This window comes from Aliirhizobium cellulosilyticum (genome assembly GCF_014198105.1).
In the GTDB taxonomy this organism is placed as follows: domain Bacteria; phylum Pseudomonadota; class Alphaproteobacteria; order Rhizobiales; family Rhizobiaceae; genus Neorhizobium; species Neorhizobium cellulosilyticum.
Genome location: NZ_JACIGW010000002.1, coordinates 1139155 through 1188158, shown reverse-complemented (window position 1 = coordinate 1188158; position 49004 = coordinate 1139155). Strand labels below are relative to the sequence as shown.

The window sequence follows — 49004 nt, the reverse complement described above, 5'->3', positions numbered from 1 at the left end:
AAAGGTTTGCGCTTGGCGCGGGGTGGAGCAGCCCGGTAGCTCGTCAGGCTCATAACCTGAAGGCCGCAGGTTCAAATCCTGCCCCCGCAACCAAAATTATCCAATGCAAAACCAAATTACGCACGGCTGGCAAAAAGATGCCAACGGTCACTGTACTCCGCCGACGACAAGAATAACACGACAGTCACCGAGGATGGTCTTATCCGCCGCTTTCTCACTAACCGAAAGCTCGCCGTTGTATCGCAGCCTGTGCCATAGTACCCAAGCCATGAAAGCGAGGGAACATTCAGGACATGCAAAGCGGATCCGTCATGCCTACAGGCGGCCATGGGCGCAAAAATCCGCTGGAAGTGCTGCGAAGGATCTATGGTTATCCGGCCTTTCGTGGGCAGCAGGCACACGTGATCGATCATGTGGTTGGTGGAGGCGACGCCGTCGTGCTGTTTCCGACCGGTGCGGGCAAATCGCTGTGTTTCCAGGTACCCGCCCTTTGTCGGGACGGCGTCGGTATTGTCGTTTCGCCACTGATCGCCCTGATGCGCGACCAAGTGGAGGCATTGAGGCAGGTCGGCATACGGGCTGCCGCCGTCAACTCGTCCTTGTCGCGCGAAGAATTCGGTGAGGTTCGCCGCGATCTGGCCAGCGGCACGCTCGATCTTCTTTATGTCACGCCGGAACGGATCGTCACTCAAGGGTTTCGCGACCTGATCGGTAATGCCAAAGTTTCTCTGTTCGCCATCGACGAGGCCCACTGCGTCTCCCAATGGGGCCATGATTTTCGTCCCGAATATCGTGAACTCGGTACGCTTGCCACGCTATATCCCGGCGTGCCCCGCATGGCGCTGACGGCGACCGCCGATCCGCATACGCGCGACGACATCATCGAACGCTTGGGCCTCGGCGATGCACGCGTCTTCACCTCATCCTTCGATCGGCCGAATATTTCCTATGAGATCGTCGAGAGAAACCAGCCGCGTCAGCAGCTTTTGCAGTTCCTGTCACGCCACAAGGGTTCGAGCGGCATCGTTTATTGCCTGTCTCGCGCCAAGGTGGAAGAGACGGCCGATTGGTTGAATGATCAGGGTATCTACGCACTGCCCTATCATGCCGGCCTCGAGCGCGATATCCGCGATAGGCATCAGGATGCGTTTCTCAAAGAGGAAGAGCTCTGCCTCGTCGCCACCGTCGCCTTCGGCATGGGCATCGACAAGCCGAATGTGCGTTATGTCGCGCATCTCGATCTTCCGGGCTCGGTCGAGGCCTATTACCAGGAAACCGGTCGCGCCGGCCGTGATGGCCTGCCCTCCGAGGTCTGGATGGCCTATGGCATGGCGGATGTCATCCAGCGCGGGCGGATGATCGATGGCGGAAATTCAGCAGATGAGGTCAAGCGCGTCGAACGGGCCAAGCTGAACGCGCTTCTCGGCATTTGCGAAACCGCAGGCTGCCGCCGGCAGGCGATCCTTGCGCATTTCGGCGAGCCGCATGCGGGTGGCTGCGGCAATTGCGATACCTGCCTGAAACCGGTGGATACCTGGGACGGAACGGAAGCGGCGATCAAGGCGCTGGCAGCCATTTACCGGACCGGCGAGCGTTTTGGCACAGGCCATCTCATTGATGTCCTCATCGGCAATGACAACGAAAAGACCCAGCGTTTCGGCCACACCGAAATGCCGGTTTTCGGCGCGGGCAAGGACTTACCCTTGAGGACCTGGCAATCGGTCTATCGCCAGCTTCTCGCCGCAGGCCTGATAAGGGTCGACCACGACGCCTTCGGTGCGCTGAAGCTGGAACCGGAGGCGCGGGCCGTGTTCCGGCACGAGCGGGAAGTCCGTTTCCGCAAGGATCGCCCGACCGGCCGCAAAGCGGACAGAAATCTTTCAACAAGCGCGAAAGGCGCTCGCGCCGACCTGGACGAGGCGGATGCCATCCTGTTCGAGGCCCTGCGCAGGAGGCGGACGGAGATCGCCAAGGAATTGTCCATTCCGCCCTATGTCGTGTTTGCCGACACGACGCTGGTCGGCCTCGCAAAACGCAAGCCCACGAGCCATGACGCCATGCTCGAAGTCTCCGGTATCGGGCAGACGAAACTGGAACGTTATGGCGACGCGTTTCTGGATATCATCCGGGCGCATGAATGATAGCCGCAATCGCTTTTCCGAAAGCCATTGCGGCGGTTTTCATGCGAAAGTTTAGAAACCCCTTGAAAAGAGGGAGTTGACCTGACGGCGCTTGCCGGGAATTATCCTGCCGCTTTTACCCGATCCACGCCTGTTTATTTTCATAGCCGGCAGTTTATGGAGCATGTTCAAGCTCCTCTTTCATTCGGCTTTACGGTTCAATCCACCCACAAAATGGAGAGTAAAGATGAGCCTACGCATCAACGATATCGCACCCGATTTTCAGGCCGACACGTCCAAGGGCCCGATCTCTTTCCACGACTGGATCGGTGACAATTACGCGGTCCTGTTTTCGCACCCCAAGAATTTCACCCCCGTCTGCACCACCGAACTCGGCACGATGGCAGGCCTTGCCGGCGAATTTGCCAAGCGTGGCGTCAGGATCATCGGCATTTCGGTCGATCCGGTCGAAAGCCATGAGAAGTGGAAGGGCGACATTCGCACCGCCACCGGTTTCGATGTCGACTACCCGCTGATCGGCGACAAGGATTTGAAGGTCGCCAAGCTTTACGACATGCTTCCGGCGGGCGCCGGCGACAGCTCGGAAGGCCGCACGCCTGCCGATAACGCAACCGTCCGCTCGGTTTTCGTCATCGGCCCGGACAAGAAGATCAAGCTCGTCCTCACCTACCCGATGACGACAGGTCGCAACTTTGATGAAATATTGCGTGCGATCGACAGTATCCAGCTGACTGCCAAACACCAGGTCGCCACGCCGGCGAACTGGAAACAGGGCGAGGATGTCATCATCACCGCTGCCGTCTCCAATGAAGACGCCATCCAGCGTTTCGGCTCCTTCGATACCGTCCTGCCCTATCTGCGCAAGACAAAACAGCCGACAGCCTGATCGGCCGAGTTACGAAAAGGAAGGGGAGCTGTGGCTCCCCTTTTTTTCTTCAATCGATCGTCTTGATGCTGGTATCGGCGGCACCGCGGGTCCAATAGCCGGCTGCCTTCAGCCACGGAAGCGGGTGGTTGCGGTTTGTCGTCAGATAGGTCTTGATCGCGCGGGCGACGGATGCTTCCGCTGCCACCCAGACGAATGTATCGGCCGTCAGCTCTATTGTATCGAGTACGGTTATGATCGGCAGGGGATCGGTGACCGATGAAGCCGGGCGATGCACCCAGCGTGTTGTGAGATCTGCGGCACCCGAAAACTGCTGCTCCTCGCTCTCATCCGTCACCGCGCCGATAGCCGTGATCACGTCACCTGTCTTGGCCTCTTCGATCAGGCGGCCGATTGCCGGCAGAGCGGTCTCGTCGCCGACCAGAACCCATTTACTGACGCCGGTAATGACGGCAGAGCCGCGCGGCCCGGCAATCATCACGGTCGATCCGGGTTTTGCCTCCATCGCCCATCTGGTTGCCGGCCCTGCCTCATGTACGGCGAAATCCAGCACCAGCCTGCCGGTTTCATTGTCATAGGAGCGCGGCGTGTAATCCCGCATTTCCATCTCGCCATTGGCGCCCGGCACCACCACTTTCACATGGTCATCGGCACCGAGACTGGCGAAATCAGACAGGGATTCTCCGCTGAGGGTGATGCGCAGCATATGCGGCGTGATGCGATCGACCGTATCGACTTTAAGCTCACGTCGCTTGAGTTCGTGGCGAACGCGCTCGATAACGGGATAGATCGGGGAAGAGGTCGTCGCTGAGGTGTCCATCAATTGTCCTGTTGTCGGGAGGAGAACTGAAGGCCTGCCGGACATGACCGCGCAGACCGTTGGTCCTCCAATCGATCCTGCGCGTTGATTGACGTGAACGCTTACGTGCCGAGCCTATGCTCGACAATATGGATCTGACCTATCGTGGCTGCGCCGGGCAGGCAAGTAGGCTCAAAAAGAAACCTTCAATAAATTATCAAGTTATCTTGAGCAAACGTCAGCCGAGTTCCAGCGTCGTTACCCCGAAAACACCGGCAGTATCGAAAGACGGCGGTGTCCCGCGATACATCCGGGTCGTCTGGAAACCACGCACGAAACCTTCTCCATCGAGAAACCCGGAAAATTCGATCTGGGTGGCGGGCACGTCGATATGCAGAACATCGCCTTTCGCCTCCATCGCGCAGGCAAACAGCAAATCCCTCGCCACGCCGAAATCCACAGCAAGGATCGGCCCGATCTTGTAACCCTCATGGCATTGGCGCGTGACGGCATAACCGGCGATGATGCCGTTGCGAACGAACACCTTCGCCTGCCTCGGAACATCCAGCCACGTCTTCAGGAATTCCGGGCGGCTTTCGGCAAAATACCGCCTGTCGAATTCGATCAGGGCCAGAAGATGAGCCTCTTCGAACGGACTGACCCGCGGATGAGACCGGCCTTCGAGTGTCCCGCTCCAGCGAAAGGTCTCGTAATCGGGCGCGAACCCCATGGATCGATAATTGGCCTGCTGCTCGGGCACACCATCCAGCCCGATCGTGCGGCTTGTCAGATGCGCCATGCCTGCATCCCACACCAGCCGTCCGTAACCGCGCCCGCGAAAATCCGGATGGGCGATATAAAGACCGATAAAACCGAATGTCGAACCATAGCGAACCGCGGAAATGCCCGCAGTCATAACGCCATCGACGAAACAGCCGATAAAGCCTTGCGCATCGGTGGCCTGAAATGGTGCCGCATCGGCAAGTCCGGGATTCCATCCCTCGGCTTTCGCCCAGCCGATCAGTGTCTCGATTTCCTTGAGATCGAGCGGACGGATCACGACCTCACTCATAAGCACGTCAGCCGGGTCGGTTCGAAAACTTCCAGCATGCCGCGATAGGATTTTGAAATCGGTGTCGCATAGGCACCGCGCTTGGCGGTCGACAGGCCCAATGTCACAAGTGATTCCGCCTGTTTCACTGCGGCGGCAACGCCATCCACCACCGGCACGCCGAATTCGGCCCTCAATTCGGCCGTAAGGTCCGCCATGCCGGCGCAACCGAGCACGATCGCTTCCGCCCGATCTTCCTTCAAAGCAAGCGCAATTTCGCTGCGCAACCGGTCGCGGGCGTTGGAGTTCGGATCTTCCAGCGAAAGCACGGGAATGTCGGCGGCGCGCACCTTGCAACGCGACGACATGCCATAGCGATGCACGAGATGTTCGAGCGGCAGCCGTGAGCGTTCCATCGTCGTCACCACGGTGAACTTCTGGGCTATGAAGGCGGTGGCCGAGACCGCCGCCTCGCAAATGCCGATCACCGGTACATCGGCAAGCGCGCGTGCCGCATCAAGCCCGGTATCGTCGAAGCAGGCGATGACGACGGCATCTATGCCTTCTCTTTCGCCGATGGCAATCTCCTTGAGCAGACCGGGAATGGCGAAAACCTCGTCATAATAACCTTCGATCGAAACCGGTCCCATCGATGAGGTCACGGCGACGATTTCCGTCTCGCGCCCCGCAACGCGGCGGGCGCTATCGGCGATCGTTGCGGTCATGCTTGCGGTCGTGTTCGGATTGACGACGAGAATGCGCATGGGCTGCATGTCAGCTCCGCTGTCTGCGGCGGTTGAGATGGACGATCAGGCCGAGCGTGCCGGCAATCACCAGGAAGGAAAAGACCGTGGTGACCGTGCCGAGCGCATAAAGCACCGGCGTCGTCACATTGGTCGTCATGCCGTAGATTTCCAGCGGCAACGTGTTGAACGAGCCTGATGTCATCAATGTGCGGGCAAATTCGTCATAGGAAAGCGTGAAGCCGAACAGGCCGACGCCGATCAGGCTCGGCGCGATCATCGGCAATACGACATTCGAGAATGTCTGCCAGGAGGATGCTCCAAGGTCCCGCGCCGCTTCCTCGTAAGCTGGCGAGAAGCGGTTGAACACCGCGAACATGATCAGCACGCCGAAAGGCAGCGTCCAGGTCAGATGCGCGCCGAAGGCCGATGAATACCAGGCCGGTTGCAGGCCGAGCTGGCTGAACAGCACGCCGATGCCGAGCGAAACGATGATCGAGGGTACGACGAGGCTTGCGACCGCCAGATAGAACAGTGCCGTCGCGCCGATGAATTTTCGCCGGAAGGCAAGCCCTGCCAGAAGCGACACGATGACGGTCACCAGCATCACCATGATACCGAGCATCGCCGAGCGGCGGAACGAGCCGCCGAAATCGCCCACCGCCTGGGTCTCGAACAGGTTGGCGAACCAGCGCAGCGACACCCCGTTGAGCGGGAAGGTCAGGCCGCCATTCGGCCCTTGGAAGGACAGGATCAGGATCGCCGACAGCGGCCCATAGAGGAAAAGCACGAAGACGGCAAAGAAGATGGCGAGAAGGTAGAATTCCCGGGAGCGTTTTTCGCGGTACATCTTTAAAGCTCCTTCCGGATATCGACGATCCGCAGGATGCCGGCGACCATCATCAGCACGAGTACCAGCAGCACCACGGCATTGGCGGCGGCGGCGGGGTATTGCAGCAGCGACATCTGGTTTTTCATCATCAGCGCCACGGACGCGCTCTGCCCGCCGGACATGACCTGCACGGTGGAGAAATCGGCCATGACCAGCGTCACGACAAAGATCGTGCCGATCGCCATGCCGGGCTTGGCAAGCGGAATGATGACGTTTGACAGGATCTGCCAGGAAGAGGCGCCGGCATCGCGTGCCGCCTCGACCAGCGATTTGTCGATGCGCATCAGCGTGTTGAAGATCGGCGTCACCATGAACAGCGTGTAGAGATGCACCATGGCGAGCACGACGGCGAAATCGGAATAGAGCAGCCATTCCACGGGCTCCGAAATTACCCCGGACCCCACCAGCGCCGAGTTGATCAGCCCGTTTCGCCCGAGAACCGGGATCCACGAGATCATCCGGATGATGTTCGATGTCAGGAACGGCACGGTGCAGATCAGGAACAGCACCATCTGCATCGATGTCGTGCGGATGTGAAAGGCGAGGAAATAGGCGACCCAGAAACCGATGAACAGGGTGATCGCCCAGACCAGCACGGCATATTTCAGCGTATTGAGATAGGTCTTCCAGGTAACCCATGAACCGAGCGTTTCGGCATAGTTCATCGTCAGGAAGTCGGGATACATCTGGGCGAAGTCGTAGTCCCAGAAGCTGACGACTGCGATCATCAGGATCGGCAACAGGAGAAAGAAGCCGAGGATCAACGTCAGCGGAATCGCCTGCAGATATGAGACGACGGCAAGCGACAGCCGAAAGCCCTGTCTGCGAACCCGCCCCGCATTTTCGGTATCCGTCGATGTGATCGTCGCCATTGCATATTCTCCCTCGGGAACTGCCAGTTTTGTCGGAGCAAGTGCCCCTCATCAGTCTGCCGGCACCTTCTCCCCGCAAGCGGGGAGAAGGTGGCAAGCCGTGATGTCTCCCATTCTTCGCCAGCGTCGAGCGAGGCACGTCCCCTCTCCCCGTAAACGGGGAGAGGGCTAGGGTGAGGGGCAGCTTTTTGGCGCTGCCACAGACTTTTAAGCCGCGATGAACTCGTTCCAGCGGCGGACCATGTAGCGGTCTTCGTCCATGACGGAGTTCCAGCAGGCGACATGGCCCATGCGTTCCTCGAAAGAGCCGCCGTCGCGCACGGCGCCGGCCTTTTCCATGACCTTGCCGTCCGGTGCGACGATATCGCCGGCCGCGGCCTTGCCTTCGATCCAGTAGCCCCATTCGTCGGCCGACATGTGTTCCTTGGCGGTTTCCATGCAGGCGGAATAATAGCCCTGGCGGTTGAGATAGGCGCCGACCCAACCGGATGTGTACCAGTTGATATATTCATAGGCTGCATCGAGCTGTGCGCCGGTCAGGTGCGCAGCAAGGCCGAGACCGCCACCCCACGAGCGATAGCCTTCCTTGAGCGGCTGGTATTTGCAGGCGATGCCCTTGGAACGCACGGCGGCAACCGCCGGCGACCACATGGACTGGATGATCACTTCGCCCGAAGCCATAAGGTTGACCGACTCGTCGAATGACTTCCAGAAGGCGCGGAACTGGCCGTCCTGCTTGGCCTTGATCAGGAAGTCGATCGTCTTGTCGATCTCTTCCTTGGTCATGTTGCCCTTGTCGGCATATTTGATGTTGCCGAGCGCTTCCATGATCATCGCGGCATCCATGATGCCGATCGACGGGATGTTGAGGATCGAGGTCTTGCCCTTGAACTTCGGGTCCATGATATCGGCCCAAGTGGTGATCTCGCGACCGACCAGGTCCGGACGAATGCCGAGCGTATCGGCATTGTAGATCGTCGGCATCATGGTGAAATACTGGGTCTCTTCCTTGGCAAAGGTCTTGTCGCCTGGCTTTTCGACGAAACCGACCGTATGCGGTGCAGTACCCTGGGCGATGACGCTGTCGGGCTTGAGCTTGCCGTTTTTGAACAGCGGCACGACCTTGTCGTAATATTTCAGCTTCTTCGTATCCATCGGCTGGATTACGCCGGCGGCATAGACCTTCTTCAGAATCCAGTATTCGATATCGGCGATGTCATAGGACTTCGGCTGGGTGACGGCGCGCTGGGCGGCGGCATCCGAATCCGTTGCCGTCATTTCGAGCGTGATGCCGAGATCGGCCTTGCACTTCTCGGCGATCGCATTGAGGTTCGAAACCCCGGTGCCGAACTGGCGAAGCGTGATCGGGTTCTGCGCCCAGATTGTCGGGAAGCCGGTAATCGCGCCCGAACCGGCCGCAAGACCGGCAGCAGCCGATGCCGTTTTCAAAAGCGAGCGGCGGGAAATGCCCTTCGTCGTCTTGGTGGTGTCCGTCATGTCAGTTCTCCTCTTGAGGTTTATTGTTATGTTTCAATGCTTCAGCCGCCCCAGTACGAGAGCGTCCTGACGCTCCCAACTGAGCGGAATCGCGTCGCCCACCTTCACCGGGTTGGCGAAAAAGTCCTTGTCGCTGAGGATGGCGGTAAAATCCTCCACACCGGCCCCATTGACGGTGAGCTTCACCGAAGAGCCGCGATATTCGACATTGGAGACCGAACCGGTAAAGCCCAGCCCCGCCTCCGTGGCCGGCGCGACACGCACGTGATCGGTGCGCACGGCAATGTCAGCCGTGTCGGCCAGCCCGACAATATCGGCGCCGATAGCGAGAAAATCACCGCCGGCCGGCACCGAGATCATCAGTGCGTCGCCTTCGCTTTTCGTCACACGGCCGGAAATCACGTTATGGTCGCCCATGAATTTTGCGACGAAGGCGGTGGCCGGCCGCTCGAACACGGTGCGTGGATGGGCGGCCTGCTCGATGCGCCCGTCATTCATGATGACGATGATATCGGCCAGCGCCATCGCCTCTTCCTGGCTGTGGGTCACATGCACGAAGGTGATGCCGAGCGAGGTCTGCAGCTTTTTCAGTTCAGCCCGCATGCGGATTTTCAAGAACGGATCGAGCGCCGAAAGCGGTTCGTCGAGCAGCAGCGCTTCCGGATCGGTGATCAGAGCGCGGGCAAGCGCCACGCGCTGCTGCTGGCCGCCGGAAAGCTGCGCCGGGCGGCGCGTCGCATAGGCTTCGAGCTGCATCAGCTTCAGCATGTCGAGCGCCTTGGCGCGGCGCTCGTCCTTTTCGACGCCCTTCATCTTCAGCGAAAAGGCGACATTGTCGACGAGGTCGAAATGCGGAAATAGCGCATAGGATTGGAACATCATCGCCGTGCCACGCCTGGCCGGCGGCAGGTCGGTGACGACGGCGTTGCCGAGACGGATATCGCCGGTCGAGATGCTTTCGTGCCCGGCGATCATCCGAAGCGTCGAGGTCTTGCCGCAGCCCGAAGGACCGAGCAGGCAGCAATAGGTGCCGCCCGGGATCTTCAGGCTGATCTCATGAACGGCCGTGGTGGCGCCATAGATCTTGGAGACGGATACGATGTCTATTTCAGCGGCTTTGCTCATAGGCATTCTCCTGCGATTATCTTGGTGATGCAGGAGCCGTGCCAGTTCAATTCTCCTTTGAAGATCAACGATATTTTCGATCGCGGCGTCTTTCGATATTTGCGGTTGCGCAAAATTGCAGCGATAGTTTTCGATCGCCTGTTCAAATTGTATGCAATCTGAATCTGGGATTGCAAAACATCCCACTATGCAGAGGCCCCTGCAACGCGTTAGAACAAGGGCATGCCGGACGAAAACCTATGACCTTGCTCGAAAAGACCTCTCCTTCTCCCGATACCTTGACTGAAGACCGCTCGATGGCGATCCGCGAATCCTTGCGCAACGCCATTATAGACCGGCGGTTGGCACCGGGGACGAAACTGTCGGAAGCGGAAGTTGGCGCGCTTTTCGACGTCAGCCGCACGGTGGCACGCGCCGCCCTGCAGATGCTCACTTTCGAAGGGCTTGTGAAGACCGAGCGTAACCGCGGTGCCTTCGTTTCGAACCCGACGCCGGATGAGGCGCGGCAGATTTTTGCATCCCGTCGCCTGATCGAGCCGGGCATCGTTACCGGTGCCGCCGAGCGGATCACGGCGGAAGACATCGCCCGTTTTCGCGAACAGCTGGTCGAGGAAGAGCGTTACATGAACGAGCGCGGCCCGGCAGCAAGACGGGCGGAAATCAAGGCATCTGGCGATTTCCATCTCATGCTGGCCTCCGTTGCCGGCAATACAATCCTGCAGCGCTTCATGGATGAACTCGTGGCGCGCTCATCGCTGGTCATTGCGCTTTACGGCCGCTCCGGCGTGTCGAGCTGCGGCCACAGCGAACATTTTGCCATTCTCGACCTGATCGAACGCGGTGATGCCAAACGTGCAGCCGACCTTATGCTGCATCATATCGACCACATCGAAGCCGATCTCGACCTGCAGCCGAAGCAAGGCGTGGCGCTGAAGGATGCGCTCGCGATCACATAGGCCTTTTTTCGTGGCCGACTGTCATGTCACTGTAAATGTCGGTCTTTAAGACATTTCACGCGGTCTGCACGGCTGTGCAGCAAACAGGCGTGAAATGTAGCATGAGAGACGACAGGAAAATGCGCTTTGTCAGCGCTGAACAGGTGGCGCAGCTCGCGGGTGTTTCGCGTTCAGCCGTATCGCGAACCTTCACGGAAGGCGCAAGCGTTGCACCCGCGACCCGCGAGAAGGTTTTGAAAGCGGCCGAGGAACTCGGTTACCACGTCAACGATCTTGCCCGCGGTGTGCTTGCCAACCAGAGCCGGCTAGTCGGCGTGGTGGCGACCAAGCCGGAAATCGGTTTTCGTGCGCATCTGACGGCGGCACTGACCAAGGCGCTCATTCGCCGCGGCTCCATTCCCGTCCTCATCAATACCGGCGAGACAGAAGAAGAGCTTCTGGCCGCCCAAAAAATGTTGATCGGCCATCGCGCGGAAGCAACCGTCATCTTGTCCGGCTCGCCGCCGGCGAGTTTTTTCGAACTTGCCCAGCGCAACGGCCAGCCGCTTGTCGTCATCGGCCGCTCCGAGCCCGATGCCGACCGCGTTCTCGCCGGCAACGCCGAGGCTTCGCGGGACGCGGCGGACACTTTCATCGCCGCCGGACGCCGGCGGCTGGCGGTCATCGGCTCCCGGTCCGCCACGCCCAGCATTGCCGAACGCGAAAATGCATTCGTTGCCGCCGCCCACGCTTTGGGCTTCGAGGTCCGGATCGCCCATGGTCGCGATTCCGACTATGACAGCGGCATCATCGCGGCTCGCACCTTGTTTTTCGAAGGCGAGCGTCCCGACGCGATCTTCTGCGCCAACGACCTTCTGGCATTCGGCGCGATGGATGTGATCCGTCAGGAGTTCGGCTTGTCGGTGCCGGATGACGTGGCACTGATCGGCTTTGACGACGTGCCGGAGGCGGCATGGCTGAGTTACGGCCTCACCACGTTCCGGCAGGATCCGGCAGCGATCGCGGCGCGCGCCGTGATGCTGCTCGACCGGCGGCAGCAGAACCCGGACGAGCCGCGCGCCTGTGAGCGGGTCATCCCGCAGATCGTGTTCCGCAAGAGCTTTTCCAAGCCCTGACGGTCAGGCGACCGCATTCCTCCTTTTGCCTTCGAGCAGGTCGATGATCGAATTCGCTGCATCGAGGACGTTGGTGCCGGGTCCGAATACGGCTGCGACGCCGTTTTGCAGCAGATACTCGTAATCTTGCCGCGGAATGACGCCGCCGACCACGACGATAATGTTTTCTGCACCCTTGTTCTTCAGCGCTTCCACCAGTTGCGGCGCAAGCGTCCGGTGGCCGGCCGCAAGCGACGACATGCCGACGACCTGCACCTTTTCCTTCACCGCCAGATCGGCCGCTTCTTCCGGCGTCTGGAACAGCGGGCCGGCCAGCACTTCGAAGCCGATATCGCCGAAGGCCGAAGCAATCACCTTGGCACCGCGGTCGTGCCCATCCTGGCCGAGCTTGGCGACGAGGATCTTCGGCTTGCCGGTCGATTTCCCGTAATCGGATAGCCGGCTCACGATCGTCTTGTATTCCGGATCGTCGCTATAGGCCGGGCCGTAGATATCACCCACCACTTCCGGCACGGCGGCATGATCGCCGAAGGATTGGCGCATAGCATCGGATATTTCGCCGACTGTGGCGCGCGCGCGCGCCGCCTCGACTGCGGCTTCCAGCAGATTGCCGGTGCCGGATTTCGCAACTTCGGAAAGGGCGGCCAGCGTCTCTTCGACCCGTTTCGGATCGCGCTGGCGGCGAACCTTTTCCAACCGATCTATCTGCGACTTGCGCACGGCCGAATTATCGATCGCCAGAATGTCGATATCGTCTTCGTTCTCCAGCCGGAACTTGTTGACGCCGACGATGATCTCTTGTCCCCGGTCGACCTTGGCCTGGCGCAGTGTTGCCGCCTCCTCGATCAGGCGTTTGGGCAGGCCATCGGCAACCGCCTTGGTCATGCCGCCGAGTTTCTCGACCTCTTCGATCAGCTCCCAGGCTTTTTCCGCCAGCTCGTTGGTCAGGCTTTCGACGTAATAGGACCCGGCCAGCGGATCGACGACCTTGGTGACCCCCGTTTCGTGCTGAAGAATCAACTGGGTGTTGCGGGCGATGCGGGCGGAAAAATCCGTCGGCAGCGCCATCGCCTCGTCCAGCGCGTTGGTATGCAGCGATTGCGTGCCGCCGAGAACGGCAGACAGCGCCTCATAGGCCGTGCGGATGACGTTGTTGTAAGGGTCCTGTTCCTGCAGCGAGACGCCGGATGTCTGGCAATGGGTTCGAAGCATCAATGATGATGCCTTTTTCGGTTCGAACTCTTGCATGATCCGCGACCAGAGCAGGCGCGCGGCCCTGAGCTTTGCCGCTTCCATGAAGAAATTCATGCCGATGGCGAAAAAGAAGGACAGGCGTCCGGCGAAATCATCGACATTCAGCCCCTTGGCGAGTGCCGCCCGCACATATTCGCGACCATCGGCCAGCGTGAAGGCCAGTTCCTGTACAAGCGTCGCACCGGCCTCCTGCATGTGATAGCCGGAGATCGAGATGGAGTTGAAGCGCGGCATTTCCTTCGCAGTATATTCGATAATATCGGCAACGATCCGCATCGAGGGTTCGGGCGGGTAGATGTAGGTGTTGCGGACCATGAACTCCTTGAGGATGTCGTTCTGGATCGTACCCGAAAGTTCCGAGCGCGCGCATCCCTGTTCTTCGCCGGCAACGATGAAGGAGGCGAGGATCGGTATGACCGCGCCGTTCATCGTCATAGACACCGACATGTCTTTCAGCGGAATACCGTCGAACAGGATCTTCATGTCCTCGACACTGTCGATCGCCACGCCTGCCTTGCCGACATCGCCCTCGACGCGCGGATGATCCGAATCGTAACCGCGATGGGTGGCAAGGTCGAAGGCGACGGAAAGACCCTTCTGGCCGGCGGCGAGATTGCGGCGATAGAATGCGTTGGAGGCTTCGGCGGTGGAAAAGCCGGCATATTGGCGGATTGTCCAGGGTCTTCCGGCATACATGGTGGCGCGCGGTCCGCGCACGAATGGTCTGATACCCGGCATCGTATCAAGGTGATCGATGCCTTGAAGATCCGCCGCCGTGTAAAGCGGCTTGATGTCGATCCCTTCCGCCGTATGCCAGGTCAGCGTTTCGGGCGATGCCTTCAGTTCCTTTTCGGCAAGCGTTTCCCAATCTTTCTTATTGGCCTGCTGATGCGGCTTCGAGCTGTTATCCGACACCGGTTTCCTCCTGAACATGCGGTTTCGTTCACGCGCGTTTTAGAAACGCCGTGGTGATCAATATAGAACTTGGACGGGGCGCTGAAAGCTGCCTCTTAGTTTAAGTTTATAGGTGACACCTCTCAGCGCCCCGTTCGGCAGTTTTTATCCGCGACTCCGGTCCCTCTGCCGTGGCCTTGCCGGATGATCCTTTACCGCCGGGTTTCCCGCTTTCACGGGCGGACTTTAAAAGCCCGGCGAAACCATCCTTCAGGCCACCATGTGTGCCGCACAGGCACATCCGACGCGCCGTTCGGGCAACAGAAGCGGAAAGGTCCGGTCCGAAACCTCACCGCCTCCCCCGTGTCGTCGGAGGGAGACCATTTTCCGCGGACCCCGGCGGTGGAGATTTACGTCCTCCCTCCATCACCAGAACCGATCCCGCCTCGCCGGCACGACTGCCGGTGTATCCGTGACGGAACGGAGGGATTGTAGGCATGGGATGAGAGAGCGGGGACGATTGAGGAAATGATTTTAGAGGTTTTTTTCCTGAAGCGCCGACTCCGCAAAGGATTCTGCTTCAACTTTTGCAGGCACCAGGGTCTCCACCGCCTTCGCACCATCCCCGCTTAGGCCATAGACGCCTTTGTCGATCTTCTCAAACCAGCCGTAATAGTTGTCGCGCAGCATCGCGCCAGCCTTGGGCGTGATGGCTTTGAGATCGCGCGGCCGGAGTGGGCCGTCTACAAGTGCCGCGGCACAGGCGAGCGCCTGCTGACGATAGGCGGTCATGATCGGGACCTTGGTCGAGCCGCCAAGCGCCGGGTCGCCCTGTCGTTTGCGGTGCTCCTTGATGAGCTTGGTGCGCCGTTTCGGATTGGTGCGCGGCATCGGCGAGACGGAGCTGACGAGGATGCTGACCTCTCCCTTGTCCGACACGCCGAGCATGCCGATGCCGAGCCGGCGGCAGAGATCGCGGTAACGCTTGTCGGCCTCCCGGCCGCGGCCCTTTGCCGAGACACGGGCGGCGATCCACACTTCGTCGGCCGAACTCGCGCGGTCGACCGCCTGCAGGATCAGTTCGAGATTGAAGCTGAGTTTCAGCTCGCAGACGACCATTACGGTCGGGTCGCCTTCGCTTAAGCCTATGACATCGCAGCCGCCGATCTCTCCCTTGACCGAATAGCCGCAAGTTTCGAGGAACCGTTTGACGGGGAGATAGAGCGAGGTTTCCATGCCAGCCTGATATCGGTGATCAGTGACCGATAGCTGATTTGCATCTACAAACCCACCCTTGTGCCGACCGTCTGCCGATCAGAATTCAACGGGATGCGGGTTCGTCCTCGGACTTGTCCTCCTCGTCTTCCTGAAACTTGCTTTCATAGGGAAGCGTGAGAATGGCAGAGGCCGCAGCCGCCCCGCCAAACAGGCAGGCAAAGGGCACCAGCACGAGGAAAAGCGGCAGGATCGGGTTTGTTGCCCGCATGATAAGCCCCCTCAGGCCGCCGATATCGAGCGCGATCAGGGCAATGCCGACGCTGATGCCGATGGAAATGCCGAGAAGCGCATTGAGCCCGAGAAACCGCAGCATCTCTCGATGATCGCGGCGTGCTTCTTCCGGCGTCAGCTTGGGCTTGCGGGAATTGTGAAGGATGGCATTTCGCGCTTTTTGACGGTTTGTCCACCGCTTGAGCCAGCGCGGTTTCAGCCAGTCGAAGGGATCGGGCAGTTTTGCCATTTGGAGGAAGAATGGGAGCGGCATCGGGTTCAACTCCTCTTCGGCGTTTCCAGGGTCGAGCGCCATTTCCTCATCGTCTCAATAAGCGAGCCCGAAATCAATGCGAGCAATTGGGTGTGTTGCGTCGGCGCAGTACAAGCACCGCATAACCCGCAAACCCGGCAAGCCAGAAACCCTGTGCACCGTGAAGCAGGCCAAGCCCATGCTCGGGATAGAGCGCGTAAGCGACACGCAGCGCGAGTGCGCCGGCAAGGCAGAGATAGGTTGTCGTGCCGAGGAACGAGCGCTGAAAAGACTGGCCGTTGCGCTTTCTGACCATCGATGTGGCAATCGCGACGGCAAGCGAGGCGAGCCCGCCGATTGCCAGAACATGCTGAGGCACGGCAAGCGGCATCGTGCTTCCCGGCCATGCCTGTATCGCAAGAAGCAGAAAACCGACGCGTTTCGACAGCATTGCGAAACTCATGAAGCGCACGCCGCCATATTGGAAGGCATGCCAGGGCGCAATTTGAGCGAGCCAGATGATTCCGCTGATGCTGGCGAGTGCAGCTGCAAGCGCATAGGGGAGGTCGAAGGCCCAGAGAAGCAATGTCAGCAGGCTGCTGATCCGCTGGGTGAGAGAAATCCATTTCGCCGGAAGCGGTCGCGATGGACGGCCGTCGCGCGTGCGGCCGGAATCGATAACCATCGGGAAAATGCGGTTGCCGACCTCGAAACAGATCGCAAGGATCAGGCAGAAGCCGAGCATGGTGGCGCCCGGCCAGAGATCGAAGGCTGCAATGACGCCGGTGCCTGCATGGGCGCTGGCAAGCGCCAGCAGCGGAAAGGCCATGATTGCCCGTGCCCGGATCGTCGTGACGGAAAGGGCAATGACAGCCGCAAGGCCGATGAGCGACCGAAGCTGCGCGCCGAGGACGAGATCGTAGATGCCGAGCAGAAAGGCGATTGCCTGGGCGAAAAGAAACAGCCGGATCAACGGCGGTGCAAGGATCGGCCGACCGACCCAGCGCGGCAGCGCTTTCAGCATGAAGCCGAACAATTGCACCAGCATGAAACCGAAGATCAACTCGTTGGCGTGACGAGAATAATCGCCCTGCCAGATCTCCGAGGGGAAGGCGATCGCCCGGATGGCGGTGAGTGCGGCCAAGAAAAAGGCGATGCGGAAATAGTCGAAAGGCGCTTGTGTCTGCGCGTTTCCCTCAGGCATTGCCGTCCCATTCGACGGCAAGTGGCGACTGTCCGAGATCAAGCTGGTCGATGGCGCGGGCGGCGATGTGAGTGACGATGTCGGCGATGGTTTCCGGGCGCCGGTAGAAGGCGGGGACGGGAGGCATGATGGTCGCTCCCATCTCGGTGACCGCGACCATGTTGCGAAGATGGCCGAGATGCAGCGGTGTTTCGCGGGCGAGCAGGATCAGCTTTCGCCGTTCCTTGAGGTGCACGTCAGCGGCACGGGTGAGGAGATTGTCTGAAAGGCCGGTGGCGATTGCTGCAAGCGACCGCATGGAGCAGGGCGCGACGATCATGCCAGCCGTCTTGAACGAGCCGCTGGCGATCGTGGCTCCGATATCATTAGCCGAGTAAATGTGTCTTGCGAGTTTGGCGAGATTGCCGAGCGCATCCGGGCCGAGTTCATGGGCGATCGTTCGTTTTCCTGCGTCGGAGACGACGAGATGCAGCTCCACATCCGGGAGGTTTGCAAGCAGCTCGCCGATCCGCATCGCGATCGCCGCTCCCGAGGCTCCGGCGACGCCGAGCACAACGCGCTTCACGGGTTTTCTCCGGCAGGGCCGAGGCCGAGTTCGCTCCACATGGCTGAAACGCGGTCCCTGACCTCGGGTGTCATGGTGAGAACCCGACCCCATTCGCGGTCGGTCTCCGCGCCGATCTTGTCGGTTGCATCGAGGCCGAGCTTGCCGCCGAGGCCGTGTTTCGGCGAGGCGAAGTCGAGATAGTCGATCGGCGTATTGTCGAGCACCACCATGTCGCGCGAGGCGTCGAACCGGGTGGACAGCGCCCAGATGACGTCCGGCCAGCTGCGCACATTGACGTCGGGATCGACCGCGATGATCAGTTTGGTATAGCTGAACTGCGGCAGCATCGACCAGAGGCCAAGCATGATCCGCCGCGCCTGGCCGGGGTAACGCTTGTCGATCGACACGACGATGGCGCGGTAGGAACAGGCTTCCGGTGGTAGCCACAGGTCGACGATTTCCGGGAACTGCTTTTTCACCAGCGGGATGAAAAGCTCGTTCATCGCCTCGCCCATAACCGACGGTTCGTCCGGCGGCCGGCCGGTATAGGTCGACAGATAGACGGGCTTCTTGCGCATGGTGATCGCGGTCACCTGCATGACCGGGAAACGATCGACGGCATTGTAATAGCCGGTATGGTCGCCGTAGGGCCCCTCATCGGCCATCTCGGACGCCGAGACCGTGCCTTCGATGATGATTTCCGCATTGGCTGGAACGTAAAGCGGCTGGGTTTTCGCCTTGACGACACGGCTGCGGCGACGGCGCAGCACACCGGCGAAGGAAAGTTCGCTCATCCCTTCAGGCAAGGGCATGACGGCGGAAAGAATGGTCTGCGGGTCGGCACCGATGGCAATCGCGACCGGCATGTCCTGCCCGGCCTTCTGCCATTGCCGGTGGTGTCCTGCGCCGCCGCGATGCGCAAGCCAGCGCATGATCAGCCGGTCGCGGCCGAGCTTTTGCATCCGGTAGACGCCGAGATTGACGTCGTTCTCGTCCTCGAAGCCGCGGGTAACGACGAGCGGCCAGGTGACGAGCGGCGCGGGTTCGCCCGGCCAGCACCACTGGATCGGCAGTTTGTTGAGGTCGATCTCGTCGCCGATCAGCAGCTGTTCCTGGCTGCGCGCCCAGCTGGTCTGGCGGCGCACGCCGAGCGACAATGCGGAGCGCAGCATCGGCAATTTGCCGACCGCATCTTTAAGCGATGCCGGTGGCTTGGGTTCGCGCAACTCTCCCAGAAGCTTTGCCAGGTCACCGATCCTGCCCGGCTCCAGCCCGAAACCGAGTTCGATCCGCTCGCGCGTGCCGAACAGATTGGCGAGAAGCGGGATTTGGACGACGTTGCCATCCGCATCGACCGGCTTTTCGAACCACAGGGCCGGGCCACCGTCTTGAAGGACGCGGCGGTGAATTTCCGTCACCTCGTGCACCAGGCTGACCGGCCGGGATATCCGCTTCAACAACCCGCGATTTTCGAGTTCCCGGGCAAAATGCTGCAGGTCGTCATGGCGCCTGAGGGCTGGGGTCAAGGCTCGGGCGGAGGCGGTTTGTTGGGTCATGCCTTTCTGTGCCGAGAGATTTTCCAATCGTCCTTGTCATAGCTCAAGTGGTTTTGCGGACGAGGGATTTACCTTCCATGGAACCCTGAAACGAAAAATGTCGTCCGCCCATGCTGATACCGCCTATTCTTTCCGCGCCACTCCATATGATCCCGATCCCGCTGATCGAGCGGATCTGCAGGCTGATGTTCGGCCGTATTTCAAAGGCGCATCCGGGCCTGTTCGAACGGCTGGACGAACATGGGGACAAACGCTTCGCCTTTTTGCCGACCGATCTGCCGCTTGCCTTTGTCGTGGTGCCGGGTAGGGAAGAGATCTCGGTGCTGCGCAAGCCGGTGGAAATCGAGGCGGATGCGGTGACAGAGGCACCGCTTTTCCTGCTTTTAGGCCTGATGGAAGGGCGTTGTGATGCCGATGCGCTGTTTTTCTCGCGTGATCTTTCGGTGACCGGAGACATGGAAGCGATGCTGGCCATGCGCAATGCGCTCGATGCCAGCAATATCGATCTGCAGAAGGATCTGGCGAAGCTTGCCGGTCCGCTGGCGCCGATTGCAAGGCGGGTGATCGGCGAGATCCGTGACCGTGCGCTGAAGGATCAAAACAGGCCCGCAGGAGAAGCCGCAGCATGGAACTGATCTGCCCCGCAGGCACGCCGGCAGCCTTTCACGAGGCCGTCGATGCCGGTGCCGATGCCGTCTATTGCGGTTTTCGTGACGAAACCAATGCCCGCAATTTCCCCGGCCTGAATTTCTCCCGCGAGGAACTGCGGGAAGCGATCGCCTATGCCAAGCGCAAGGGCACCCAGACCTTCGTGGCGCTCAACACTTTTATGCGCGCAGGTGCAGAGGAGATTTGGTACAGGGGCGCGGCTGATGCAGTGGCGCTTGGCGCCGATGCGCTTATTCTGGCGGATTTCGGCCTGATGGCGCATGTGGCGGAAAAATATCCGCAGCAGAGGCTGCATGTCTCGGTCCAGGCCTCAGCCTCCAATCCCGACGCGATCAATTTCCTCGTCGATGCCTTCAACGCCCAGCGCGTCGTGCTGCCGCGCACCTTGACGATCGCCGACATCGCCCGGATCGGCAAGAATATCCGCTGCGAAATGGAGGTCTTCGTTTTCGGCGGGCTCTGCGTCATGGCGGAAGGCCGCTGTTCGCTCTCGTCCTACGCGACGGGCAAATCGCCGAACATGAACGGCGTCTGTTCGCCGGCAAGCCATGTGCGCTATCGCAAGGATGGCGGCGAACTGGTGTCCGAACTCGGCGAGTTCACCATCAACCGCTTTCCGGCAGGCGAGGCGGCCGGTTACCCAACGCTCTGTAAGGGCCGGTTCGATATTGCCGACAGCAATGGGTATGCCTTCGAGGATCCGGTCTCGCTCGACGTGATGGGGGAACTGGAAGCGTTGAAAGCCGCCGGCGTCAAGGCGCTGAAGATCGAAGGCCGGCAGCGCGGCAAGGCCTATGTGGCCGAAGTCGTGTCGACCATAAAGGCGGCGCTGAACAGCCCGCCGGATCGCCGCGCGCCGCTTCTGGCGCGCCTGCGGACCATGAGCGAAGGACAGAAAACGACGTCCGGCGCCTACGAGAAACGCTGGAGATAAGCGTCATGACCGATATGAAAAAAACCAGCCTGACGCTCGGGCCGGTCTATTATCTCTGGAATGCGGAAAAGTGGCGGGACTTTCACTTCCGCATCGCCGACGAGGCACCGGTCGATCGGGTGGTGATCGGCGAGACCGTCTGTTCGAAACGCCAGCATTTCATCGAGCCGCATCTGGCCGAGGTGGTGGAGCGTCTGGAAAATGCCGGCAAGACGGTGATCCTGTCGACGCTGGCGCTGGTGACGCTCAACCGCGAGAGCAAGCAGATCCGCGAAATGGCTGAGGTAAGCGAGCACCTGATGGAAGCCAATGATCTTTCGGCGCTGGCGATCCTGAAAGACAAGCCGCATACGATCGGGCCGCTGGTCAATGTCTATAACGCGCCGACCGCAAGGCTGCTGGCCGGCCGAGGCGCAAAACGCATCTGTCTGCCGCCGGAACTGCCTTTCTCGTCGGTGAAGGAAATCGTCGCCGAATTGCCGGATATCGATTTCGAGGTCTTTGCCTTCGGCCGCATGCCGCTCGCCATTTCCGCACGCTGCGCCCATGCCCGTTCCAAGGGCAAGATCAAGGACAATTGCCAGTTCGTCTGCGGTGAAGATCCCGATGGGCTGCCGGTGCGCACGCTCGACCGACAGTCCTTCCTGGCGCTGAACGGCGTGCAGACCGTGTCGCATGCCTGCCAGTCACTGCTGGGCGAACTGGATCATCTGGTCGAAGCCGGGGTGCGCTCGTTCCGCCTGTCGCCGCAGGATTGCGACATGGTGGCGGTGGCAAAACTGCATCGTGCTGTTCTGGACGGAGCGGTGGATGCGGATGCAGGTGTTGCAAAACTTCGGCAGCTCTACGCCGCAGCCCCGCTCGCCAACGGTTTTCACCACGCCAAGGAAGGCGCGGTCTGGGTGGCGCGCACCCGCAGCCTGCAGGCCGCATGGCCGGCTTGATTACAGAAGTGAGTTGCGGGCAGCCCCGTGAAGGGCTGCCTCAGACTTCAAAAATCTCGTCGAAGCTTTCCGGAAAGTTCTGGCGGGCGACTTTTTCGTTGATGACGAGCAGCGACTCGTAGGACAGCGGATCGAAATCCTTGTCCGCCGGCATCACTTCACGGCCGAAGAGCAGGCAGAGCCGCGCGGCATCGAGATTGCCGCGCTCGAAGGGCTGGTCGCCGAAATAGAACCAGAGTGCATGCAGGAAGGCCGCATCGACGCGGTGTTCCTTGGTGCCCGGCCGCGCCTTACGGGGGATGGCCTTGAGCGGCGTGACCCCCTTGGGATTGGCGCGACGGATGGTGAACTGGGTTCCAGTCCCTGGCAGGCCGCCCGGAAAACCGCGATGTTTGGTCATTTCGGGCAGGTTTGCCATGTCTCGGTCCTTTACGTTTTTGCGACCTTATCGGCCGTCTTGGTGTCGAAATCGGCAGCGTCGTGACGCTCGTGCAGCTGTTCGGAGGGATCACCCGACATGCGGTTGACCATGCGCCCACGCTTTACCGCCGGCCGGGCGAAAACTTCCGCCGTCCAGCGCTGCAGGTGCGTATAACTCTGAACGTCGAGAAAGTCACCGGCATCGCCATAGGCCTGGCCGAGCGCCAGATTGCCGTACCACGGCCAGATCGCCATGTCGGCAATCGTGTATTCCTTGCCTGCCATGAACTGGTTTTCGGCAAGATGCCGGTCGAGCACGTCGAGCTGGCGCTTTGTTTCCATCGCGTAGCGGTCGATCGCATATTTGATCTTGATCGGTGCATAGGCATAAAAATGGCCGAACCCGCCGCCGACGAAGGGCGCCGAGCCCATCTGCCAGAACAGCCAGTTCAGCGTTTCGGCCCGCGTGCGAACATCGGTCGGCAGGAAGGCGCCGAATTTTTCCGCCAGATAGGTCATGATCGAAGCCGATTCGAACAGGCGGATGGGTTTGCCGCCATCCCTGGGCGCATGGTCCGTCAATGCCGGGATCTTCGAGTTCGGATTGATATCGACGAAGCCCGAACCGAACTGGTCGCCCTCACCGATCCTGATCAGCCAGGCATCGTATTCGGCGCCGGGATGGCCTGCCGCCAGAAGCTCTTCGAGCAGGATCGTCACCTTGACGCCGTTCGGCGTGCCGAGCGAATAAAGCTGCAGCGGGTGTTTTCCGACCGGCAGTTCCTTGGTCTGGGTCGGGCCGGCGATCGGCCGGTTGATATTGGCAAACTGGCCGCCATTACCCTTTTCCCAGGTCCAGACCTTTGAAGGTTCGTAGCCTGCGGGGAAATTGTCGGCGGGGGATTTATCGGTCATCGAAATCTGTCCTTGCTCATCGCGCCATAAAAGCGGCTTGCGCCGGGTCCAATATAGGAACTGGCTGGCCACCTGCTACCGCCGACTTCTATAAAGATGATAGCTGTCAGGCGAGGCGCATTTTTTCATGCGGCACAAGGGAAATGAGCAAAAGTTTGCTCCCTGAAATATTTCTCATTTGTCAATCAAGCCCAGTCGCATAACTGCTTTTGCACGGTTATGGTTGTCGAGGCTGGAATGAACACCCCATGACCTGGCCTGCCGAAACGGCGGCCGGGCGGTTCCGGGCAATAGGGAAGGAAAACGAAATGCAGGCTCTTGTACTGGAGCAAAAAGGCAAGCTGGCGCTGAGGGAGATCGATCTTCCGCTGGAGGTTGGGCCGGGCGACGTGAAGATCGAGATCGACACCGTCGGCGTCTGCGGCAGCGACGTGCACTATTACACTCACGGTGCGATCGGCCCCTATGTGCTGCGCGAGCCAATGGTGCTGGGCCACGAGGCTGCCGGAACGGTGGTCGAGATTGGCTCGGAGGTGAAGAACCTCAAGGTCGGCGACCGTGTCTGCATGGAGCCGGGCATCCCGAACCTTTCGTCGCGGGCCTCGAAACTCGGCCTTTATAATGTCGATCCTGACGTGCGCTTCTGGGCCACACCGCCGATCCATGGTGTGCTCGCACCCTATACCGTCCACCCCGCCGCCTTCACCTACAAGCTACCCGACAATGTGTCTTTCGAAGAAGGCGCAATGGTCGAGCCTTTTGCGATCGGTATGCAGGCGGCGACCCGCGCCAGATTGCAGCCGGGCGATGTGGCGGCCGTCATCGGCGCCGGCCCGATCGGCATCATGGTGGCGCTGGCGGCTCTGGCCGGCGGCTGCGCCCGCGTGTTCGTTTCGGATCTGAGCGCCGACAAACTGAAGATCGCCGCGCAATATCCGGGCATCATCCCGGTCAATGTTCGTGAGCAGTCGTTTGCCGATGTGATTGCAGAGGAAACGTCCGGCTGGGGCGTCGATGTCGTGTTCGAGGCAAGCGGCAGCCCCAGGGCCTATCAGGGCATGTTTGATCTCGTGCGGCCCGGCGGCGCCTTCGTTCTGGTCGGCCTGCCCGTTGAGCCGGTGCCGTTCGACGTGGCAAGCGCGATCTCCAAGGAAGTGCGCATCGAGACCGTCTTCCGTTACGCCAACATCTTTGACCGGGCGCTGGAACTGATCGCCTCGGGCAAGGTCGACCTCAAGCCTTTGATCACCGGCACGTTCGATTTCAAGGAATCGATCGCCGCCTTCGAGCGTGCTGCCGCCGGACATGCGTCCGACGTCAAGCTGCAGATCAAGGTGAAAGCTTAAAAGCTCGATCAGGCCGCCTGCCAGAAACGGCGGGCGGTCGTTTGCTCCGAAATCGGCTTGGTGCCCCGGAGCGGCACGTGCCGCAGCATTTCGAGCGCGAAATTGCGGGCGTTCTGCCTTGCCTTGTCGAGATTGCTGATCCGGCTTTCGTCCATCGTGTGCAGCGTGCCGCCGAGATCGAAGATATCGCGGAAGGCGGCGCGTTCGATGATCGGCGTGCCGAGCACCTCGACGCCCCGTTCCAGAAGCAGCATTTTGACAGCCAGAAGCGCGCGCGTCGTCACCATCGAGTTGACGCGGGTGAGCACCACCGAATGCGGAACCTTGATGCCTGCCTTGTCATCGAGGAAGCGCAGGAGTTCCAGCACGTTCGCGCCGCCCTGGGCATCCATGGCGCAGCCCTGGATCGGGATCAGCACATGGTCGGAAAGGCCGATCGCCTTGGCTAGCAGCGGGCTCTGCGCGCCCGGAAGGTCGACGATGAAATAATCCGTCGTGTAGCGGTTGTCGGCGATATGCCGCTCGATCGATGCCTGCGTCACATAGGAAATCACGTTGAGGCGCGGCAGGCCGGGCGAAAGCTGGTGCCAGCGCGAGATCCAGCGCTGCGGATCGGCATCGAGCACGGTCACGCGGTAACCGACCTGTGCAAGCTCGGTTGCAAGCAAAAGCACCGCAGTCGTCTTGCCGGCGCCGCCCTTGGTATTGGCGAAAGTGATGACGGGCATTCTTAAGGGAACCTGTTCGGCTGCGAGCCGATAATGGCTCTGGCCGCACCCTCATGATGCGCGGGGCCTATTGTTGGCAGATATGGTTAATGTGGGGTGAAGATTGGGGTGTGAGGTTTTGTCGGAGGCTGCTGTCGGCCTGACAAATCCATTCCATCTTCCTCCTGCTGACGAGCAAACCACTATCTTGATGCTGGATTAGTATGGTTTCGCTGTGGGGGACGTAGCGCGGATGGAGACGCTTCGCCCAATTTGCAGAGATGCCTAAGATTCGCCGGTCTGGATGGCTCGACAAGGGGGAATAAGTTGTTTGCTTATATTACCAAGTCCTTGAGGTCATCTTTTCCACAGCTTGCTCAATGCCATTTAGCGGATAATCAAAACCGTTGAAGGCACTGCAGAGTGCGTCCGTAGCTTCCTTTACGTAAAGTGCGATTGCGGACGGAGAAGTTTCATTAGGGACTACCGTATACCCATCTAGAACGTTATCATGGGCGATACCCCATGATGAGAAATACCGCATCGGATTGGCTCATGCGCGAAGCTCGCGTCCTGAGATTCCATCCCACCTGAAAGCGAAAGCAAGACGCGTATTATCAGAGACATGAAGTGCTTTCGCAAAAGCGAGACCTACCGCAATGGTTTCAGCTACTCGATAAATCGTTAGCCCAGCGTCGAACGCAGTGTGCGGTTCCACCTTGTCGGTCAGATCATCTTCCATGACGCGTGACAAAAAGAAATCTCCCCGTGCATGAAATCGATAAAAATCGGCATGGTCCGACCAACTTTGATTGTTGCTGACAATAACTGACTCCCACCCCTTGTCCTTTTTGCGCGGGCGGTACTCCGCTACTGCAAATCCACTAGAGTCGAGCCAAATCGGCCATCCGGTATATCTAGGATTGGAAGAAGTTACGGTTCGGTAGAACTCAAGGGATGAATCATCCGCTATAAGTGGTGGGTCCAAGACAAGTGCCGCACTCCATCTGCCAAGCTGGTGAAAGCGAGTCGATCGTTCTTGAAACTCCTCACTTTCGAATACTGCTTTTTGTTTCTTCAGACCGCTGTCCAATAATTCGAACGCGCGGCGACGAAGAGCAGCGTCGGGTTCTTCAATCGGTTGACCCGAAAAAAGATGGGCTGAATTCTGACCAAGATGCCTGCGTAGGAACCTCCCTATGTCTGCTTCGCGGTTCTCGAAACAGATATCCAAGATGTCATTCCAATCGGCATGCGTAGCCGCAGATGAACTGACCATCCCATTAGACCTTAATGTGCGGAAATATACAGCATCCTGTCTGACGAGATGTCTGGTTTTCGCTTCATCCATCAACTCGCGTTTTGCGGCGACGGGCACTCGAACACCTTCATCTACTATGAGGACTGGGTAAAGCAAGCCGTCTCTCACTCCATATCGAACTTTAATCTCGAACAAATCGGAGGAGTGACGAGAAACGATCTCCTGAACCTTGTCAGGATGAAAGGCGGCTTGAACGTCGGCAGGCCTATCAGCCTCGTCAGGCGACAATGTCTTGTCATCGAAGCCTATGATGAGATAGCCGCCGTCTCGGTTGCGCAGAGCCATGCAACCGATAGCAATCTTTGCTTGACCCCGCGAACTATCGAGGTCAAGCCATCTTTTTAGCTCTACTTTCAAACTCTCGGTCGGCGCTGCAACCAACGCGTCAATCGCGGCTTGGGAGACATCCATAGGAGACTCGCGAAACATTTTGTCGCCAACTGACATAACATGAGTCGGGAGGCTGTCATGCGTGGCTTAGCCTAAAAAACTTGATGATCACTTGCTGTGATTACCGATGCGATAGATGCGGGTGAGGCAACGCCCGTTTAGACCGCAAAGCAAATATTACCTCTCATTCCTCTCGGATCGAAATGTAAAGCAAGCTTGACATGATGATTGTCTCGCTATGTAAAGGACGCTTTACAGGAGCGAGATATGCACAGAGGTCGTTTCATTGTCGAATTCAGCGCGAGCATGGCCGCCTATATGGTCGTGCTGGTCGGATCCGTATGGTTTCTCAATATCAGCGAGATTGAGGGTGGTTGGAAAACCGTTGTTGCGCTGACGCCTATGTTGCCGGGGGCGGCTGTGGCGCTGTCCGTCATGAGGCAGGTGAGGTCGTCTGATGAACTTCAGCACCGGATCCAGCTGGAAGCACTGTCATTGGCCTTTGCTGGAACCGCTCTGGTCACCTTCAGCTACGGGTTTCTCGAAAATGTCGGCTACCCGAAGCTTTCGATGTTTTTCGTCTGGCCGCTGATGGCGGTGCTTTGGATGGTCGGCGGCCTGATCAGTGCCCGGCGCTTTCGATGAAGAACAGGTTGAAGGCTCTCCGCATCGAGAAAGGCTGGTCGCAGAGTGAGCTTGCGGCTCGGCTTTCTGTATCGCGCCAGACGGTCAACGCGATCGAAAACGAGCGTTACGATCCAAGCCTGCCGCTGGCATTTGCCATTGCCCGCGTGCTGGAGCGCAGGATCGAGGCTATTTTCGAAGAGTAAGCTGCGCGGCGTCAGGCGTTACCGCCGCTTGTCCGCCGCCAGTATTTCCCGCGCGATCTGGTCGAGCGGGACGATCCGGTCGACGCCGCCATGGGCGATGGCTTCCTTCGGCATGCCGAACACGACCGAGCTTGCCTCGTCCTGCGCCACCGTGAATGCGCCGGCCTGGTGCATTTCGTTCATGCCGCGCGCGCCGTCGTCGCCCATTCCGGTCATGATCACGCCCATCGCGTTTGCGCCGGCGGAACGTGCGGCGGAGCGGAACAGCACGTCGACCGAGGGCCGGTGCCGGCTGACCAGCGGGCCTTCCCGGACGGAAACCTCGTAGCGTGCGCCGCGGCGCTCCAGCAGCATGTGCTTGTCGCCCGGCGCGATCAGCACATGGCCGCGCAGGACAGGGTCGCCGTTGACGGCTTCCTTCACCTCGACTTCGCAAAGACTGTTCAAGCGCTTGGCAAAGGCGGCGGTAAACTTTTCCGGCATGTGCTGGACGATGACCATGCCCGGCGAATTTGCCGGCAGCGCTTCCAGCAGTTCGCGCAGCGCTTCGGTGCCGCCGGTCGAGGCGCCGACGCAGACGACCATTTCCGTCGTCTTCGCCATCGCGCCGATCTTCGGCGGCGGCAGTACGGCATCGGCCGTCAGCTTGCCCTGGACGGGACGTTCCTTCAGGCGGCTCGCCCGCAGCTTGGAAACGCTGGCGCGCGCCGCACCCTTCACCGTCTGGCGGATCTGTTCGGCATGTTCGGCCAGATGGTCGGCAGCCCCGATCCTGGGTTTGAGGATGATATCGACCGCACCGGCCTCAAGCGCCTGCATCAGTGTCTCCGAGCCGGTTTCTGTCAGCGACGAGCACATGACAACCGGGATAGGATGTTGCGACATCAGCTTGCGCAGGAAGGTGATGCCGTCCATCTGCGGCATCTCGACATCGAGCGTGATGACGTCCGGTATTTCGTCGCGCAGTTTCTTGGCGGCCATGAACGGGTCGTTGGCGACCCCCATGATCTCGATATCCGGGTCTTCCGACAAAAGAGTCGAGAGCGTCTGCCGCACGCTCGCCGAGTCGTCGACGATCAGGACACGAATTTTACCGCCCATGCTTTGCCTATATCCGCTTGAAGATTGTGTTGGCGACCTGCCGGATGGGCAGATCGAAGCCGCTGACGGTTTCCGAATGACCGATGAACAGGTAACCGCCAGGTACCAGGCTGTTGCATAGCCGGGTCAGGACCTGCTGTTGGGTCTGTTTGTCGAAATAGATCAGCACGTTGCGGCAGAAGATGATGTGCATCGGATCGCCGATCGGATACTTTGCGTCCATCAGGTTCATTCGGGCGAATCCGACCTTCTGGCGCAGCATCGGCGCGACCCGCATTTCCTGCCGATGCGCATTGGCCGCCCGCATGACATAGCGGCGCATCATGTCGGGCGGTACAGGCGCCATCATGTCGGACGAATAAATGCCCTTCTGCGCCTTCTGCAGCACATCGGTGGAAAGGTCCGTCGCCAGGATGAAATAGTCCCGGTCCGGCGCCTGCGATTGCAGGTAATCGGACATCACCATGGCCAGCGTGTAGGGCTCAGCCCCCGTCGAGCAGGCGGAACTCCATATGCGGAGTCGTCGCTCGGAAAACTGCCGCATGATATCGCCAAGCGCCACATCCCGCATGTAGTCGAAATGCTTTGGCTCACGGAAGAAGTCTGTCTTGTTGGTCGTGACCGCATCAATCAGGTAGATGGCCTCGCGCTCGATGCCGCCCTGATTGAAGAGATAGTCGCAATAGTCGTCGAAAGTGGCGATGCCCGTTACCCGCAGCCGGCGGCGAAGCCGGCCTTCGAGCATGGTGGACTTGCTCAGCGGCATCTTGATGCCGCTGTAGCTGTAGATGAATTTCGACAGCGCCTCGAAATTGCGCTTGCTGAGCTGATCGTCCAGTGGCTGTGTCTTTAATGCTGCGTTCACGCTGGGATCCGTCATGCAACCTGTGATCTGGGCGCGACGCCGGCAAGCGCCGGGCCGGTATCGGAAAATAGCCGCGCGAGATCGATGATGACGACAAAGCCGCCATCCTTGCGCACCACGCCGGCGATATAGTCTGATCGCCAGCGAATACCGATATCCGGCGCATCTTCGATCTGCTCGGACCGGAACGGCACGACTTCATAGACGCGATCGGCGACCAGCCCGAGCGCCAGAACCTTGTCGCCGATCGGCACGTCGAGAACCAGCATGCGCGTATGCGGCGTCCGTGCGGTCGGGCTCATGCCGAGCCGGATCCGAAGATCGATGATCGGCACGCCCTGTCCGCGGACATCGCGCAGGCCGAGAAGATAATCCGGCCCGTGCGGGATCTTGAAGGCGTCCTCGTGGTCGAGGATTTCCCGCACCACCTCGACAGGCACGGCGAAGATCTCCTCGCCGAGACTGAAAGTTACGAACTGGGATTCAGATGATGCGGCCATGGTTTAAGCGCTTTCCCGGAAATCGGCGTCGTCGCTATCGGGGCCACCCATCGACATGTCGAGGGCAAAACCCTTGGCGCGGGCCTGTTGCGACTTGATGCCGTTCGCCGATGAGGCACTCGTCCGCTGTGCCTGCGGGGCAGGCTTGTAGGCCGGTGCCTTGGCAGCCGGTGCCGCGCGGGTGCGGGAGCCGGCCTGATCGACCTTGAAGAAGGAGATCGAGGCCTGCAGCTCTTCGGCCTGGGCAGCAAGTTCTTCAGAGGTCGAGGACATTTCCTCCGACGAGCCGGCGTTTTGCTGGGTCACCTTGTCGAGCTGCTGGATGGCTTCGTTGATCTGGCTGGCACCGATATCCTGCTCGCGGCAGGCGGCGGAGATTTCCGAAACCAGTTCGGCGGTCTTGTGGATCGCAGGCACCAGCTTGTTCAGCATGTCGCCGGCTTCGGCAGCTGTCTGCACCGTCTCGCCGGAGAGCGAGCTGATTTCGGCAGCGGCAGCCTGGCTACGCTCGGCGAGCTTGCGGACTTCCGAAGCGACGACGGCAAAACCCTTGCCGTGTTCACCGGCACGCGCGGCTTCGACGGCGGCATTCAGCGCGAGAAGGTCGGTCTGGCGGGCGATTTCCTGTACGATCGAAATCTTCTCGGCAATCGTGCGCATCGCGCCGACGGCACGGGCCACCGCCTCGCCGGATGCTTCTGCATCCTTGGAGGACTGGCGGGCAATCTTTTCCGTCTGGGCAGCGTTATCGGCGTTCTGCTTGATGTTGGCGGCCATCTGTTCCATCGAGGCGGAAGCCTCTTCGGCCGACGATGCCTGCTCGGTTGCACCCTGCGAGAGCTGTTCCGAGCTGGAGGACAGTTCCTGGCTACCGGACGAAACGTTGTCGGCAGCGGCAAGCGCGTCGGCCACGACGCCGCGCAGGCGCTGGACCATGCTTTCGAGTGCGATGCCGAGCGTATCCTTGTCGGAAAGCGGCTTCGGCGTGACGGTCAGGTTGCCATTGGCAATCTGGTCGGCGATATCAGCCGTATTGCGCAGATTGGCGGTCATCACGTTGATGGTGTTGACCAGATCGCGGATTTCATCGTTGGACTTGATCTGGACGTCCTGGTTGAGATCGCCGATCGAAACGGCCTCTGCAACGCCCATGATCTTCCGCAGACCGTTGCTGATGCTGAGTGCAATCCACAGAGCTGCAACGATTGCGATGAGCAGTGCGATTGCGGCCAGGCCGACGATGAAGTTGCGGGTTGTTGTATACTGATCGTTGGTGTCCGCATCGGCCTTCTGCATGGCCGCGCGGCTTGCATCGGCGCGTGCATTTGCCAACTCTTCGATCGCGTCGACCGTTGAGCGACCTTCGGTCGTCGCCAGCCGCACTGCTTCGGCGCCGTTGCCGGATTTAGCCAGTTCGCGAATTTTGTCATCGATCGCAAACAGCTTGTCACCGAGATCGCCGACATCCTGCCAGGACTTGCGGCCTTCATCGGAAGTTGCGGCTGCAATCAGCCATGCGATCTCTTCCTTGAATTTCACACGGTTGGTGTCGCTGGCCTTGAGATAGCTGTCGACATCAGCGGAGGTGGTCGCTGTGGCCATGTTCATCTGGGCGCGGACGATGCGCAGCTGCAGCGCGCCGACATTCTGCGCATGTTCGAGCCGCTTTGCGGGGCCCGCGATGAGTTCAGAGATCGCGGTGTTGAGGTTGGAGAGGCTGAAGATGCCGTAACCGGCGGTCAATGCCAGAAGGACAATCATCAGTCCGAAAGACAAGGCCAGCTTGAGTTTGATGGTGAAGCGCAAGGAAATACCCCGATATGCATGGATGGCGACGTGGAGCTTTCAACCTCGATGGTGAAAGCTGAATGGATCGGTATTCGGGCAAGACATTCGCCCCGGAACCTCAATTCAAACCGGTCTGACGTCGACGCATACACACGGCGGCGGTGGTCCGGGCCACAAGGGCGGCCCGGACCAGCTAATTTGTCTCAAGCGCTTTCGCGGAAGTGCTGGTCGTCCGCGTCCGGGCCGCCCATCGACATGTCGAGCGCAAAGCCCTTGGCCTTGGCCTGTTGAGCATGGACGGAATGGCCGCTCTGAGCCGGTGCCCGGTAGGCGGGCTTTGCAGCAGCGCGCGGGGCAGGGGCGGCAGACCGTTTGGGTGCCGGTTTTGCGCCCGCCTGATCGACGCGGAAGAAGGCGATCGATGCCTGAAGCTCTTCAGCCTGGGAGGCGAGCTCTTCCGACGTTGCCGACATTTCTTCCGATGCGCCGGCATTCTGCTGGGTCACCTTGTCGAGCTGCTGGATGGCTTCGTTAATCTGCGAAGCACCAATATCCTGCTCGCGGCAGGCGGCGGAGATTTCCGAGACCAGTTCAGCGGTCTTCTGGATGTCCGGAACGAGGCGGTTCAGCATTTCGCCGGCTTCGGTTGCGACCTGAACGGTATCACCCGAAAGCGCGCTGATTTCAGCGGCGGCAGCCTGAGAACGCTCGGCGAGCTTGCGCACTTCCGAAGCAACGACCGCAAAGCCCTTGCCGTGTTCGCCGGCGCGTGCAGCCTCGACCGCGGCGTTAAGGGCCAGAAGATCTGTTTGACGGGCGATTTCCTGAACGATGGAAATCTTTTCGGCGATCGTCCGCATCGCGCCGACGGCACGGTTGACGGCCTGACCAGAGGCTTCTGCATCCCTTGAGGATTGACGCGCGATCTTTTCCGTCTGGGCAGCGTTGTCGGCGTTCTGCTTGATATTGGCAGCCATCTCTTCCATCGAGGCGGAGGCTTCTTCGGCCGAGGATGCCTGTTCGGTCGCGCCCTGCGAAAGCTGTTCGGAGCTTGCCGAAAGTTCCTGGCTGCCCGAAGAGACGTTGTCGGAGGCCGACAGCGCATCACCGACCACGCCGCGCAGGCGCTCGATCATCGTGTTGACGTAAGTGAGCAGGTCGCCGATCTCGTCCTTGCTGGAAATTGTCGCAAAGCGGGTAAGATCGCCTTCGGCAACGTTCTGCACCGCGCTGACTGCGTTGCGCAGACCCTTGTTGATGCTCAGCGCGATCCAAAGCGCGGCAAGCGTTGCGATCAGAAAGGCCGCCGCAGCAACCGAGATCATGATCATCCGGGTCTGCGCATAGTCGACATCAGCCTGTTCGTCAGCGGCCTGAAGGCGGCTGTCCTCAAGCTTGATGACTTCTGCGAGAAGAGCGTCGATCTGGTTGATCACTACGCGTGCTTCGTTGCTGGAGACCTGATTGGCACCGGTCTGGTCGCCTGCCAGCATAAGGGCGCGGATGCGATCGTCCTGTTTGCGGAATTCTGCGGTGAAGCCAGAAAGTTTGTCCCAGTAGACCTTGCCCTGCTCGGTCGCGCGCGCCTGGATCATCTGAAAGCTTTCGTCATAGGCCTTACGTGCCGCGTCGTTGCTTTCGATGTAGCGTTGCATGTCAGCATGAGTGGAAGCGAGCAGAAGGTTTTTCTGCTGGCGAAGCTGCTGCAATTGTTCGGCATTGAGCGTCTGCGTCAGCTTGAGACGCGTCGCCGGACCCTGGATAACCTGTTCCAGAGTATCGTTGAGGTTGCCGAGGCTGAAAATGCCATAACCGGCAGTCACAATCAGCATCATGATAATGAAGCCGAAGGCCGAAGCGAGCTTTAACTTGATCGAGGCACGCATATGTAATCTCCGTCAAATATGATCAACCGTGGGTCGGCGCGGTTGCGGAACGCTCGTGTCTGGCCGAAAAGATGACCTGCAGATTGGGAACGATGATGAATTCGCTTCCCCGCTTCACGAGGCAGTTGATGAAATCCGGGCGCCAGCGCATGCCCACACTTGGCGGCGGTTCGCTGGCGGATTGCAAAAGCGTGGTGACTTCATTCACCTTGTCTGTGCGGATACCTGCAAGTACCGGCTCCCCATCGATTTCGATCTCGATGACGATGATCCGGCTGTCGATGGTCGGCTTCGTCGCCTCCATGCCGAAAGCGAGGCGGATATCGGCAAGCGGAATGACCTTGCCGCGGAAGTTGATCACGGCACCGACAAAGGCCTTGGCGCCCGGAACACTGGTTTCCGGCAAGAGATCAAGGATTTCCTGAACGATGAAGGCTTCGAGCGCGAAGGTTTCGCCGGCGATCTCGAAGGTAAGCACCTCGAGTTCGTCGCGTCCTTCCCACAGATCTTCCGAAAGTTTTGCTAAGGCTTGGTTCATCCGGCTGCGCGCAGATGCGCCTCCTGCTGCTGGCCCTCGGCGACGAGGTGGCCGACATCGAGAATAAGAGCGACATCGCCGTCGCCTAGAATGGTGGCGCCTGAGAAGGTCGCCACGTCATGGTGAAGCTTCGACATGCCCTTGATGACCGTCTGATGGTCGCCGATGATCTGGTCGACGACCAGGCCGACGCGTTCCGAACCGGTGGATATGACGACCACCTTCTGGAAGGGATCGGGCGTCGTGTTTGTGCGGAATAGATCGCGCAGGCGAAGGAAGGGAACGAGGCTGTCGCGCAGAGAGATGAAGCTGCGACCGCGAGAGCGCATGTCTTCCTCGATCGAGAGCTCGAGGCATTCCTCGACCGCCGAAAGCGGGATGACGTAGCGGCCGTTTCCGACACGCACGAGCAGGCCGTCAATGATGGCAAGCGTCAGCGGGATGGCGAGCGAAATCTCCGAACCTTCTCCCGGACGGCTGACGACATTGATCGTGCCGCGGAGCGCGTCGATGGTGCGCTTTACCACGTCCATGCCGACGCCGCGGCCCGACAGGTTGGTGACCTGGCTCGCTGTCGAAAAGCCCGGCTGGAAGATCAGCTGGTAGAGTTCCTGATCGCTGAGGCTGGCATTGGCGGCTATGAGACCGGAGGATTCCGCCTTGGCGCGAACCCGCTCCTTGTTGATGCCGCGACCGTCATCCTTGATCGTGATAATCACTTCGCCGGCCTGCTGGCGGGCGGACAAGTGGATATGGCCGGCTTCTGTCTTGCCCGCTGCAAGTCGATCTTCCGGTGTCTCGAGACCGTGGTCACAGGAATTGCGGACCAGATGCACCAGTGGATCTGCCAAGCGTTCGATGACGCTCTTGTCTACTTCCGTGGTTTCGCCCTCGGTGACAAGTTCGATCCTCTTGCCGGTTTCGTTCGCCAGATCGTGGACCAGGCGGCGGAAGCGGCTGAACAGATGCGTAACCGGCACCATGCGCAGGACCATCATCGTGTCGCGCAGCTCGCCGGAAAGACGTTCGACGTCTTCGGACACGGCACGAAGCGTGAGATCGCCGCTGCCGCCTGCCAGCTGAGAGAGTCGCGACTGGGCAATCACCAATTCACCGACCCGGTCCATCAGTTCGTCGAGCTTTTCGGCCGGAACGCGGACATTTTCATTCGCCTTGGCGGCCTTGGCGTCGCCCGGAGGCGGTGCCGTTGTTGCCGCGGCTGTCGGTGGTGCGGAAGCAACCGGTTCGGCCGCGACGGGCGCAGCCGCTGCAACAGGTGCCGGTGCTGCGACAGTTGGCGTTTGTGCCGCAACTGCGATCTCTTCGACGGCCAGTTCCATATCGTCCATGACGAAGATGAACACGTCATCGATCGCGGAACGCGGCTGATCGGTCAGAAGCTCGACATCCCAGGAAACATGCAGGTCGGTCGGCACGAGTTCATCGAGCGCGGGAATGCCGGAACGGTCGGCGACAATGCGGCAGGTTCCGAGATCGCGCAGCTCGTCGAGCAGCGGCAGCGGATTGGTGCCGTTGGCCATGGCATTCTGCGGCAGGCTGAAACGGATCTTGAACAGTGTCTTGGCTGGAGCCGCAGAAACAGATGCTGCTGCCGGATCGCCGCTGCCGTCGACGGCGTGGCGCAGATTGGCAAGCAGTACCTCGCTCACTGCTTCATGATCGCCGGCAGGTGTCTCCACCAGCGCGCGCATGTGATCCTTGGCTTCGAGAACGGCGGTAACGAGCGCATGGGTTGCCGGAACCTCGCCCTTGCGCACCCGGTCGAAGGCCGTTTCGCAATGGTGGGTAAAGGCCGCAAGCGCCTCGAAGCCGAACATGGCACCGGAGCCCTTGAGCGTATGGAGGCCGCGGAAGACCGCGTCGACCTGATCCTTGTCGCCGAGATTCACATTGAGATCGAGAAGCCCTGCCTCGATCTGTTCCAGAAGCTCGGCTGCTTCTGTTCTGAATACCGCGATAGGATCAGGGAAGCTCATTTGCCGAGCACCTTCCTGGCGATCTTGACCAGGCTTTCCGGGTCGAAGGGCTTGGTGAGCCAGCCCGTTGCACCGGCAGCCTTGGCCTGCTGCTTGATTTCACCGTCGGACTCGGTGGTGAGGAAGATGACGGGCACACCCATATGTGCGGGCAGCTTGCGCAATTCCCGGATCATCGTCAGGCCGTCCATATTGGGCATGTTGAGGTCGGTGATGACCAGATCGAACTGCCCTGCATTCAGCTTGGCAATGCCATCGACCCCGTCGACGGCTTCCGTAACCTGGTAGCCGGCATTGGTCAGCGCGACCCTCGTGGTCAGGCGAATGCTCGCCGAGTCATCGACGGTCAGGATGTTGGCACTCATTGAATTTTCCCTTGATGAAGCCAGAATTTCGCGTCGTCGTCCGACATGCCTTCCAGGAAGCCGCTTCTGCGGAGCGTTTCGAGAAGTACACCGCTTGCCGGCTGCGCAAGCGTGATGATCTTGCCAGCCGTCCCGGCATAAACGCGGGCGGCCTCGACCATCTGAATGAAGCTGATATCGACCTGCACCTCATCCGAAAGCTCGATCTTGGCGGCCTCGTGTGCATCGATGAATTTCAGCATATCCTCGCGTATGGGCACGATAGCCCGGACCGTCAGATTTTCGGGCAAGCGGAGGCATGCTTCATTTTGACTGGCAATATCCATACCTACTCCAAAAGCCTTAGAATGTGCTGAAATGGTCTGCCAAATTTGAGACACTATGCTTAACCAGAGGTTAATTGGTGCCAGTGAGTTTTCATGTGCATTAGTCACAATTAGCGTTTAGCTAATGTTCATATCTCCCGAAAATTAACCACGAGCACTGAAACCAAAGGGGTGTTTTGACCCGGTTAACTGTCGCCGGGGCAGATTTCTTGCATGTGAGGACAACCCGTGCCCGGCTTTCACTGCCGGCGGAGAGTTGTCCCATAATGAACAGGGCAAATCGTTGCCGATAAGGGTGGAAAACCCCGGCAGAACGTGAAGGGTGGCCGAAGTGGCAGTTGCGGCAGTTTTGGTGAACAGAGCTGAGCCTTATGAAGGCTCGGCCTCGGTTTCTGGTCTTGTTGAGCGAATGGAGACCGCGAGGTCCCGTATCGAAGAGCGCTTTCTCGACGGGGGGGCAGCACTTCTTTCCGTTCTCGACGTTCTCAACAAGCTGATCGGATCGCTCGACCAGATTACCGGATCGCTCGACGAGGAAACGGCCAATGCCACCATGGCCGAATTGCAGCAAACCGTCGGCCGGCTTTCCGAACTCAGCGCAATCGAGACCGCGCGTCAGGCCGGTTTTGTCGATATTTCCGGGGCGGAACGCAATCTGCGACCGCATGTGGCGGATATGCAGGAAACCATGCGCTACCTGCGCACCTTTGCGGTGACAGCCAAGATCACCGGCGCGGGCATTCCTGATTTCGCAGGTTTCGCTGAAGAAATTCTCGAACGCATCCAGACCGGGACAAGGCAGGTGAACGAGTTCGGCGACAAGTTGAAGTCTCTCGGTTTGGGCCTGGGTTCGGTCATGGAGCGCGGCGCCGCAACGGTTGAGCGTTATGAAGCGACCATTCCGGGCATCGTGACCGGTCTTTCGACCGGGGGCGCCGAGATCAGCGCTCAGCAGAAAGTACTGGTCGAGCGCGCGGCGCGCGTGCGCCAGATCGCGGCCGGCATTCAGGGCAAGCTGGCTTCCGTTCTATCTGCCATGCAGATCGGCGATATCACCCGCCAGCGCATCGAACACTGCCAGAGCACCTTGACGCTTCTCGACGGTTACCTTGAAACTGAGGCCGGAATGCTGGCGCCGGCCGACCGGGAAAACCTGTCGTCAATCATCACCAATCTTGTCGCTCTGCAGCTCAGCCAGTCAATCGACGATTTCGATCGCGATACGATGACGATCGTCGAGACCGTAGCAAGCTTCCGTTCCGATCTCGGGGAGATTGATGGTTTGCGCCGGATGATGACCGAAGGCGGCGGCGATAACGCGATGCGCCGGCTTGAAGCCAATGTCGGCGTAGCGCGCGAGGCTGTCCAGGAAATCGAGGCAGTGGCGCTGGAGGCGGGCGAACTCAGCCGCTCGACCGGAACCACGGTTCGCGAACTGATCAATGGTGTCGGTCTGCTCCAACTGGTACGCACCGACATTCATTATATGGCGCTGAACACCAATTTGCGCTGCGGCAAGATCGGCGAACACGGCAAGGCACTCAATGTCGTCACTGCCGAACTGCGCAATTTTGCGGCACAGCTGGACGAAACGGCAGAGAAGGTGCTGGCCGAGCTGAAGACCCTGGAAACGGCTTCCGACAAACTGAATATCGGTCATGAAGGCGATAGCCAGGAACTGCTGGACGATCGGCTGGCAAGGGCAATGCAGAGCATCCGCGACGTCGGCGATCGGATGGATGCAGAAATGGATGGGCTGAGCGAGCAGAGCGGCGTCGCCATCGATCAGATGGAACACTCCTTGTCGCGCCTTAATTTCAAGGCGGAACTCGGCGAAGTGCTGCGCAATTGCGCCGACGAGATATCGATGGTCGAGGCGGCCGAACTCTCCGCCGACCTGGAACCGGTACTTGCCGATCTCGGCGCCCGCATCGGCAAGCTTTACACCATGGTTTCCGAACGTGAACTGCATGCGGCTGTTCTGGGCACCGCGCCTCCTGTCGAAGCGGCCGTTGTTGCGGCTGTCATGAGCGACGACGATATCGACGACGCCCTGTTCTAATAAGGCCTGACCTCGTCATCCGTCTCTGAGGGATACAACCTGCGTCCTGCGGTGGCGGGGCGCGATTTATCGGCACCTGCGCCTTGACCTTTGGCCGGCTCTGGGTCATTTGACGCCCTTGATTGAAAAGGCGCCCAAGGGTCTCACCCTGGCGGGACGAACCCCGGCGGCGTTAGCAAAGAGAACAAGACATGGCAAAGGCTACATCTTCGGCGCCGTCCCAGCGCATGCTTCGCGTTGGCGAACAGGTTCGCGCCGCCATCACCCAGGTCCTGCAGCGCGGCGAAGTGCGCGACGACCTGCTCGAAAAGACCGTTATCTCCGTTTCGGAAGTGCGCATGTCACCCGACCTGAAGATTGCGACCGCGTATGTAACGCCGCTCGGTCTTCCAGACCATGAGGCCGTGATTGCAGCGTTGAACCGTAACGCGAAATTCATTCGCGGCCGGCTCGGCGGCCAGCTTCGGCAGATGAAATACATGCCGGAAGTCCGCTTCCGCGACGATACCAGCTTCGACAACTACAAGAAGATCGATGAGCTCCTGCGTTCGCCCGAGGTCCAGCGGGATCTTGGTGCGACAGACGAAGACAAAGAATAATCTACTAAAGAGAACGCATGTCCAAACCACGCAAACCCAAGGGCCGGGCGGTTTCCGGCTGGCTTATCCTCGACAAGCCGGTGGACTTCGGTTCGACCGAAGCCGTGTCCAAGATCAAGTGGCTGCTCAACGCCCAGAAGGCCGGTCACGCCGGCACGCTCGATCCGCTTGCCTCCGGCATGCTGCCGATTGCGCTGGGCGATGCGACGAAAACCGTGCCTTACGTCATGGACGGTCGCAAGATCTACGAATTCACCGTGACCTGGGGAGAGGAACGCTCGACCGACGATCTGGAAGGCGAGGTGACGGCTTCCTCCGACACGCGCCCGGCCGAACAGGCGATCCGCGATCTGTTGCCGAACTATACCGGCGTCATTCAACAAATCCCGCCACAGTTTTCGGCAATCAAGATCGCCGGCGAGCGCGCTTATGATCTCGCCCGTGACGGCGAGACCGTCGAAATCCCGGCCCGCGAAGTCGAAATATTCCGTCTGACGCTGCTTGGCGTGACGCAGAACGAGGCGCATTTCGAGGTCGAATGCGGCAAGGGCACCTATGTGCGCTCGCTTGCCCGCGATTTCGGCCGCGAACTCGGCTGCTACGGTCATATTTCCAATCTCCGCCGCACCTTCGTCGCGCCCTTCGGCGAGGACAAGATGGTGCCGCTTGCCGATCTGGTGGCGCTGGAAGAGATCGAGGACCGCGACGAGCGGCTTGCCGCTCTCGACGCCTATCTGATCGATACCGCCGAGGCGCTCTCCTCATTGCCGCATCTGCCGGTGACGGAAGAACAGGCGCACCGCATCAAGATGGGCAATCCGATCATCCTGCGCGGCCGCGACGTGCCCGTCGAAGAGCCGGAAGCCTATGCCACCGTCCGCGGCAAGCTGATCGCCATCGGCGAGATCGGCCAGGGCGAGTTCCGCCCGAAGCGCGTGTTCGGCTGATCCGGCGTGGCACCTCTTCCAATTAGAGCTTGAATGGTCTATAGGCAGCGCCAGCCAAAGGGCTGCCTTCGGGCAACACTTTGCATTCACGGCCAAGGCTGGACGACATCCCGGCCTTTGGCGACCCTATTTCCTCTCCACTATAAAGGATCAGACGATGTCGATCACTGCAGAACGCAAGGCCGAACTCATCAAGGAATACGCAACCGTCGAAGGCGATACCGGTTCTCCGGAAGTCCAGGTTGCCATCCTTACCGAGCGGATCAACAATCTGACGGAACACTTCAAGGGTCACAAGAAGGACAACCACTCCCGTCGTGGCCTTCTGACCATGGTTTCGAGCCGCCGTTCGCTTCTCGACTACCTGAAGAAGAAGGACGAAGCCCGTTACACCAAGCTGATCACCAGCCTGGGCGTGCGCCGCTAACAAGTTCTCGGCGGGTTCCTCCTCGGAAGAACCCGCCGGATCGCTATTTCGGCCCCTTTTGGGGTGCCAGACTGAGGCGGACCCGGATGGGCCGGTTTCGCCACCAAAACCAGACCTGTCATGGGGCAGGATTGCAGGATGCTTTTGACCGGAGCCGAAAACGGCTTCGGTCAGTTCAAAAAGCCTCTCGTTGTCTTGCCCGTGATGTGTCGCAATGACTGCGGTGAAGTGTGTTGCCGCCCCTTAGCTGGAAAAGCCGGGGCGAGACGCCGTTTCCCGCGTTGAAGGACAATATATGTTCAATACCCACTCCGTCGAAATCGAATGGGCCGGCCGTACGCTGAAGCTGGAAACGGGCAAGATCGCCCGCCAGGCTGACGGCGCCGTTCTCGCTACCTACGGCGAAACCGTCGTTCTCGCCACTGTCGTTTCGGCCAAGGCGCCGAAGCCGGGCCAGGACTTCTTCCCGCTGACCGTCAACTACCAGGAAAAGACCTATGCCGCCGGCAAGATCCCGGGTGGCTACTTCAAGCGCGAAGGTCGTCCGTCGGAAAACGAAACGCTGGTTTCGCGCCTGATCGACCGCCCGATCCGTCCACTCTTCCCGGAAGGCTACAAGAACGACACCCAGGTCGTCGTTACCGTCGTCCAGCATGACCTCGAGAACAACCCGGACATCCTGTCCATGGTTGCAACCTCTGCAGCGCTTACCCTGTCCGGCGTTCCCTTCATGGGCCCGGTCGGCGGCGCACGCGTCGGCTACATCAACGGCGAATATGTCCTGAACCCGCATCTCGACGAGATGGAAGAATCGGTTCTTGACCTCGTCGTCGCCGGCACCCAGGACGCCGTCCTGATGGTTGAATCGGAAGCCAAGGAACTGAACGAAGACGTCATGCTCGGCGCCGTCATGTTCGGCCACAAGGGTTTCCAGCCGGTCATCGACGCGATCATCAAGCTCGCTGAAGTGGCTGCCAAGGAACCCCGCGACTTCCAGCCGGAAGACTATTCCGAACTCGAAGCCGAAATGCTCAAGCTGTTCGAAGCCGAGCTGCGCGAAGGCTACAAGATCACCCAGAAGGCTGATCGTTACGCTGCAGTCGACGCCGTCAAGGCAAAGGTCAAGGCTCACTTCTTCCCGGAAGGCGTAGAGCCGAAGTACACTGCCGAAGTCATCGGCTCCGTCTTCAAGCACCTGCAGGCGAAAATCGTTCGCTGGAACATTCTCGACACCAAGAGCCGTATCGATGGCCGTGACCTCGTCACCGTCCGCCCGATCGTCTCGGAAGTCGGCCTCCTGCCGCGCACCCACGGTTCGGCTCTGTTCACCCGCGGTGAAACGCAGGCGATCGTTGTTGCCACGCTCGGCACCGGCGAAGACGAACAGTATGTCGATAGCCTCACGGGCATGTACAAGGAGCGCTTCCTGCTCCATTACAACTTCCCGCCCTATTCCGTTGGTGAAACCGGCCGCATGGGCTCCCCGGGCCGCCGCGAAATCGGTCACGGCAAGCTCGCATGGCGCGCTATCCGCCCGATGCTTCCTTCGGCTGAACAGTTCCCCTACACGCTGCGCGTCGTCTCCGAGATCACCGAGTCGAACGGCTCGTCCTCGATGGCAACCGTCTGCGGCACCTCGCTCGCTCTGATGGACGCCGGCGTTCCTTTGGCAAAGCCGGTTGCCGGTATCGCCATGGGCCTGATCCTCGAAGGTGAACGCTTTGCCGTTCTCTCCGACATCCTCGGCGACGAAGACCACCTCGGCGACATGGACTTCAAGGTTGCAGGTACCGCCGACGGCATCACCTCGCTGCAGATGGACATCAAGATCGCCGGTATCACCGAAGAGATCATGAAGGTCGCACTTGCCCAGGCACAGGGCGGTCGTACCCACATTCTCGGCGAAATGGCCAATGCCATCTCCGAAGGCCGTTCGCAGCTCGGCGAATTCGCACCGCGCATCGAAGTGATGAACATCCCGGTCGACAAGATCCGTGAAGTCATCGGTTCGGGCGGCAAGGTCATCCGCGAAATCGTCGAAAAGACCGGCGCCAAGATCAACATCGAAGACGACGGCACCGTGAAGATCGCATCTTCGTCGGGCAAGGAAATCGAAGCGGCCCGCAAGTGGATCCACTCGATCGTTGCCGAGCCGGAAGTCGGCGTGATCTACGAAGGCACCGTTGTGAAGACCGCCGATTTCGGCGCCTTCGTCAACTTCTTCGGCGCCCGCGACGGTCTGGTCCACATTTCGCAGCTCGCTTCCGAGCGAGTTGCCAAGACCTCTGACGTCGTCAAGGAAGGCGACAAGGTCTGGGTCAAGCTGATGGGCTTCGACGAGCGCGGCAAGGTTCGTCTCTCGATGAAGGTCGTCGACCAGGCCACCGGCGAGGAAATCAAGAAGGCCGACGGCGACGCAGCCGCCGAATAAGCTTTCGCTTGATTGAAATCAGGGGCGCGGAAGTTTCTTCTTCCGCGCCTTTTCTTTATTCGTAGACGCACACACTACTCACTTAAGGTCCGCATCCATGAGCCGCGACGCCCTGAAAACTCTCTTCCATCCCTTCGTTACCGATGCCGTACCCATGCCCGGCGAAGGCGAGCGGGTGATCTTTCTCGGCGCCGAGGCCGGCAATGCAAGGCCGGAAGGCTTTGACGCGGAAATCACCTCCGTACAGCCGTTCCGCCCGCTGTTCCGCGCCCTGCGCAACGACGCCTTTCCTGAAGCAGAGGGCGAGGATTATGACGGTGCGCTGGTTCTGTGCGGCAAGCATCGCGGTGACAACGAGAACCGCATTGCGGAAGCTCTGGCGCGCGTAAAGGTCGGCGGCCTGATCGTGGTTGCTGGCGGCAAGGAAGACGGCATCCAGCCGATCCGCACCATGCTGCTAAAACTCGGCATCATTCTCGACTACGCACCGAAATATCACGGTGTCGCCATCTGGTTCGCACGGCCGGAAGACGCAAGCGATGCGATCAAGGCGTTGAAGAAGACCGCTGTAACAGTCGAGGGGCGCTTCCAGGCGGCTCCGGGCATGTTCAGCCATGATCGCGTTGATGCGGGCTCCGAGCTGCTCGCAAGCCGCTTCCCGACCGATTTCGACGGCAATGTTGCCGACTTTGGAGCGGGCTGGGGTTATCTCTCGGTGATGCTGGCGGAAAAGTCGCCGCGCGTGAACCGCATCGACCTGTTCGAGGCCGATTATCGGGCGCTCGAATTCGCCAAGCAGAACCTTGCGCATAATTGCCCCGATCTGCAGGCACGCTTCTTCTGGCAGGATCTCGGAGCCGAGCCGCCGAAGGAGAAGTATGACATGGTCATCATGAACCCGCCCTTCCACGAAGCGCAGGCTGCCGATCCGGAACTGGGTCGCACGATGATCCGCACCGCCGCTGCCGCGCTCAAGCAGGGCGGTCGCCTGATGATGGTCGCCAATCGCGGCCTGCCTTACGAGCCGGTGCTCGCCGAAGCCTTCCGCGAATACGGCGAAACCTGCCGTAACTCGAAATTCAAGGTCATGTGGGGCAAGAAGTAGCCGCCAAGGCGCTTCGAGAAAGCTCGATCGTTTCCATCCCTTGCCTAATTCACCGAATGCAAATTAAGGTTGCATTCGGTGGTGTGGGGCGCGTGAATGAAACGGTTGATCGCGGTTATTGTTATATGGCTTGCCGCCACGAATGCGGCCTTCTCTGATTCCGCGCGTATCACCTGGGAATGGTATAACGCCGCCGAGATGCATCAGGGACGCAAGGCGGCGGGTCCGGCCGACCAGAGGCTTGCTGCCCACTATTTCCGGCTTGCCGCAGACAAGGGCAATATAGCCGCCGCCTACAAGCTCGGTGAGATCTTCGAAAACGGCCAAGGCCTCGCTCCCGACCCGATACAGGCATTTCAGTGGTACATGAAGGCGGCGGCCAGGAACGACAAGCATGGCCAGCTCAAGGTCGGCTGGTGTTACCAGAAGGGCATCGCTGTCGCAGCCGATCCCGCAATCGCCGCCATCTGGTATCGCGTCGCGGCCGAAAACGACAATATCTGGGGCTATCACATGCTGGCCTTCATGCTTGCCGATGGCGAGGGCATCAAGAAGGATGTCGCGCTTGCGCGCCGCTATTTTGAGCGCAGCCTGCCGAAGACAAATGATCACTGGGCTAAATGGAAGCTGGCGCAGCTAATCGAAGCGGAAGATCCGAAGAGAGCCAAATTGTTGCTGAAAGAGGCCGCAGAGGCGGGGAACGCCCAAGCCGCTGAGGAGCTCAAACGGATTGATCTCAAGCCTTAGAACGCAATACGAGAAGCTTGGCTTACTCGGTGTCGGCCCGGCGCAGCTTGTCGAGGGTCGGCAGCGAGGTGATGCTGTAGCCGGCATCCACGTAATGCACTTCGCCGGTCACGCCGCGCGAAAGGTCGGAGAGGAGATAAAGCGCAGAGCCGCCGATATCCTCGATCGTAGCGGTACGGCGTAAGGGGGCGTTTTCCCGGTTCCAGGAATAGATCGCACGGGCATCCGAAATACCCGCTCCGGCAAGCGTGCGCACGGGGCCGGCGGAGATCGTGTTGACGCGGATGTCACGCGGGCCGTAGTCGGCCGCCAGATAGCGCACCGAGGCCTCTAGAGCAGCCTTGGCGACGCCCATGACGTTATAATTGGGAATGACGCGTTGCGAGCCGTTATAGGTCAGCGTCAGCAGCGAGCCGCCGTTAGGCATCAGCTCGACCGCCCGCTTGGCAATCTCGGTGAAGGAAAAGCAGGAAATCACCATTGTGCGGGAAAAGTTTTCGCGCGTGGTGTCGGCATAAAGGCCCTTCAGCTCGTTCTTGTCGGAAAAGCCGATCGCATGAACGAGGAAATCGAAGGAGCCCCAGCGCTCTCTGATCGCCGCGAAGGTCGCGTCGACCGAGTGCAAGTCTTCAACGTCGCAGGGGATGACGAAATCGGAGCCGATTTCTGTCGCAAGCGGCCTTACCCGCTTGCCCAAGGCCTCACCCTGATAGGTGAAGGCCAGTTCCGCGCCCTGGGCGGACAAGGCTTTTGCAATGCCCCAGGCGATCGAATGGTTGTTCGCGACCCCCATGATGAGGCCGCGCTTCCCCTGCATGATACCCGTCATGGGTTTATCCGTTGTAGCGCTGGAATACGAGCGTTGCGTTGGTGCCGCCGAAACCGAACGAGTTCGACAGAACCGTGTCGATCTTGGCATTGTCGATGCGCTTGCGCACGATCGGCACGCCGTCGAATTCGGGATCGAGGTTCTGGATATGCGCGCTTTCGCCGATGAAGCCGGCCTGCATCATCAGAAGGCCGTAGATCGATTCCTGCACGCCGGCAGCACCGAGCGAATGGCCGGTCAGCGACTTGGTCGACTGGATATGCGGGATCTTGTCCTTGAAGACTTCGCGGATCGCACCGATTTCCTTCGAGTCGCCTACCGGCGTCGAGGTGCCGTGGGTGTTGATGTAATCGACTTCGCCCTTCACCGTTGACAGTGCCTGGCGCATGCAGCGGATCGCGCCTTCGCCCGACGGAGCGACCATGTCGTAGCCGTCCGACGTTGCGCCGTAACCGGTGATTTCGGCATAGATCTTGGCGCCACGAGCCTTGGCATGTTCCAGCTCTTCGAGAACCAGCACGCCTGCACCGCCGGCGATGACGAAACCGTCGCGATCGGCGTCATAGGCGCGCGAGGCATTGGCTGCGTTATCGTTATACTTCGAAGACATGGCGCCCATCGCGTCGAACAGGTTCGACATGGTCCAGTCGAGATCTTCGTGGCCGCCGGCGAACATGATGTCCTGCTTGCCCCACTGGATCATTTCAGCAGCATTGCCGATGCAATGTGCCGAGGTCGAGCAGGCCGACGAGATCGAGTAGTTGACGCCGTGGATCTTGAACCATGTGGCAAGCGTTGCCGATGCCGTGGAGGACATCGCCTTCGGCACGGCGAACGGGCCGATACGCTTCGGGCTGTTGTTCTTGAGCGTGATGTCGGCGGCTTCGATCAGCGTGCGGGTAGAAGGACCGCCCGAACCCATGATGATGCCGGCACGCTCGTTTTCGGCATAATCTTTTTCTTCCAGGCCGCTGTCTGCCAGCGCCTGCTTCATCGCGACATGGTTCCAGGCGCCGCCCTGGCTAAGAAAGCGCATGGCGCGGCGATCGACGAGTTCCGTCGTGTCGATATTCGGCTTTCCCCAGACCTGGCACTTGAAGCCGTGCTCCGCGAAATCGGGAGAAAAGGAGATGCCGGATTTCGCAGCCCTCAAGGATTCGGTGACTTCGCCTGCGTCGTTACCGATCGAGGACACGATACCGAGGCCCGTGACAACTACCCGTCTCATTTGCTGTAACCCTTGTTGTTTCCGTCAGTTGGCCTTGAGTTTGCCTCAGGCCGTCTTGTCCTTGGACAGGCCGACGCGAAGGTCGGTTGCCTGATAGATAGTTTCTCCATCGGCCTTCAGCCAGCCGTCAGCGGTGCCGAGCACGAGCCGGCCTTTCATGACGCGCTTGAAGTCGATGCCGAATTCGAGAAGCTTGGTGGTCGGGCGGATCATGCCCTTGAACTTCACTTCGCCGGTCGAAAGCGCCATGCCGCGGCCTTCTTCGCCCAGCCAGCCGAGGAAGAAGCCGGTCAGCTGCCACATGCCGTCGAGGCCGAGGCAGCCCGGCATGATCGGGTTGCCTTCGAAATGGCAGGGGAAGTACCAGTCGTCAGGCTTCACGTCGTATTCCGCGCGAATGTAGCCCTTGTCGAAAGCGCCGCCGGTCTCTGAAATATCGGTGATACGGTGGACCATCAGCATCGGCGGCAGCGGCAATTGCGCGTTACCCGGCCCGAAGAGCTCACCATGTGCGCAGGCGAGAATTTCTTCGTAATTGAAGCTGGATTGTCTGGTCGTCATCGAATTCCGCATCCCCTATGATCGCTAGGTCAGGCGGGCCAAGCCCTGTTTCAGGCACAGCCATGATTGAAGCGTTGAACATTCCGGGTCCGGGATATTGGGCCTTGGAACATCATTTTGTCACGTCCGCATATAGGAACCGGAGCGTGCAAACCAGAGGGACGGGCATAAAATCCGAATATTTGCGGCATTGCGTGCGCATCCGACGCGGGAAACTGTTGAAACTCAAGCCGCCAAAAGTTATATCCGAAACTTGAGAAGTATCGCGAGTTGCAGGAGCTCCAGATCAGAATGGCAGAAGCCATACCCGAAATCGAAGTGAAGTTGCGCCATCATGGCCTGCGGCCGACACGGCAGCGCGTCGCGCTGGGCGATCTTCTTTTTGCCAAGGGTGACCGCCACCTGACGGTCGAGGAACTGCACGAGGAAGCGATCATCGCAGGCGTGCCGGTCTCATTGGCAACCGTCTACAACACGCTTCACCAATTTACCGAAGCCGGCCTGATCCGCGTTCTCGCCGTCGAAGGCGCCAAGACCTATTTCGACACCAACACGTCGGACCACCACCATTTCTTCATCGAAGGCCGCAATGAGGTCATGGACCTTCCTGTTGGCAACCTGGAGATCGGCAACCTGCCGGAACCTCCGGAAGGCATGGAGATCGCCCATGTGGACGTCGTCATCCGCCTGCGCGAAAAGCGCTCCTGACGCTTGAGGGCATCCCGGCAAAACCGGGCACCGGTTTTGCTGAAATTGCATTGAGGCAGCTCTAGCGGCGTTTTTTCCTTTTGCTTGACTTCAGAGCCTCTTCGGGAGGCCTGCCTGGTCGCGACATATAGCGCGGCAGGGTCCAGCCGTAGTGGAGCGCGCCGCCGCGGAGCGCAAAGGAAATCACCACACCGCAGCCGGCGCTGACGAAAAGCGGCTGGCCCATGGCGTGTACGGCCGTAAAG

48 protein-coding genes and 1 tRNA gene (1 of these 49 running past the window's edge) are annotated in these 49004 nt (G+C 59.8%); 19 read left to right on the top strand and 30 right to left on the bottom strand.

Annotation, left to right across the window (positions count from 1 at the left end; translation table 11 throughout):
* The first annotated feature begins 16 nt into the window (after positions 1-16).
* The 3 genes from GGE33_RS14555 to GGE33_RS14545 all read left to right on the top strand — a co-directional run bounded on the left by GGE33_RS14555 (position 17) and on the right by GGE33_RS14545 (position 3027).
* Positions 17-93, top strand: a tRNA-Met gene (locus tag GGE33_RS14555).
* A 218-nt stretch (positions 94-311) separates the two neighbouring features.
* On the top strand, positions 312-2141 hold the full coding sequence (gene recQ / locus GGE33_RS14550; protein ID WP_394353666.1) for a DNA helicase RecQ: 1830 nt from the start codon (positions 312-314) through the stop codon (positions 2139-2141).
* A gap of 226 nt (positions 2142-2367) precedes the next feature.
* Positions 2368-3027: a peroxiredoxin gene (locus GGE33_RS14545; RefSeq protein ID WP_183824032.1), complete on the top strand. Its 660-nt coding sequence runs from the start codon at positions 2368-2370 to the stop codon at positions 3025-3027.
* 49 nt (positions 3028-3076) lie between these two features.
* On the opposite strand, the gene GGE33_RS14540 is transcribed toward GGE33_RS14545, so the two are convergent.
* The 7 genes from GGE33_RS14540 to GGE33_RS14510 all read right to left on the bottom strand — a co-directional run bounded on the left by GGE33_RS14540 (position 3077) and on the right by GGE33_RS14510 (position 10006).
* The gene (locus GGE33_RS14540; protein WP_183824030.1) at positions 3077-3847 is read right to left on the bottom strand and encodes a siderophore-interacting protein; all 771 of its coding nucleotides are present in this window, start codon (positions 3845-3847) and stop codon (positions 3077-3079) included.
* Positions 3848-4064: 217 nt separating this feature from the next.
* The gene (locus tag GGE33_RS14535) at positions 4065-4898 is read right to left on the bottom strand and encodes a GNAT family N-acetyltransferase (protein WP_183824028.1); all 834 of its coding nucleotides are present in this window, start codon (positions 4896-4898) and stop codon (positions 4065-4067) included.
* Positions 4895-5641, bottom strand: coding sequence for an aspartate/glutamate racemase family protein (locus GGE33_RS14530; protein WP_183824181.1), 747 nt, complete (start codon positions 5639-5641; stop codon positions 4895-4897). Before GGE33_RS14530 ends, GGE33_RS14535 begins: the two co-directional genes overlap by 4 nt.
* 10 nt (positions 5642-5651) lie before the next feature.
* Positions 5652-6470 (bottom strand): ABC transporter permease, encoded by an 819-nt coding sequence (locus GGE33_RS14525; protein ID WP_183824026.1) that lies wholly within the window; start codon positions 6468-6470, stop codon positions 5652-5654.
* A gap of 2 nt (positions 6471-6472) precedes the next feature.
* The gene (locus tag GGE33_RS14520; protein WP_148148593.1) at positions 6473-7384 is read right to left on the bottom strand and encodes an ABC transporter permease; all 912 of its coding nucleotides are present in this window, start codon (positions 7382-7384) and stop codon (positions 6473-6475) included.
* 207 nt (positions 7385-7591) lie between these two features.
* Positions 7592-8881: an ABC transporter substrate-binding protein gene (locus GGE33_RS14515; RefSeq protein ID WP_183824024.1), complete on the bottom strand. Its 1290-nt coding sequence runs from the start codon at positions 8879-8881 to the stop codon at positions 7592-7594.
* Positions 8882-8914: 33 nt separating this feature from the next.
* On the bottom strand, positions 8915-10006 hold the full coding sequence (locus tag GGE33_RS14510; protein WP_183824022.1) for an ABC transporter ATP-binding protein: 1092 nt from the start codon (positions 10004-10006) through the stop codon (positions 8915-8917).
* Positions 10007-10245: 239 nt separating this feature from the next.
* Between GGE33_RS14510 and GGE33_RS14505 the strand changes: the two genes are divergently transcribed.
* Both GGE33_RS14505 and GGE33_RS14500 read left to right on the top strand, forming a co-directional pair.
* Positions 10246-10962 carry a GntR family transcriptional regulator gene (locus GGE33_RS14505; RefSeq protein WP_183824020.1) on the top strand — a complete coding sequence of 239 codons (717 nt, stop codon included), beginning with the start codon at positions 10246-10248 and terminating at the stop codon, positions 10960-10962.
* Positions 10963-11081: 119 nt separating this feature from the next.
* Positions 11082-12077 (top strand): LacI family DNA-binding transcriptional regulator, encoded by a 996-nt coding sequence (locus GGE33_RS14500; protein ID WP_183824018.1) that lies wholly within the window; start codon positions 11082-11084, stop codon positions 12075-12077.
* A 3-nt stretch (positions 12078-12080) separates the two neighbouring features.
* Here the strand turns inward: GGE33_RS14500 and scpA are convergent, their stop codons facing one another.
* The 6 genes from scpA to GGE33_RS14470 form a co-directional block, all read right to left on the bottom strand.
* Positions 12081-14246 (bottom strand): methylmalonyl-CoA mutase, encoded by a 2166-nt coding sequence (gene scpA, locus GGE33_RS14495; RefSeq protein ID WP_343062444.1) that lies wholly within the window; start codon positions 14244-14246, stop codon positions 12081-12083.
* Between the two features lie 513 nt (positions 14247-14759).
* Positions 14760-15461, bottom strand: coding sequence for a DUF2161 domain-containing phosphodiesterase (locus tag GGE33_RS14490; RefSeq protein WP_183824013.1), 702 nt, complete (start codon positions 15459-15461; stop codon positions 14760-14762).
* A gap of 85 nt (positions 15462-15546) precedes the next feature.
* The gene (locus GGE33_RS27500) at positions 15547-16029 is read right to left on the bottom strand and encodes a hypothetical protein (protein ID WP_246435999.1); all 483 of its coding nucleotides are present in this window, start codon (positions 16027-16029) and stop codon (positions 15547-15549) included.
* Positions 16030-16060: 31 nt separating this feature from the next.
* Positions 16061-17170, bottom strand: a complete 1110-nt coding sequence (locus GGE33_RS14480) for an NnrS family protein (RefSeq protein WP_183824011.1) — start codon at positions 17168-17170, stop codon at positions 16061-16063.
* Positions 17163-17735 carry a UbiX family flavin prenyltransferase gene (locus GGE33_RS14475; RefSeq protein ID WP_343062443.1) on the bottom strand — a complete coding sequence of 191 codons (573 nt, stop codon included), beginning with the start codon at positions 17733-17735 and terminating at the stop codon, positions 17163-17165. Before GGE33_RS14475 ends, GGE33_RS14480 begins: the two co-directional genes overlap by 8 nt.
* A complete protein-coding gene (locus GGE33_RS14470) occupies positions 17732-19273 on the bottom strand; it encodes a UbiD family decarboxylase (RefSeq protein ID WP_183824007.1) in 1542 nt (513 codons plus the stop codon). Before GGE33_RS14470 ends, GGE33_RS14475 begins: the two co-directional genes overlap by 4 nt.
* A 110-nt stretch (positions 19274-19383) precedes the next feature.
* Here GGE33_RS14470 and ubiT point away from each other — a divergent pair, with 110 nt between their 5' ends.
* From ubiT to ubiV, 3 genes are read left to right on the top strand one after another with little or no spacing between them, the layout of a single operon-like run.
* Positions 19384-19908 carry a ubiquinone anaerobic biosynthesis accessory factor UbiT gene (gene ubiT, locus GGE33_RS14465; protein ID WP_183824005.1) on the top strand — a complete coding sequence of 175 codons (525 nt, stop codon included), beginning with the start codon at positions 19384-19386 and terminating at the stop codon, positions 19906-19908.
* A complete protein-coding gene (gene ubiU / locus GGE33_RS14460; protein WP_183824003.1) occupies positions 19899-20876 on the top strand; it encodes a ubiquinone anaerobic biosynthesis protein UbiU in 978 nt (325 codons plus the stop codon). Before ubiT ends, ubiU begins: the two co-directional genes overlap by 10 nt.
* 5 nt (positions 20877-20881) lie before the next feature.
* A complete protein-coding gene (gene ubiV, locus GGE33_RS14455) occupies positions 20882-21820 on the top strand; it encodes a ubiquinone anaerobic biosynthesis protein UbiV (protein ID WP_246435996.1) in 939 nt (312 codons plus the stop codon).
* A 40-nt stretch (positions 21821-21860) separates the two neighbouring features.
* On the opposite strand, the gene GGE33_RS14450 is transcribed toward ubiV, so the two are convergent.
* Entirely contained in the window at positions 21861-22238 is a 378-nt protein-coding gene (locus tag GGE33_RS14450; RefSeq protein WP_148148581.1) for a hypothetical protein, read from the bottom strand.
* Positions 22239-22249: 11 nt separating this feature from the next.
* Positions 22250-23155 carry a glutathione-dependent disulfide-bond oxidoreductase gene (gene yghU / locus GGE33_RS14445; RefSeq protein ID WP_183824001.1) on the bottom strand — a complete coding sequence of 302 codons (906 nt, stop codon included), beginning with the start codon at positions 23153-23155 and terminating at the stop codon, positions 22250-22252.
* Between the two features lie 308 nt (positions 23156-23463).
* Here yghU and GGE33_RS14440 point away from each other — a divergent pair, with 308 nt between their 5' ends.
* Positions 23464-24501, top strand: coding sequence for an NAD(P)-dependent alcohol dehydrogenase (locus GGE33_RS14440; protein WP_183823999.1), 1038 nt, complete (start codon positions 23464-23466; stop codon positions 24499-24501).
* Positions 24502-24509: 8 nt separating this feature from the next.
* Here GGE33_RS14440 and GGE33_RS14435 read toward each other — a convergent pair whose 3' ends face one another.
* Together GGE33_RS14435 and GGE33_RS14430 are read right to left on the bottom strand one after the other, a co-directional pair.
* Positions 24510-25229 carry a ParA family protein gene (locus GGE33_RS14435; protein WP_183823997.1) on the bottom strand — a complete coding sequence of 240 codons (720 nt, stop codon included), beginning with the start codon at positions 25227-25229 and terminating at the stop codon, positions 24510-24512.
* A 532-nt stretch (positions 25230-25761) separates the two neighbouring features.
* The gene (locus GGE33_RS14430; protein WP_183823995.1) at positions 25762-26940 is read right to left on the bottom strand and encodes an ATP-binding protein; all 1179 of its coding nucleotides are present in this window, start codon (positions 26938-26940) and stop codon (positions 25762-25764) included.
* A 246-nt stretch (positions 26941-27186) separates the two neighbouring features.
* Here GGE33_RS14430 and GGE33_RS14425 point away from each other — a divergent pair, with 246 nt between their 5' ends.
* Both GGE33_RS14425 and GGE33_RS14420 read left to right on the top strand, forming a co-directional pair.
* On the top strand, positions 27187-27564 hold the full coding sequence (locus GGE33_RS14425) for a hypothetical protein (protein ID WP_183823993.1): 378 nt from the start codon (positions 27187-27189) through the stop codon (positions 27562-27564).
* The gene (locus GGE33_RS14420) at positions 27561-27749 is read left to right on the top strand and encodes a helix-turn-helix transcriptional regulator (protein ID WP_183823991.1); all 189 of its coding nucleotides are present in this window, start codon (positions 27561-27563) and stop codon (positions 27747-27749) included. Before GGE33_RS14425 ends, GGE33_RS14420 begins: the two co-directional genes overlap by 4 nt.
* An 18-nt stretch (positions 27750-27767) precedes the next feature.
* Here GGE33_RS14420 and GGE33_RS14415 read toward each other — a convergent pair whose 3' ends face one another.
* The 9 genes from GGE33_RS14415 to GGE33_RS14375 all read right to left on the bottom strand — a co-directional run bounded on the left by GGE33_RS14415 (position 27768) and on the right by GGE33_RS14375 (position 37031).
* Positions 27768-28850, bottom strand: coding sequence for a protein-glutamate methylesterase/protein-glutamine glutaminase (locus GGE33_RS14415; RefSeq protein WP_183823989.1), 1083 nt, complete (start codon positions 28848-28850; stop codon positions 27768-27770).
* A gap of 7 nt (positions 28851-28857) precedes the next feature.
* On the bottom strand, positions 28858-29730 hold the full coding sequence (locus GGE33_RS14410) for a CheR family methyltransferase (protein WP_183823987.1): 873 nt from the start codon (positions 29728-29730) through the stop codon (positions 28858-28860).
* Positions 29727-30215, bottom strand: coding sequence for a chemotaxis protein CheW (locus GGE33_RS14405; protein WP_183823985.1), 489 nt, complete (start codon positions 30213-30215; stop codon positions 29727-29729). The genes GGE33_RS14410 and GGE33_RS14405 overlap by 4 nt, the downstream gene beginning before the upstream one ends.
* Positions 30216-30218: 3 nt before the next feature.
* The gene (locus GGE33_RS14400; RefSeq protein WP_183823983.1) at positions 30219-32021 is read right to left on the bottom strand and encodes a methyl-accepting chemotaxis protein; all 1803 of its coding nucleotides are present in this window, start codon (positions 32019-32021) and stop codon (positions 30219-30221) included.
* Positions 32022-32206: 185 nt separating this feature from the next.
* A complete protein-coding gene (locus GGE33_RS14395; RefSeq protein ID WP_148146272.1) occupies positions 32207-33889 on the bottom strand; it encodes a methyl-accepting chemotaxis protein in 1683 nt (560 codons plus the stop codon).
* A gap of 22 nt (positions 33890-33911) precedes the next feature.
* Positions 33912-34427, bottom strand: a complete 516-nt coding sequence (locus GGE33_RS14390) for a chemotaxis protein CheW (protein WP_148146271.1) — start codon at positions 34425-34427, stop codon at positions 33912-33914.
* Positions 34424-36424 (bottom strand): chemotaxis protein CheA, encoded by a 2001-nt coding sequence (locus GGE33_RS14385; protein ID WP_183823981.1) that lies wholly within the window; start codon positions 36422-36424, stop codon positions 34424-34426. The genes GGE33_RS14390 and GGE33_RS14385 overlap by 4 nt, the downstream gene beginning before the upstream one ends.
* Positions 36421-36789: a response regulator gene (locus GGE33_RS14380; protein ID WP_148146269.1), complete on the bottom strand. Its 369-nt coding sequence runs from the start codon at positions 36787-36789 to the stop codon at positions 36421-36423. The genes GGE33_RS14385 and GGE33_RS14380 overlap by 4 nt, the downstream gene beginning before the upstream one ends.
* On the bottom strand, positions 36786-37031 hold the full coding sequence (locus tag GGE33_RS14375) for a hypothetical protein (RefSeq protein WP_183684904.1): 246 nt from the start codon (positions 37029-37031) through the stop codon (positions 36786-36788). The genes GGE33_RS14380 and GGE33_RS14375 overlap by 4 nt, the downstream gene beginning before the upstream one ends.
* A 493-nt stretch (positions 37032-37524) precedes the next feature.
* On the opposite strand from GGE33_RS14375, the gene GGE33_RS14370 reads away from it, so the two are divergent.
* The 7 genes from GGE33_RS14370 to GGE33_RS14340 all read left to right on the top strand — a co-directional run bounded on the left by GGE33_RS14370 (position 37525) and on the right by GGE33_RS14340 (position 45433).
* A complete protein-coding gene (locus GGE33_RS14370) occupies positions 37525-39177 on the top strand; it encodes a hypothetical protein (protein ID WP_183833761.1) in 1653 nt (550 codons plus the stop codon).
* Positions 39178-39368: 191 nt separating this feature from the next.
* Positions 39369-39776 (top strand): 30S ribosome-binding factor RbfA, encoded by a 408-nt coding sequence (rbfA, locus tag GGE33_RS14365; RefSeq protein ID WP_148146266.1) that lies wholly within the window; start codon positions 39369-39371, stop codon positions 39774-39776.
* A gap of 17 nt (positions 39777-39793) precedes the next feature.
* Complete coding sequence (gene truB, locus GGE33_RS14360) at positions 39794-40723, top strand: tRNA pseudouridine(55) synthase TruB (protein WP_148146265.1); 930 nt, start codon at positions 39794-39796, stop codon at positions 40721-40723.
* A gap of 157 nt (positions 40724-40880) precedes the next feature.
* Positions 40881-41150 carry a 30S ribosomal protein S15 gene (gene rpsO / locus GGE33_RS14355; protein ID WP_112459048.1) on the top strand — a complete coding sequence of 90 codons (270 nt, stop codon included), beginning with the start codon at positions 40881-40883 and terminating at the stop codon, positions 41148-41150.
* 295 nt (positions 41151-41445) lie between these two features.
* Complete coding sequence (gene pnp, locus GGE33_RS14350; protein ID WP_183823977.1) at positions 41446-43581, top strand: polyribonucleotide nucleotidyltransferase; 2136 nt, start codon at positions 41446-41448, stop codon at positions 43579-43581.
* 97 nt (positions 43582-43678) lie between these two features.
* Complete coding sequence (locus GGE33_RS14345; RefSeq protein ID WP_183823975.1) at positions 43679-44686, top strand: class I SAM-dependent methyltransferase; 1008 nt, start codon at positions 43679-43681, stop codon at positions 44684-44686.
* Between the two features lie 96 nt (positions 44687-44782).
* Positions 44783-45433, top strand: a complete 651-nt coding sequence (locus GGE33_RS14340) for a tetratricopeptide repeat protein (RefSeq protein WP_183823973.1) — start codon at positions 44783-44785, stop codon at positions 45431-45433.
* Positions 45434-45455: 22 nt separating this feature from the next.
* On the opposite strand, the gene fabI is transcribed toward GGE33_RS14340, so the two are convergent.
* Genes fabI through fabA form a run of 3 tightly spaced genes read right to left on the bottom strand, consistent with a single transcriptional unit; the run spans position 45456 to position 48051 of the window.
* Entirely contained in the window at positions 45456-46262 is an 807-nt protein-coding gene (gene fabI, locus GGE33_RS14335; protein ID WP_148146261.1) for an enoyl-ACP reductase FabI, read from the bottom strand.
* Between the two features lie 4 nt (positions 46263-46266).
* On the bottom strand, positions 46267-47490 hold the full coding sequence (gene fabB / locus GGE33_RS14330; RefSeq protein ID WP_183823971.1) for a beta-ketoacyl-ACP synthase I: 1224 nt from the start codon (positions 47488-47490) through the stop codon (positions 46267-46269).
* 45 nt (positions 47491-47535) lie between these two features.
* Positions 47536-48051 (bottom strand): 3-hydroxyacyl-[acyl-carrier-protein] dehydratase FabA, encoded by a 516-nt coding sequence (gene fabA / locus GGE33_RS14325; protein ID WP_148146260.1) that lies wholly within the window; start codon positions 48049-48051, stop codon positions 47536-47538.
* A 291-nt stretch (positions 48052-48342) separates the two neighbouring features.
* Between fabA and irrA the strand changes: the two genes are divergently transcribed.
* A complete protein-coding gene (gene irrA, locus GGE33_RS14320) occupies positions 48343-48759 on the top strand; it encodes an iron response transcriptional regulator IrrA (RefSeq protein ID WP_148146259.1) in 417 nt (138 codons plus the stop codon).
* Positions 48760-48820: 61 nt separating this feature from the next.
* On the opposite strand, the gene GGE33_RS14315 is transcribed toward irrA, so the two are convergent.
* Positions 48821-49004, bottom strand: the end of a protein-coding gene (locus tag GGE33_RS14315; RefSeq protein ID WP_148146258.1) for a trimeric intracellular cation channel family protein. Its footprint extends 476 nt past the window's final position; only the last 184 of its 660 coding nucleotides appear in the window; its start codon lies beyond the right edge, outside the window — the gene reads right to left on this strand; its stop codon occupies positions 48821-48823.

Excerpts from the sequence above, each read along its gene's own strand:
- recQ (WP_394353666.1), top strand. The coding sequence starts at position 312 with ATGCCTACAGGCGGCCATGGGCGCAAAAATCCGCTGGAAGTGCTGCGA.
- GGE33_RS14545 (WP_183824032.1), top strand. The coding sequence starts at position 2,368 with ATGAGCCTACGCATCAACGATATCGCACCCGATTTTCAGGCCGACACG.
- GGE33_RS14540 (WP_183824030.1), bottom strand. The coding sequence starts at position 3,847 with ATGGACACCTCAGCGACGACCTCTTCCCCGATCTATCCCGTTATCGAG.
- GGE33_RS14535 (WP_183824028.1), bottom strand. The coding sequence starts at position 4,898 with ATGAGTGAGGTCGTGATCCGTCCGCTCGATCTCAAGGAAATCGAGACA.
- GGE33_RS14530 (WP_183824181.1), bottom strand. The coding sequence starts at position 5,641 with ATGCGCATTCTCGTCGTCAATCCGAACACGACCGCAAGCATGACCGCA.
- GGE33_RS14525 (WP_183824026.1), bottom strand. The coding sequence starts at position 6,470 with ATGTACCGCGAAAAACGCTCCCGGGAATTCTACCTTCTCGCCATCTTC.
- GGE33_RS14520 (WP_148148593.1), bottom strand. The coding sequence starts at position 7,384 with ATGGCGACGATCACATCGACGGATACCGAAAATGCGGGGCGGGTTCGC.
- GGE33_RS14515 (WP_183824024.1), bottom strand. The coding sequence starts at position 8,881 with ATGACGGACACCACCAAGACGACGAAGGGCATTTCCCGCCGCTCGCTT.
- GGE33_RS14510 (WP_183824022.1), bottom strand. The coding sequence starts at position 10,006 with ATGAGCAAAGCCGCTGAAATAGACATCGTATCCGTCTCCAAGATCTAT.
- GGE33_RS14505 (WP_183824020.1), top strand. The coding sequence starts at position 10,246 with ATGACCTTGCTCGAAAAGACCTCTCCTTCTCCCGATACCTTGACTGAA.
- GGE33_RS14500 (WP_183824018.1), top strand. The coding sequence starts at position 11,082 with ATGCGCTTTGTCAGCGCTGAACAGGTGGCGCAGCTCGCGGGTGTTTCG.
- GGE33_RS14490 (WP_183824013.1), bottom strand. The coding sequence starts at position 15,461 with ATGGAAACCTCGCTCTATCTCCCCGTCAAACGGTTCCTCGAAACTTGC.
- GGE33_RS27500 (WP_246435999.1), bottom strand. The coding sequence starts at position 16,029 with ATGGCGCTCGACCCTGGAAACGCCGAAGAGGAGTTGAACCCGATGCCG.
- GGE33_RS14480 (WP_183824011.1), bottom strand. The coding sequence starts at position 17,170 with ATGCCTGAGGGAAACGCGCAGACACAAGCGCCTTTCGACTATTTCCGC.
- GGE33_RS14470 (WP_183824007.1), bottom strand. The coding sequence starts at position 19,273 with ATGACCCAACAAACCGCCTCCGCCCGAGCCTTGACCCCAGCCCTCAGG.
- ubiT (WP_183824005.1), top strand. The coding sequence starts at position 19,384 with ATGCTGATACCGCCTATTCTTTCCGCGCCACTCCATATGATCCCGATC.
- ubiU (WP_183824003.1), top strand. The coding sequence starts at position 19,899 with ATGGAACTGATCTGCCCCGCAGGCACGCCGGCAGCCTTTCACGAGGCC.
- ubiV (WP_246435996.1), top strand. The coding sequence starts at position 20,882 with ATGACCGATATGAAAAAAACCAGCCTGACGCTCGGGCCGGTCTATTAT.
- GGE33_RS14450 (WP_148148581.1), bottom strand. The coding sequence starts at position 22,238 with ATGGCAAACCTGCCCGAAATGACCAAACATCGCGGTTTTCCGGGCGGC.
- yghU (WP_183824001.1), bottom strand. The coding sequence starts at position 23,155 with ATGACCGATAAATCCCCCGCCGACAATTTCCCCGCAGGCTACGAACCT.
- GGE33_RS14440 (WP_183823999.1), top strand. The coding sequence starts at position 23,464 with ATGCAGGCTCTTGTACTGGAGCAAAAAGGCAAGCTGGCGCTGAGGGAG.
- GGE33_RS14435 (WP_183823997.1), bottom strand. The coding sequence starts at position 25,229 with ATGCCCGTCATCACTTTCGCCAATACCAAGGGCGGCGCCGGCAAGACG.
- GGE33_RS14430 (WP_183823995.1), bottom strand. The coding sequence starts at position 26,940 with ATGGATGTCTCCCAAGCCGCGATTGACGCGTTGGTTGCAGCGCCGACC.
- GGE33_RS14425 (WP_183823993.1), top strand. The coding sequence starts at position 27,187 with ATGCACAGAGGTCGTTTCATTGTCGAATTCAGCGCGAGCATGGCCGCC.
- GGE33_RS14420 (WP_183823991.1), top strand. The coding sequence starts at position 27,561 with ATGAAGAACAGGTTGAAGGCTCTCCGCATCGAGAAAGGCTGGTCGCAG.
- GGE33_RS14415 (WP_183823989.1), bottom strand. The coding sequence starts at position 28,850 with ATGGGCGGTAAAATTCGTGTCCTGATCGTCGACGACTCGGCGAGCGTG.
- GGE33_RS14410 (WP_183823987.1), bottom strand. The coding sequence starts at position 29,730 with ATGACGGATCCCAGCGTGAACGCAGCATTAAAGACACAGCCACTGGAC.
- GGE33_RS14405 (WP_183823985.1), bottom strand. The coding sequence starts at position 30,215 with ATGGCCGCATCATCTGAATCCCAGTTCGTAACTTTCAGTCTCGGCGAG.
- GGE33_RS14395 (WP_148146272.1), bottom strand. The coding sequence starts at position 33,889 with ATGCGTGCCTCGATCAAGTTAAAGCTCGCTTCGGCCTTCGGCTTCATT.
- GGE33_RS14390 (WP_148146271.1), bottom strand. The coding sequence starts at position 34,427 with ATGAACCAAGCCTTAGCAAAACTTTCGGAAGATCTGTGGGAAGGACGC.
- GGE33_RS14385 (WP_183823981.1), bottom strand. The coding sequence starts at position 36,424 with ATGAGCTTCCCTGATCCTATCGCGGTATTCAGAACAGAAGCAGCCGAG.
- GGE33_RS14380 (WP_148146269.1), bottom strand. The coding sequence starts at position 36,789 with ATGAGTGCCAACATCCTGACCGTCGATGACTCGGCGAGCATTCGCCTG.
- GGE33_RS14375 (WP_183684904.1), bottom strand. The coding sequence starts at position 37,031 with ATGCTGAAATTCATCGATGCACACGAGGCCGCCAAGATCGAGCTTTCG.
- GGE33_RS14370 (WP_183833761.1), top strand. The coding sequence starts at position 37,525 with ATGGAGACCGCGAGGTCCCGTATCGAAGAGCGCTTTCTCGACGGGGGG.
- rbfA (WP_148146266.1), top strand. The coding sequence starts at position 39,369 with ATGGCAAAGGCTACATCTTCGGCGCCGTCCCAGCGCATGCTTCGCGTT.
- truB (WP_148146265.1), top strand. The coding sequence starts at position 39,794 with ATGTCCAAACCACGCAAACCCAAGGGCCGGGCGGTTTCCGGCTGGCTT.
- rpsO (WP_112459048.1), top strand. The coding sequence starts at position 40,881 with ATGTCGATCACTGCAGAACGCAAGGCCGAACTCATCAAGGAATACGCA.
- pnp (WP_183823977.1), top strand. The coding sequence starts at position 41,446 with ATGTTCAATACCCACTCCGTCGAAATCGAATGGGCCGGCCGTACGCTG.
- GGE33_RS14345 (WP_183823975.1), top strand. The coding sequence starts at position 43,679 with ATGAGCCGCGACGCCCTGAAAACTCTCTTCCATCCCTTCGTTACCGAT.
- GGE33_RS14340 (WP_183823973.1), top strand. The coding sequence starts at position 44,783 with ATGAAACGGTTGATCGCGGTTATTGTTATATGGCTTGCCGCCACGAAT.
- fabI (WP_148146261.1), bottom strand. The coding sequence starts at position 46,262 with ATGACGGGTATCATGCAGGGGAAGCGCGGCCTCATCATGGGGGTCGCG.
- fabB (WP_183823971.1), bottom strand. The coding sequence starts at position 47,490 with ATGAGACGGGTAGTTGTCACGGGCCTCGGTATCGTGTCCTCGATCGGT.
- fabA (WP_148146260.1), bottom strand. The coding sequence starts at position 48,051 with ATGACGACCAGACAATCCAGCTTCAATTACGAAGAAATTCTCGCCTGC.
- irrA (WP_148146259.1), top strand. The coding sequence starts at position 48,343 with ATGGCAGAAGCCATACCCGAAATCGAAGTGAAGTTGCGCCATCATGGC.